The organism is Paenibacillus sp. FSL W8-0919 (assembly GCF_038003785.1).
Classification (GTDB): domain Bacteria; phylum Bacillota; class Bacilli; order Paenibacillales; family Paenibacillaceae; genus Paenibacillus_AQ; species Paenibacillus_AQ lactis.
The window spans coordinates 980,411-1,038,081 of record NZ_JBBOPV010000001.1 but is presented as its reverse complement, the minus strand read 5'-3'; the positions used below and the strand labels follow the sequence as shown (position 1 = coordinate 1,038,081).

Annotated in this window: 55 protein-coding genes, 10 tRNA genes, 3 rRNA genes and 1 other RNA gene (2 of these 69 running past the window's edge); 60 read left to right on the top strand and 9 right to left on the bottom strand. The window is 53.3% G+C overall.

All coding sequences use genetic code 11. The features are described 5' to 3' along the window. The 40 genes from NST44_RS04445 to trxB all read left to right on the top strand — a co-directional run. Window positions 1–37: the 3' end of a radical SAM protein gene (locus tag NST44_RS04445; RefSeq protein ID WP_007133128.1), read on the top strand. 1,241 nt of this gene lie to the left of the window's left edge; only the last 37 of its 1,278 coding nucleotides appear in the window; its start codon lies beyond the left edge, outside the window; the stop codon is at window positions 35–37. A gap of 254 nt (window positions 38–291) precedes the next feature. Then, a complete protein-coding gene (gene rpmE, locus NST44_RS04440; protein ID WP_028406562.1) occupies window positions 292–489 on the top strand; it encodes a 50S ribosomal protein L31 in 198 nt (65 codons plus the stop codon). Between the two features lie 117 nt (window positions 490–606). Beyond that, window positions 607–873: signal recognition particle sRNA large type (gene ffs, locus NST44_RS04435), an RNA gene on the top strand. A 392-nt stretch (window positions 874–1,265) separates the two neighbouring features. After that, entirely contained in the window at window positions 1,266–2,993 is a 1,728-nt protein-coding gene (gene dnaX, locus NST44_RS04430; RefSeq protein ID WP_007133127.1) for a DNA polymerase III subunit gamma/tau, read from the top strand. Between the two features lie 42 nt (window positions 2,994–3,035). Then, window positions 3,036–3,347: a YbaB/EbfC family nucleoid-associated protein gene (locus NST44_RS04425; protein WP_007133126.1), complete on the top strand. Its 312-nt coding sequence runs from the start codon at window positions 3,036–3,038 to the stop codon at window positions 3,345–3,347. 25 nt (window positions 3,348–3,372) lie between these two features. After that, the gene (gene recR, locus NST44_RS04420; RefSeq protein WP_007133125.1) at window positions 3,373–3,972 is read left to right on the top strand and encodes a recombination mediator RecR; all 600 of its coding nucleotides are present in this window, start codon (window positions 3,373–3,375) and stop codon (window positions 3,970–3,972) included. Between the two features lie 339 nt (window positions 3,973–4,311). Next, window positions 4,312–4,602, top strand: coding sequence for a DUF2508 family protein (locus tag NST44_RS04415; protein WP_028407137.1), 291 nt, complete (start codon window positions 4,312–4,314; stop codon window positions 4,600–4,602). A gap of 49 nt (window positions 4,603–4,651) precedes the next feature. Continuing rightward, on the top strand, window positions 4,652–4,918 hold the full coding sequence (locus NST44_RS04410) for a pro-sigmaK processing inhibitor BofA family protein (protein ID WP_007133123.1): 267 nt from the start codon (window positions 4,652–4,654) through the stop codon (window positions 4,916–4,918). Between the two features lie 365 nt (window positions 4,919–5,283). After that, window positions 5,284–6,837: ribosomal RNA gene (locus tag NST44_RS04405) — 16S ribosomal RNA — on the top strand. A gap of 138 nt (window positions 6,838–6,975) precedes the next feature. Continuing rightward, window positions 6,976–7,092, top strand: a 5S ribosomal RNA gene (rrf, locus tag NST44_RS04400). 9 nt (window positions 7,093–7,101) lie between these two features. Then, a tRNA-Ile gene (locus NST44_RS04395) sits at window positions 7,102–7,178 on the top strand. A gap of 26 nt (window positions 7,179–7,204) precedes the next feature. Beyond that, window positions 7,205–7,280 (top strand) — tRNA-Ala (locus NST44_RS04390). 304 nt (window positions 7,281–7,584) lie between these two features. Then, window positions 7,585–10,511, top strand: a 23S ribosomal RNA gene (locus NST44_RS04385). Together the 16S, 23S and 5S rRNA genes with 10 tRNA genes alongside form the textbook arrangement of a ribosomal RNA operon. Window positions 10,512–10,674: 163 nt before the next feature. Continuing rightward, window positions 10,675–10,766 (top strand) — tRNA-Ser (locus tag NST44_RS04380). A 33-nt stretch (window positions 10,767–10,799) separates the two neighbouring features. Further along, window positions 10,800–10,876 (top strand) — tRNA-Met (locus NST44_RS04375). 9 nt (window positions 10,877–10,885) lie between these two features. After that, window positions 10,886–10,961: transfer RNA gene (locus NST44_RS04370), tRNA-Val, on the top strand. A gap of 26 nt (window positions 10,962–10,987) precedes the next feature. Next, a tRNA-Thr gene (locus NST44_RS04365) sits at window positions 10,988–11,063 on the top strand. A gap of 10 nt (window positions 11,064–11,073) precedes the next feature. Then, window positions 11,074–11,150 (top strand) — tRNA-Asp (locus tag NST44_RS04360). Between the two features lie 91 nt (window positions 11,151–11,241). Then, window positions 11,242–11,314: transfer RNA gene (locus tag NST44_RS04355), tRNA-Phe, on the top strand. Window positions 11,315–11,326: 12 nt separating this feature from the next. Then, window positions 11,327–11,412, top strand: a tRNA-Tyr gene (locus tag NST44_RS04350). 7 nt (window positions 11,413–11,419) lie between these two features. Further along, window positions 11,420–11,492: transfer RNA gene (locus NST44_RS04345), tRNA-Lys, on the top strand. A 264-nt stretch (window positions 11,493–11,756) separates the two neighbouring features. Then, the gene (locus tag NST44_RS04340; protein ID WP_007132959.1) at window positions 11,757–12,980 is read left to right on the top strand and encodes a PucR family transcriptional regulator; all 1,224 of its coding nucleotides are present in this window, start codon (window positions 11,757–11,759) and stop codon (window positions 12,978–12,980) included. A gap of 104 nt (window positions 12,981–13,084) precedes the next feature. After that, window positions 13,085–14,209, top strand: a complete 1,125-nt coding sequence (locus NST44_RS04335; RefSeq protein ID WP_007132960.1) for an ABC transporter ATP-binding protein — start codon at window positions 13,085–13,087, stop codon at window positions 14,207–14,209. 348 nt (window positions 14,210–14,557) lie between these two features. Continuing rightward, window positions 14,558–15,496 carry an HPr(Ser) kinase/phosphatase gene (gene hprK / locus NST44_RS04330; protein WP_007132961.1) on the top strand — a complete coding sequence of 313 codons (939 nt, stop codon included), beginning with the start codon at window positions 14,558–14,560 and terminating at the stop codon, window positions 15,494–15,496. A gap of 19 nt (window positions 15,497–15,515) precedes the next feature. After that, window positions 15,516–16,670, top strand: a complete 1,155-nt coding sequence (gene lgt / locus NST44_RS04325) for a prolipoprotein diacylglyceryl transferase (RefSeq protein WP_007132962.1) — start codon at window positions 15,516–15,518, stop codon at window positions 16,668–16,670. Between the two features lie 4 nt (window positions 16,671–16,674). Next, window positions 16,675–17,322 (top strand): pyrophosphatase PpaX, encoded by a 648-nt coding sequence (gene ppaX, locus NST44_RS04320; protein WP_340897945.1) that lies wholly within the window; start codon window positions 16,675–16,677, stop codon window positions 17,320–17,322. A 14-nt stretch (window positions 17,323–17,336) separates the two neighbouring features. Then, window positions 17,337–17,843, top strand: a complete 507-nt coding sequence (locus NST44_RS04315; protein WP_007132964.1) for an acyltransferase — start codon at window positions 17,337–17,339, stop codon at window positions 17,841–17,843. 181 nt (window positions 17,844–18,024) lie between these two features. After that, window positions 18,025–19,248 (top strand): acyltransferase, encoded by a 1,224-nt coding sequence (locus NST44_RS04310; protein WP_007132965.1) that lies wholly within the window; start codon window positions 18,025–18,027, stop codon window positions 19,246–19,248. A 246-nt stretch (window positions 19,249–19,494) separates the two neighbouring features. Further along, a complete protein-coding gene (locus NST44_RS04305) occupies window positions 19,495–20,691 on the top strand; it encodes an ATP phosphoribosyltransferase regulatory subunit (protein WP_007132966.1) in 1,197 nt (398 codons plus the stop codon). Window positions 20,692–20,755: 64 nt separating this feature from the next. Further along, the gene (gene hisG, locus NST44_RS04300; RefSeq protein WP_007132967.1) at window positions 20,756–21,397 is read left to right on the top strand and encodes an ATP phosphoribosyltransferase; all 642 of its coding nucleotides are present in this window, start codon (window positions 20,756–20,758) and stop codon (window positions 21,395–21,397) included. 113 nt (window positions 21,398–21,510) lie between these two features. After that, window positions 21,511–22,794, top strand: a complete 1,284-nt coding sequence (gene hisD, locus NST44_RS04295; RefSeq protein ID WP_213613464.1) for a histidinol dehydrogenase — start codon at window positions 21,511–21,513, stop codon at window positions 22,792–22,794. Between the two features lie 75 nt (window positions 22,795–22,869). Beyond that, window positions 22,870–23,475, top strand: a complete 606-nt coding sequence (hisB, locus tag NST44_RS04290) for an imidazoleglycerol-phosphate dehydratase HisB (protein ID WP_028406107.1) — start codon at window positions 22,870–22,872, stop codon at window positions 23,473–23,475. A gap of 5 nt (window positions 23,476–23,480) precedes the next feature. Continuing rightward, window positions 23,481–24,089, top strand: coding sequence for an imidazole glycerol phosphate synthase subunit HisH (hisH, locus tag NST44_RS04285; protein WP_144870136.1), 609 nt, complete (start codon window positions 23,481–23,483; stop codon window positions 24,087–24,089). Window positions 24,090–24,408: 319 nt separating this feature from the next. Beyond that, window positions 24,409–25,140 (top strand): 1-(5-phosphoribosyl)-5-[(5-phosphoribosylamino)methylideneamino]imidazole-4-carboxamide isomerase, encoded by a 732-nt coding sequence (gene hisA / locus NST44_RS04280; protein ID WP_028406105.1) that lies wholly within the window; start codon window positions 24,409–24,411, stop codon window positions 25,138–25,140. Between the two features lie 145 nt (window positions 25,141–25,285). Then, window positions 25,286–26,044 (top strand): imidazole glycerol phosphate synthase subunit HisF, encoded by a 759-nt coding sequence (hisF, locus tag NST44_RS04275; protein WP_007132972.1) that lies wholly within the window; start codon window positions 25,286–25,288, stop codon window positions 26,042–26,044. Next, window positions 26,041–26,739, top strand: a complete 699-nt coding sequence (gene hisIE / locus NST44_RS04270) for a bifunctional phosphoribosyl-AMP cyclohydrolase/phosphoribosyl-ATP diphosphatase HisIE (protein ID WP_007132973.1) — start codon at window positions 26,041–26,043, stop codon at window positions 26,737–26,739. Before hisF ends, hisIE begins: the two co-directional genes overlap by 4 nt. 12 nt (window positions 26,740–26,751) lie before the next feature. Beyond that, window positions 26,752–27,606 carry a histidinol-phosphatase HisJ gene (hisJ, locus tag NST44_RS04265; RefSeq protein WP_007132974.1) on the top strand — a complete coding sequence of 285 codons (855 nt, stop codon included), beginning with the start codon at window positions 26,752–26,754 and terminating at the stop codon, window positions 27,604–27,606. A gap of 173 nt (window positions 27,607–27,779) precedes the next feature. Beyond that, window positions 27,780–28,730 carry a ribose-phosphate diphosphokinase gene (locus NST44_RS04260; protein WP_007132975.1) on the top strand — a complete coding sequence of 317 codons (951 nt, stop codon included), beginning with the start codon at window positions 27,780–27,782 and terminating at the stop codon, window positions 28,728–28,730. Window positions 28,731–28,820: 90 nt separating this feature from the next. Further along, window positions 28,821–30,557, top strand: coding sequence for a tetratricopeptide repeat protein (locus NST44_RS04255; protein ID WP_425262133.1), 1,737 nt, complete (start codon window positions 28,821–28,823; stop codon window positions 30,555–30,557). A gap of 127 nt (window positions 30,558–30,684) precedes the next feature. After that, window positions 30,685–31,638, top strand: coding sequence for a thioredoxin-disulfide reductase (gene trxB / locus NST44_RS04250; protein ID WP_007132977.1), 954 nt, complete (start codon window positions 30,685–30,687; stop codon window positions 31,636–31,638). A 288-nt stretch (window positions 31,639–31,926) separates the two neighbouring features. Here the strand turns inward: trxB and NST44_RS04245 are convergent, their stop codons facing one another. After that, window positions 31,927–32,319: a spore coat protein gene (locus NST44_RS04245; RefSeq protein ID WP_340897935.1), complete on the bottom strand. Its 393-nt coding sequence runs from the start codon at window positions 32,317–32,319 to the stop codon at window positions 31,927–31,929. Between the two features lie 92 nt (window positions 32,320–32,411). Further along, on the bottom strand, window positions 32,412–32,864 hold the full coding sequence (locus NST44_RS04240; RefSeq protein ID WP_213613418.1) for a GNAT family N-acetyltransferase: 453 nt from the start codon (window positions 32,862–32,864) through the stop codon (window positions 32,412–32,414). Between the two features lie 392 nt (window positions 32,865–33,256). Between NST44_RS04240 and NST44_RS04235 the strand changes: the two genes are divergently transcribed. The 5 genes from NST44_RS04235 (at window position 33,257) to NST44_RS04215 (ending at window position 37,178) form a co-directional block, all read left to right on the top strand. Next, entirely contained in the window at window positions 33,257–33,589 is a 333-nt protein-coding gene (locus NST44_RS04235; RefSeq protein WP_213613416.1) for a DUF2642 domain-containing protein, read from the top strand. Window positions 33,590–33,908: 319 nt separating this feature from the next. Further along, the gene (locus tag NST44_RS04230; RefSeq protein ID WP_213613415.1) at window positions 33,909–34,412 is read left to right on the top strand and encodes a GNAT family N-acetyltransferase; all 504 of its coding nucleotides are present in this window, start codon (window positions 33,909–33,911) and stop codon (window positions 34,410–34,412) included. A 109-nt stretch (window positions 34,413–34,521) separates the two neighbouring features. Continuing rightward, window positions 34,522–35,232: an HAD family hydrolase gene (locus NST44_RS04225; RefSeq protein WP_213613412.1), complete on the top strand. Its 711-nt coding sequence runs from the start codon at window positions 34,522–34,524 to the stop codon at window positions 35,230–35,232. A 261-nt stretch (window positions 35,233–35,493) separates the two neighbouring features. Further along, window positions 35,494–35,901, top strand: coding sequence for a hypothetical protein (locus NST44_RS04220; protein ID WP_340897931.1), 408 nt, complete (start codon window positions 35,494–35,496; stop codon window positions 35,899–35,901). A gap of 149 nt (window positions 35,902–36,050) precedes the next feature. After that, on the top strand, window positions 36,051–37,178 hold the full coding sequence (locus tag NST44_RS04215; protein WP_340897928.1) for a VanZ family protein: 1,128 nt from the start codon (window positions 36,051–36,053) through the stop codon (window positions 37,176–37,178). A gap of 301 nt (window positions 37,179–37,479) precedes the next feature. Here the strand turns inward: NST44_RS04215 and NST44_RS04210 are convergent, their stop codons facing one another. After that, window positions 37,480–37,854, bottom strand: a complete 375-nt coding sequence (locus NST44_RS04210; protein WP_007132986.1) for a cupin domain-containing protein — start codon at window positions 37,852–37,854, stop codon at window positions 37,480–37,482. A 174-nt stretch (window positions 37,855–38,028) separates the two neighbouring features. On the opposite strand from NST44_RS04210, the gene NST44_RS04205 reads away from it, so the two are divergent. The 3 genes from NST44_RS04205 (at window position 38,029) to NST44_RS04195 (ending at window position 39,395) form a co-directional block, all read left to right on the top strand. Further along, window positions 38,029–38,232 carry a DUF4177 domain-containing protein gene (locus NST44_RS04205; protein WP_007132987.1) on the top strand — a complete coding sequence of 68 codons (204 nt, stop codon included), beginning with the start codon at window positions 38,029–38,031 and terminating at the stop codon, window positions 38,230–38,232. Between the two features lie 19 nt (window positions 38,233–38,251). Next, window positions 38,252–39,010, top strand: coding sequence for a DUF3891 family protein (locus NST44_RS04200; RefSeq protein ID WP_340897927.1), 759 nt, complete (start codon window positions 38,252–38,254; stop codon window positions 39,008–39,010). 205 nt (window positions 39,011–39,215) lie between these two features. Further along, window positions 39,216–39,395 (top strand): hypothetical protein, encoded by a 180-nt coding sequence (locus NST44_RS04195; protein WP_007132989.1) that lies wholly within the window; start codon window positions 39,216–39,218, stop codon window positions 39,393–39,395. Window positions 39,396–39,738: 343 nt separating this feature from the next. Here the strand turns inward: NST44_RS04195 and NST44_RS04190 are convergent, their stop codons facing one another. Genes NST44_RS04190 through NST44_RS04175 form a run of 4 tightly spaced genes read right to left on the bottom strand, consistent with a single transcriptional unit; the run spans window position 39,739 to window position 43,184 of the window. Beyond that, window positions 39,739–40,344 carry a response regulator transcription factor gene (locus NST44_RS04190; protein WP_050954105.1) on the bottom strand — a complete coding sequence of 202 codons (606 nt, stop codon included), beginning with the start codon at window positions 40,342–40,344 and terminating at the stop codon, window positions 39,739–39,741. Further along, window positions 40,271–41,488, bottom strand: a complete 1,218-nt coding sequence (locus tag NST44_RS04185) for a sensor histidine kinase (RefSeq protein ID WP_340897925.1) — start codon at window positions 41,486–41,488, stop codon at window positions 40,271–40,273. Before NST44_RS04185 ends, NST44_RS04190 begins: the two co-directional genes overlap by 74 nt. 21 nt (window positions 41,489–41,509) lie before the next feature. Next, window positions 41,510–42,256: an ABC transporter permease gene (locus NST44_RS04180; protein ID WP_007132993.1), complete on the bottom strand. Its 747-nt coding sequence runs from the start codon at window positions 42,254–42,256 to the stop codon at window positions 41,510–41,512. A gap of 1 nt (window position 42,257) precedes the next feature. Continuing rightward, window positions 42,258–43,184 (bottom strand): ABC transporter ATP-binding protein, encoded by a 927-nt coding sequence (locus NST44_RS04175; RefSeq protein WP_340897922.1) that lies wholly within the window; start codon window positions 43,182–43,184, stop codon window positions 42,258–42,260. A 406-nt stretch (window positions 43,185–43,590) separates the two neighbouring features. Here NST44_RS04175 and NST44_RS04170 point away from each other — a divergent pair, with 406 nt between their 5' ends. The 9 genes from NST44_RS04170 (at window position 43,591) to NST44_RS04130 (ending at window position 52,446) form a co-directional block, all read left to right on the top strand. Beyond that, the gene (locus NST44_RS04170) at window positions 43,591–44,076 is read left to right on the top strand and encodes a hypothetical protein (protein ID WP_051425170.1); all 486 of its coding nucleotides are present in this window, start codon (window positions 43,591–43,593) and stop codon (window positions 44,074–44,076) included. 324 nt (window positions 44,077–44,400) lie between these two features. Next, window positions 44,401–45,351, top strand: a complete 951-nt coding sequence (locus tag NST44_RS04165; protein ID WP_007132996.1) for an ROK family glucokinase — start codon at window positions 44,401–44,403, stop codon at window positions 45,349–45,351. A 43-nt stretch (window positions 45,352–45,394) separates the two neighbouring features. Next, on the top strand, window positions 45,395–46,303 hold the full coding sequence (gene rapZ, locus NST44_RS04160) for an RNase adapter RapZ (RefSeq protein ID WP_007132997.1): 909 nt from the start codon (window positions 45,395–45,397) through the stop codon (window positions 46,301–46,303). Between the two features lie 57 nt (window positions 46,304–46,360). Further along, window positions 46,361–47,302, top strand: a complete 942-nt coding sequence (locus NST44_RS04155) for a gluconeogenesis factor YvcK family protein (RefSeq protein WP_186311136.1) — start codon at window positions 46,361–46,363, stop codon at window positions 47,300–47,302. 5 nt (window positions 47,303–47,307) lie between these two features. Beyond that, the gene (gene whiA / locus NST44_RS04150; protein ID WP_028406089.1) at window positions 47,308–48,237 is read left to right on the top strand and encodes a DNA-binding protein WhiA; all 930 of its coding nucleotides are present in this window, start codon (window positions 47,308–47,310) and stop codon (window positions 48,235–48,237) included. A gap of 100 nt (window positions 48,238–48,337) precedes the next feature. Beyond that, complete coding sequence (locus tag NST44_RS04145; RefSeq protein ID WP_007133000.1) at window positions 48,338–48,607, top strand: HPr family phosphocarrier protein; 270 nt, start codon at window positions 48,338–48,340, stop codon at window positions 48,605–48,607. A 249-nt stretch (window positions 48,608–48,856) separates the two neighbouring features. Beyond that, on the top strand, window positions 48,857–50,650 hold the full coding sequence (locus NST44_RS04140) for an ABC transporter ATP-binding protein (protein WP_340897915.1): 1,794 nt from the start codon (window positions 48,857–48,859) through the stop codon (window positions 50,648–50,650). A 48-nt stretch (window positions 50,651–50,698) separates the two neighbouring features. Continuing rightward, on the top strand, window positions 50,699–51,376 hold the full coding sequence (locus NST44_RS04135) for a response regulator transcription factor (RefSeq protein WP_210095693.1): 678 nt from the start codon (window positions 50,699–50,701) through the stop codon (window positions 51,374–51,376). After that, the gene (locus tag NST44_RS04130) at window positions 51,376–52,446 is read left to right on the top strand and encodes a sensor histidine kinase (RefSeq protein WP_213613391.1); all 1,071 of its coding nucleotides are present in this window, start codon (window positions 51,376–51,378) and stop codon (window positions 52,444–52,446) included. The genes NST44_RS04135 and NST44_RS04130 overlap by 1 nt, the downstream gene beginning before the upstream one ends. 131 nt (window positions 52,447–52,577) lie before the next feature. Here the strand turns inward: NST44_RS04130 and NST44_RS04125 are convergent, their stop codons facing one another. Further along, a complete protein-coding gene (locus NST44_RS04125) occupies window positions 52,578–53,306 on the bottom strand; it encodes an amino acid ABC transporter ATP-binding protein (protein WP_007133004.1) in 729 nt (242 codons plus the stop codon). Continuing rightward, window positions 53,299–54,747 (bottom strand): amino acid ABC transporter substrate-binding protein/permease, encoded by a 1,449-nt coding sequence (locus tag NST44_RS04120; RefSeq protein ID WP_340897913.1) that lies wholly within the window; start codon window positions 54,745–54,747, stop codon window positions 53,299–53,301. Before NST44_RS04120 ends, NST44_RS04125 begins: the two co-directional genes overlap by 8 nt. A 276-nt stretch (window positions 54,748–55,023) precedes the next feature. On the opposite strand from NST44_RS04120, the gene NST44_RS04115 reads away from it, so the two are divergent. The 3 genes from NST44_RS04115 to NST44_RS04105 form a co-directional block, all read left to right on the top strand. After that, complete coding sequence (locus tag NST44_RS04115; protein ID WP_028406084.1) at window positions 55,024–55,785, top strand: SIMPL domain-containing protein; 762 nt, start codon at window positions 55,024–55,026, stop codon at window positions 55,783–55,785. A gap of 460 nt (window positions 55,786–56,245) precedes the next feature. Beyond that, the gene (locus NST44_RS04110; protein ID WP_144870191.1) at window positions 56,246–57,217 is read left to right on the top strand and encodes an ATP-binding cassette domain-containing protein; all 972 of its coding nucleotides are present in this window, start codon (window positions 56,246–56,248) and stop codon (window positions 57,215–57,217) included. Further along, window positions 57,214–57,671, top strand: the 5' portion of a protein-coding gene (locus NST44_RS04105) for an ABC transporter permease (RefSeq protein WP_213613387.1). The gene runs 391 nt beyond the window's last position; 458 of the gene's 849 nt are visible here — the first part of the coding sequence; the start codon lies at window positions 57,214–57,216; its stop codon lies beyond the right edge, outside the window. Before NST44_RS04110 ends, NST44_RS04105 begins: the two co-directional genes overlap by 4 nt.

Below are 57,671 nucleotides of genomic sequence, written 5' to 3'. Positions count from 1 at the left end.
TCAGGCGCGGCCTAAGAAAAAGCCTTTAATGAGCTAATTAATGTAGCTGTCGGTAGAGATTTGTCCATCTTGTTTGTAGACGAAGGATGGGAAGCCCATCCATAAACGATGCTTAAGCAAGCATGTTTGCGAGAATCTCCTAAAATCAGGTCCTGGATCCAGTTTTGAGCTTGGCTGAGTATTTGTGTGCGGGCTATTGCGCAATGAAAAATGCCGTGATATACTGATTTTATGTGTCCATATAACTCTGGGTCCGCATGAGGCTCAGGGCGGAAAGAGGTGAAAGGTATAATGAAACAAGAGATTCAACCGAAATATCACGTTACTACAGTAACCTGCGCATGCGGTAACACGTTCGAAACAGGTTCTGTAAAGCCGGATCTTCGTGTCGAGATTTGCTCTAACTGTCACCCGTTCTTCACAGGTAAGCAGAAATTCCTGGATGCTGGCGGTCGTGTTGATAGATTCAAAAAGAAATACGGTATCTAATAACAAGCCCTTCGCCTTTACTGGCCGAAGGGTTTTTGTTTTATTATGGCAGGGCGGGGGGTGACAACTTCTTCCGTCGGTTGCATTTTTGGTGCCCATGCGCTATACTAAAGTTCGCCGTGCTAGATGGGGAGGTAGCGGTGCCCTGTAACTCGCAATCCGCTGTAGCGAGGTTGAATTCCTGTTAGAGGTATTGTCGATGTGAGGCTGGTCCCTGCGCACAATGTTGACGGTTGGGTCCTCCGCAATGAGCACTTGTGAACCTGGTCAGGTCCGGAAGGAAGCAGCCATAAGCAAGCCCGCTCTTGTGCCGGAGGAGTGCCTAGCCCGAGTTGCTGTTCAGGATTGCCGCTCGGATCGCAATTATCAATAACAGGTGCACGGTATTACATAGCATCTACTCTAACACCCTTGCCTAAGGCAAGGGTGTTTTTGGTTAGTGGATGAATAGACGATGAAGCTCTGTAAGGATATCCAGTGGAAGAAATGGTATTTTTCCAGGTACGGCGTGCAATTCTAGAACATGTTCTGTGCGTCGATCCATGTCGATTAATTTGGATAAAGATTTCCAATTAAACGTTTTGCTAAGGCAGGGGAAAGTAGTATAGAATGTAGTATAATAATATCCGTCAGCTGATGGCTGTTGATGCGTTGGTCTGATGAATCGAAGTAGCAAACAACGATGCGCGTATGTTTTCGATACGGGTTAGTCCGGATGATGGATCCGTCCGTTCGAAAAACAACGTGAAGTGGAAGTTGAAAGAGGGTAAAGCACAGTGGAACATATCGCGCTATATCGTGCATGGCGGCCGCAGTCGTTCAGCGACATGGTGGGCCAGCAGCATATTATCCAAACCCTGCAGAATGCTATTCGCGAGCAGCGGGTGTCCCATGCCTACCTGTTCAGCGGTCCGCGGGGCACAGGTAAGACCAGTGCCGCTAAAATTTTGGCCAAAGCCGTGAACTGTGAGCATGGTCCGGCTGAGGAACCCTGCAATACATGTGAAGCCTGCCGGCGAATAACCGCAGGAGCTGTCATGGATGTCCAAGAGATCGACGCGGCTTCCAACCGCGGCGTTGAAGAAATCCGGGATTTGCGGGAGAAGGTCAAATATGCACCAACTGAGGTGCGGCGCAAGGTTTATATTATCGACGAAGTACACATGCTGACAACAGAAGCGTTCAATGCGCTCTTGAAGACGCTCGAGGAGCCGCCGGCACATGTGATGTTTATACTGGCCACCACGGAGCCGCATCGGCTTCCTGCCACCATTATTTCGCGTTGTCAGCGGTTTGATTTCCGGAGAGTTTCGCTTGATGAGCAGACGGGCCGGCTGGAGCGGATCTGTACGGAAGAAGGGATTACGGCTGAGCCCGAGGCGCTCTCGTATATTGCCAGACTTTCCGACGGCGGGATGCGCGATGCGCTGAGCATCCTGGACCAGATCGCTTCCTTTACCGGCGGCACGGTATCCTATCAGCAGGTGCTGGACATGACGGGTGGCATCGCCTCCGAACAGTTCGGCCGATTGGCCGCAGCCCTGAAGCAGGGCGATGCGGGACTCGTGCTGCAGATCGTGGAGCAGTTCATGCAGGAAGGGAAGAGCGCTGACAAGTGCATGGAGAACCTTCTGTACTATTTCCGCGACCTGCTGATGATCAAGATGGTTCCGGATGCCGACAAGCTGACGGATCGTGTGCTGAATCCGGCGGAGTTTCAAGAGATGGCAGGCGCCTTTAGCCGTGAAGAGCTGTTTCAGATGATCGATACGCTGAACCGCTATCAGGGGGAGATGAAGTACGCTTCGCAGCCGCAGACGCTGTTTGAAGTCGCCCTGTTGAAGTTATCGGGCATCGCTCAATCGGCAGGAGCTTCGGCTCAGAGCTCCGCGCAAGCCGGCAGTGCTGCCGACGCGGGTGAGGTGGCCAAGCTGAAGCAGCAGGTTGCCGCGCTGGAGAAGAAGCTGGAGCGTGTCATGCAGAACGGAGTGCCTGCTGGTGCCGGACGTGAAGCTGCCAAGCCGGCAAGAACGCCAGCGCCGAAGGTAGCGTCCACCGCCAAAATACCGCAGCATATGGATCAGTATGTCGCTTCCCGAAGCAGTGAGGCCTTTACAGCCGTGCAGCGGCAGTGGCCGCAGATTTTGCAGAATGTTAAGGAAACGAAGGTTACGGTCCATGCTTGGCTGATGGATGGGGAGCCGGTCTCCGTATGGGAAGACAATGTGCTTGTCGGGTTTAAAAACAACATCCACCGCGAAACGACCGAGAAGCCGGCCAACAAGCAGGTGATCGAGAGTGTGCTGGAGTCTTGCCTCGGCAAGCCGTACAGGCTCGTTACGATGATGCTCCGGGACTGGAGTGAAGCGGTGGAGGGCGTAGGAAAGCCCCAGGCCGAAGAGCTGAAGCTGGAGCATGAAGAGGCCGGAGAGAACGGAGAAAAACCTTGGATTGATGAGGCGATCCAGCTTTTTGGTGAAGACCTCGTTGTCATAAAAGACTAGTGCGCTTAATCGCGTGCACCCTATATGAAGGAGAGATGACTCATGAATAATATGAACCAAATGATGAAGCAGGTTAAGAAAATGCAGGAGCAAATGCTGAAGGCACAGGAAGAACTCGCCACGAAAAAGGTGGAAGGCACTTCCGGCGGCGGCGTTGTTACGGTAGAGGCTAACGGACATAAGCAAATTCTGTCCATTAACATCAAGCCGGAGGCCGTTGATCCTGATGATGTGGAAATGCTTCAGGACTTGGTATTGACCGCGGTGAACGATGCGCTTGCGAAAGCGGAAGAGCTGGCTAATGCCGACATGGGCAAATTCACAGGCGGCATGAAAATCCCGGGCTTGTTCTAATCTAACCTAGAAGGAGTAGTTACATTTGTACTATCCCGAACCGATCGCGAAGCTCATCGACGCCTTTACGCGACTGCCGGGTGTGGGGCCGAAGACGGCTGCCCGCCTGGCTTTTCACGTTTTGAATATGAAGGAAGACGATGTCATTGATTTTGCCAAAGCGCTGGTGAGCGTCAAGCGGAATTTGCATTACTGCTCGGTATGCTGCAACATTACGGATACGGATCCGTGCCGGGTATGCCAGGACAAGACGAGGGACGCATCCGTGATTTGCGTCGTGCAGGATGCGAAGGATCTAGTGGCTATGGAGCGCACGAAGGAGTTTGACGGTTACTATCATGTGCTGCATGGAGCGATATCGCCAATGGAGGGGATCGGGCCGGATGAAATCCGCTTGAAAGAACTTCTCACCCGGCTTAGCGATGAAAGGGTGAAGGAGCTGATTCTGGCAACGAACCCGAATATCGAGGGGGAAGCCACGGCGATGTATATATCGCGACTGGTTCGTCCTTTTGATATTAAAGTAACCCGGATCGCGCATGGGCTGCCTGTCGGCGGTGACTTGGAGTATGCGGATGAAGTGACGCTATCCAAGGCACTTGAGGGACGGCGCGAGTTGAATTGACCTCATACATTATTATTATGGCTGTCAGCCTGCAGGTTCATCCAAAATGTCATGGTGCCATTTAGCCTTAAATAGGCGGAAGCTGCAGAGCGTTAGTTACACATGCCAAATTAACGGGAGGGGTCCCTAAGGGGTCTCTCCCGTTGGATTGTTGCGATTTTAATACAGGCGGGTATCCGGTTTAAACCGGATGCTCGCTTTTTTTATGTAATTAGGCTGGTTACCGAAGATGGCTTGTTCAAGTGCTCGCAGGTTTATGTTCTAAGTTTGTCCTCCCCTTTATATGAATGTTACAGACGGTCTGATCAAGCTGTGACCAATAACGAAGGGGTGAGCCAGATGAGAGTATGGTGGAGACCAGCGAAGAAAGACGAACAGGAAGTATATATAACGGCTGAGGAGCAGGAGCGGATGTGGCATGTGTTTATGGACGTCCGCAAGTCCCAGATGGAATGGGAGCGGGCACATATGATGTTCCAGGAGGCGACAGGACAGGATCAGATTGATTACGCCATCTATATGCTGGAAGCGGCAGAACGGAAGTATCAGATGAATTTAAAACAGGCTAAGCAGTTGAATATTAACTCTGTATTTATGCAGAAGCTTGAACAGCAGCGGGGGAACGGGTAAAGGTAGGCGCAACCCGAGGATCGATTAAGAGGAAAGGAGTTGGACTTAGATGAAGCTGATTGTTCTAGCTGTGCTGTGCATATCATTACTGCTGCTCGTTTATATCATCTTTCGGAGGAAGCTCGGTTTTGGTTGGATGACGGTATTCGGTGCGCATCTGGCCTTGTCTGCACTAGGGATCTACGTCGTGAATTTCTCAGGGATCTTTACGGAAGTCTATATACCGCTGAATCCGATGACCATTGGTACGGTTATGATATTGGGGCTGCCGGGAGTTGCTCTGCTGATCGGATTAAAATTAACGATATTTGGGTAGTTGACGCGGCGCTCGAATCTATGATACATTAATGTTCGCCCGTTTGATTCGGGTTGCTAGCAGGGTGGATGGCAAGACAAAGATTGGTTATGAAATAATTCAAAAAAAGTCTTGACCAATAGCAAGCTAGTATGATATAATATAAAAGTCGCCGCTGAGATGCGGATGACGAAAAGAAACACAGATTGATCTTTGAAAACTGAACAACGAGTGAGTGAGGATTTTACTTGTAAAATCCATTGCGGCATCATTGGACAGGCTTCGGTTTGTCGGATGGTGAAGCATAAATGAGAATTGAACGAATTCTCGTCAGTTTTTCTAAATGAGCTTAATCGCTCTTTCAATCGATCATCCTCGGATGATCCTTATTGGAGAGTTTGATCCTGGCTCAGGACGAACGCTGGCGGCGTGCCTAATACATGCAAGTCGAGCGGACTCGATGAGGAGCTTGCTTCTCTGAGAGTTAGCGGCGGACGGGTGAGTAACACGTAGGCAACCTGCCCTCAAGACTGGGATAACTACCGGAAACGGTAGCTAATACCGGATAATTAAATCTGCTGCATGGCAGAGTTATGAAAGGCGGAGCAATCTGTCACTTGAGGATGGGCCTGCGGCGCATTAGCTAGTTGGTGAGGTAACGGCTCACCAAGGCGACGATGCGTAGCCGACCTGAGAGGGTGAACGGCCACACTGGGACTGAGACACGGCCCAGACTCCTACGGGAGGCAGCAGTAGGGAATCTTCCGCAATGGGCGAAAGCCTGACGGAGCAACGCCGCGTGAGTGATGAAGGTTTTCGGATCGTAAAGCTCTGTTGCCAGGGAAGAACGTCTCATAGAGTAACTGCTATGAGAGTGACGGTACCTGAGAAGAAAGCCCCGGCTAACTACGTGCCAGCAGCCGCGGTAATACGTAGGGGGCAAGCGTTGTCCGGAATTATTGGGCGTAAAGCGCGCGCAGGCGGTTCTTTAAGTCTGGTGTTTAAACCCGAGGCTCAACTTCGGGACGCACTGGAAACTGGGGAACTTGAGTGCAGAAGAGGAGAGTGGAATTCCACGTGTAGCGGTGAAATGCGTAGATATGTGGAGGAACACCAGTGGCGAAGGCGACTCTCTGGGCTGTAACTGACGCTGAGGCGCGAAAGCGTGGGGAGCGAACAGGATTAGATACCCTGGTAGTCCACGCCGTAAACGATGAATGCTAGGTGTTAGGGGTTTCGATACCCTTGGTGCCGAAGTTAACACATTAAGCATTCCGCCTGGGGAGTACGGTCGCAAGACTGAAACTCAAAGGAATTGACGGGGACCCGCACAAGCAGTGGAGTATGTGGTTTAATTCGAAGCAACGCGAAGAACCTTACCAAGTCTTGACATCCCTCTGAATCCTCTAGAGATAGAGGCGGCCTTCGGGACAGAGGAGACAGGTGGTGCATGGTTGTCGTCAGCTCGTGTCGTGAGATGTTGGGTTAAGTCCCGCAACGAGCGCAACCCTTGATCTTAGTTGCCAGCACTCTGGGTGGGCACTCTAAGGTGACTGCCGGTGACAAACCGGAGGAAGGTGGGGATGACGTCAAATCATCATGCCCCTTATGACTTGGGCTACACACGTACTACAATGGCTGGTACAACGGGAAGCGAAGCCGCGAGGTGGAGCCAATCCTAAAAAGCCAGTCTCAGTTCGGATTGCAGGCTGCAACTCGCCTGCATGAAGTCGGAATTGCTAGTAATCGCGGATCAGCATGCCGCGGTGAATACGTTCCCGGGTCTTGTACACACCGCCCGTCACACCACGAGAGTTTACAACACCCGAAGTCGGTGGGGTAACCCTTACGGGAGCCAGCCGCCGAAGGTGGGGTAGATGATTGGGGTGAAGTCGTAACAAGGTAGCCGTATCGGAAGGTGCGGCTGGATCACCTCCTTTCTATGGAGTACCTCGCTTCCGTAGCGAAGCGGTACAAATACGGTCAGCGCAAGCTGCCGGATAAATAGGCTTTACGAAGTAAAGTCAACCAACTCACTCGTTGGTCAGTTTTGAGAGGTCAATCCTTTCATACATACGTTTGGTGATGATGGCGGAAGGGTTCCACGCGTTCCCATACCGAACACGACCGTTAAGCCTTCCAGCGCCGATGGTACTTGGACCGAAGGGTCCCGGGAGAGTAGGACGTTGCCAAGCGTATGATATGGGCCCTTAGCTCAGCTGGTTAGAGCGCACCCCTGATAAGGGTGAGGTCGGTGGTTCGAGTCCACTAGGGCCCACCATAACAACTTTATATACTTCCTAATATGGGGCTATAGCTCAGCTGGGAGAGCGCCTGCCTTGCACGCAGGAGGTCAGGGGTTCGATCCCCCTTGGCTCCACCATATTTATTCTTAACGCTTCCATAAATTGCAGGTTGTACTGTGATGGAGGTTGTGGTAAGATAATCTTCCGGTCGAAAGACTGGCATTGATCCTTGAAAACTAGATAACGAAACGAATTTGCGTTTTAGAAATATCCTTCTCTAACGACTTGTGTCAAGTGATTGACCAAGAAGTGAAAGAGTAGCGTTAGAGCGAAAGATTCGTGACAGGTGATCCTTTGGAAGCTTGTTTCACCATTGAGTGGTTTTATCCAATCAGGAAACAAGCGAACAACAGAGCACATGGCACGAAGCTGGAGCGACATGGTTAAGCTACTAAGAGCACACGGAGGATGCCTAGGCGCTAGGAGCCGATGAAGGACGTGGCGAACAACGATACTGCCTCGGGGAGCTGTAAGCAAGCTTCGATCCGGGGATGTCCGAATGGGGAAACCCGGCTGGTGTAATAGCCAGTCACTTCTGCCTGAATACATAGGGCAGCTAGAGGCATACCCAGGGAACTGAAACATCTAAGTACCTGGAGGAAGAGAAAACAAGAGTGATTCCGTCAGTAGCGGCGAGCGAACGCGGAACAGCCTAAACCAGAGAGCTTGCTCTCTGGGGTTGTGGGACGTCTCACATGGAGTTACAAAGGTTTAGATTAGACGAACAGGTCTGGAAAGGCCGGCCATAGAAGGTAAAAGCCCTGTAATCGAAAATGTGAACCCTCCGAGACGGATCCCGAGTAGTGCGGGGCACGTGAAACCCCGTATGAATCCAGCAGGACCATCTGCTAAGGCTAAATACTCCCTAGCGACCGATAGTGAAGCAGTACCGTGAGGGAAAGGTGAAAAGCACCCCGGAAGGGGAGTGAAATAGAACCTGAAACCGTGTGCTTACAAGAAGTCAGAGCCCATTATAGGGGTGATGGCGTGCCTTTTGTAGAATGAACCGGCGAGTTACGTTCCCATGCAAGGTTAAGGCGAGAAGCCGTAGCCGCAGCGAAAGCGAGTCTGAATAGGGCGACTTAGTATGTGGACGTAGACCCGAAACCGTGTGATCTACCCCTGTCCAGGGTGAAGGTGCGGTAACACGCACTGGAGGCCCGAACCCACGTACGTTGAAAAGTGCGGGGATGAGGTGGGGGTAGCGGAGAAATTCCAATCGAACTCGGAGATAGCTGGTTCTCCCCGAAATAGCTTTAGGGCTAGCCTCGGAAATTAGAGTCGTGGAGGTAGAGCACTGATTGGGTGCGGGGCCCGCAAGGGTTACCAAGCTCAGTCAAACTCCGAATGCCATAGACTTATATCCGGGAGTCAGACAGTGAGTGCTAAGATCCATTGTCAAAAGGGAAACAGCCCAGACCATCAGCTAAGGTCCCCAAGTGTGTGTTAAGTGGGAAAGGATGTGGAGTTGCACAGACAACCAGGATGTTGGCTTAGAAGCAGCCACCATTTAAAGAGTGCGTAATAGCTCACTGGTCGAGTGACTCTGCGCCGAAAATGTAACGGGGCTAAACACACCACCGAAGCTATGGCTTGATGCTTGCATCAGGGGTAGGGGAGCGTTGTATGCAGGTTGAAGGTGTACCGTAAGGAGCGCTGGACAGCATACAAGTGAGAATGCCGGTATGAGTAACGAAAAGATCAGTGAGAATCTGATCCGCCGAAAGCCCAAGGTTTCCTGAGGAAGGCTCGTCCGCTCAGGGTAAGTCGGGACCTAAGGCGAGGCCGAAAGGCGTAGTCGAAGGACAACAGGTTGAAATTCCTGTACCACCGTAAACCGTTATGAACGATGGGGTGACGCAGGAGGGTAGTGACGCGGACTGATGGATGTCCGTCCAAGCAGTGAGGCTGATGTGTAGGCAAATCCGCACATCGTAAGGCTGGGCTGTGATGGGGAGTGAAAATTACAGTAGCGAAGGTCATGATCTCACACTGCCAAGAAAAGCCTCTAGTCAGGTGAAGGTGCCCGTACCGCAAACCGACACAGGTAGGCGAGAAGAGAATTCTAAGGCGCGCGGAAGAACTCTCGTTAAGGAACTCGGCAAAATGACCCCGTAACTTCGGGAGAAGGGGTGCCTCGGTAGGGTGAATAGCCCGAGGGGGCCGCAGTGAAAAGGCCCAAGCGACTGTTTAGCAAAAACACAGGTCTGTGCGAAGCCGCAAGGCGAAGTATACGGGCTGACGCCTGCCCGGTGCTGGAAGGTTAAGGGGAGCGGTTAGGAGGTAACTCCGAAGCTGTGAACCGAAGCCCCAGTAAACGGCGGCCGTAACTATAACGGTCCTAAGGTAGCGAAATTCCTTGTCAGGTAAATTCTGACCCGCACGAATGGCGTAACGACTTGGGCGCTGTCTCAACGAGAGATCCGGTGAAATTTTAATACCTGTGAAGATGCAGGTTACCCGCGACAAGACGGAAAGACCCCATGGAGCTTTACTGCAGCTTGATATTGGATTTGGGTACGATCTGTACAGGATAGGTGGGAGCCTAAGAAGCATGAGCGCCAGCTTGTGTGGAGGCGACGTTGGGATACCACCCTGATCGTATCTAGGTTCTAACCTGGTACCGTGATCCGGTACGGGGACAGTGTCAGGCGGGCAGTTTGACTGGGGCGGTCGCCTCCTAAAGAGTAACGGAGGCGCCCCAAGGTTCCCTCAGAATGGTTGGAAATCATTCGAAGAGTGCAAAGGCATAAGGGAGCTTGACTGCGAGACCTACAAGTCGAGCAGGGACGAAAGTCGGGCTTAGTGATCCGGTGGTACCGCATGGAAGGGCCATCGCTCAACGGATAAAAGCTACCCTGGGGATAACAGGCTTATCTCCCCCAAGAGTCCACATCGACGGGGAGGTTTGGCACCTCGATGTCGGCTCATCGCATCCTGGGGCTGAAGTAGGTCCCAAGGGTTGGGCTGTTCGCCCATTAAAGCGGTACGCGAGCTGGGTTCAGAACGTCGTGAGACAGTTCGGTCCCTATCTGTCGTGGGCGTAGGAAATTTGAGAGGAGCTGTCCTTAGTACGAGAGGACCGGGATGGACGTACCGCTGGTGCACCAGTTGTTCCGCCAGGAGCATGGCTGGGTAGCTACGTACGGACGGGATAAGCGCTGAAAGCATCTAAGCGTGAAGCCCCCCTCAAGATGAGATTTCCCAATTAGTAAGACCCCTTGAAGACGACGAGGTAGATAGGTTGGAGGTGGAAGTGCAGCAATGCATGGAGCTGACCAATACTAATCGGTCGAGGGCTTATCCTAAAATTACCCCAAAAAGTGAAGCGAAGCTTTGAAGCGGATGCCGAATACTTTTCGGGGACCCCGATCCAACATTGGGGAAATGCTACGGATTCTAAACAACGCAAAGACGTTTCGTATCTAGTTTTCAGGGTTCAATCTCTGAAACTGCATAATAAGTTATGATGGAGAGATACCCAAGTGGCTATAAGGGGACCCTCTGCTAAGGGGTTAGACTGCGTAAGCGGTGCGAGGGTTCGAATCCCTCTCTCTCCGCCATTGATATAACTTGAATGCATAAGAATTTGTTATGGCGGCGTAGCTCAGCTGGCTAGAGCGTACGGTTCATACCCGTGAGGTCGGGGGTTCGATCCCCTCCGCCGCTACCATACATATTCGGAGGCTTAGCTCAGCTGGGAGAGCATCTGCCTTACAAGCAGAGGGTCGGGGGTTCGATCCCCTCAGCCTCCACCATGAATATTTTGTGCGTCCTTATATGCGCCGGTGTAGCTCAATTGGTAGAGCAACTGACTTGTAATCAGTAGGTTGGGGGTTCAAGTCCTCTCGCCGGCACCATCTAAAATGCGGAACTGTGGTGTAGAGGCCTAACATGCCTGCCTGTCACGCAGGAGATCGCGGGTTCGAATCCCGTCAGTTCCGCCATTTTATTTACCAGCATAAAAGTGAATCGGTTTCCACAGATTAAAGTGGGAAGTGTTACACTCCGCACTTTATTTTTATGCCAATTACATATGGCTCGGTAGCTCAGTCGGTAGAGCAGAGGACTGAAAATCCTCGTGTCGGCGGTTCGATTCCGTCCCGAGCCACCTTTATATTTTGGAGGATTAGCGAAGTGGCCAAACGCAGCAGACTGTAAATCTGTTCTCGTACGAGTTCGGTGGTTCGAATCCATCATCCTCCACCAGTATCACGAGCCATTAGCTCAGTTGGTAGAGCACCTGACTTTTAATCAGGGTGTCGAAGGTTCGAGTCCTTCATGGCTCATCTCAAAAGTCGTCAACATTGTTGGCGGCTTTTTTGTTGTTCTTCTGTTTTTCTAGGCTTGAGTTGTAGGGGGATTTGAACGGGAGAAGGGGAAGCTTACCGTCCGAGCGTCGACGCTGATCATCGTGCAACAGTCATCATTAGACCGAGCGCCGCGAGAGACACGCGGTAAGAAGATTTGTTGAGGCTACCCGCATGATATTGTCGCTCCCGGCGGTTCGTGTGCTAAAATAAGAAAAAAACGATAAAGTGGTGGGGACATCAATGGAGATGGAGCACATCGTTCAGCAGCTGGAGCAGACCCTGGGCATATCCCTGAGATTGAAAACATTGAATGAGCAAGAATATGGAGAACTCGCTAAGGCGCTAGCGGCTTCTCAAGATGATGCGGTGAGTATCGGCGGGTCACAAGGCAAGCGGTCGACTCAATCCAAGGCGAAAAGTCCTCAATTTCAGCACGGACAAGCCAGGTCCATGACGCTAACGGCAGCCGGTGCCTATGACAACGAAGCACTCGGTGAGATTTGGATCCCGATCCAAATGCAGAAACCGGGTATCGTGATTGCAGCGGCCCGGGGGGATTTAACCGTTTCGGAAATCCGGCTCATTGAGCTATGGCTCTCCACACTGCGAGGAGCCTCATCTTTAAATGCCAAGAGCGGTTCTAAAGCTGAGGAGGAGCGTTCTGCACAGCAGCTGGGCGCATGGCTGAAGGAGTGCTTGGAAGCAGGTGAGCAGGTTGCCGAGCTGCCTGAAGAGCTGCCGATCCGTTCAAGCCTGTCGGCGGATATGGTGCCGTTTCTGCTCCTGAATGAAAGCGAACATGCCCCGGCCCCGAGCTATAAGGCATTGCAGCGACTATTACGGAGCTATTTTGACGGAGACATTGTACTTGTGCCGCTGCATGAGAAGGAATGGCTCATTCTGGCAGAGCAGCAGCTGCTGGTGGGCATTGTGGATGATAAAGAAGAGCTTACTGCCGAAGGGGAGCAGGACTCGCTGGCCTTATTCTGTATGGGGCTATACGAGCTGATCTCTACGGAATGGGTCGGGGACTTTCATATATCGGCCATACCTTCCGTAAATGCCTTACACGCCCTTCCGCAGGCGGTGAACATGCTGAGGGAAACGATGACCATCGGGCGTACGTTTCAGGTTAAGGAACATATACACCTGTCGACCGGGCTTCATTTAGAACGTTTGGTATACAGTATTCCCGAATACCAGCGCAATTTATTTTTACGAGAGTATGCCGCCGGTCATACCGATCTGTTCGAGGATAGCGAGACGTTATCGACGCTGGAATCCTTCTTCGAGCTGGACTGCAACGTCAGTGAGACGGCCAAGCATCTGTATATCCACCGGAACACGCTGCTGTACCGCCTGGATAAGATCAAGCAGGAAACGGGGCTGGACGTTCGAAGCTTCAGCGATGCGGTATTAGTGAAAATAACACTGCTATTGTATAAAGTGACGAAAAGGAAATAGGTTTTTTGTGCAGATTGTGTATAGCAAGTCAGGTGCCCATCAGGTAATATAATATTATAAATTGTATTCGATTTCATAACTTTCCTAAGAGGGGGCAAATGCACATGGCAGGTGTACGCTTAGAGCATATTTACAAGAAGTATCCAGGTGCGGATAAAGCAACGGTAATCGACGTGAATCTTGATATTAAAGATAAAGAATTCTTGGTATTGGTAGGTCCGTCCGGTTGCGGTAAGTCCACAACGCTGCGTATGATCGCAGGTCTTGAGGAAATTTCCGAAGGTAAACTCTACATTGGCGACCGCGTCGTTAACGATGTAGCTCCTAAAGATCGTGACATCGCGATGGTGTTCCAGTCCTACGCGTTGTATCCGCATATGAACGTATATCAGAACATGGCATTCGGCCTGAAACTCCGTAAAGTGAAGAAAGACGAAATCGACAAGCGTGTACGTGAAGCAGCAAAAATTCTGGATATCGAGCATTTGCTGGACCGCAAGCCGAAGGCTCTCTCCGGTGGTCAGCGTCAGCGCGTTGCCTTGGGCCGTGCGATCGTCCGCGATCCGCAAGTCTTCCTGATGGACGAACCGCTTTCCAACTTGGATGCGAAGCTCCGCGGTCAGATGCGTGCAGAAATCACAAAGCTGGTTAAGCGCCTTGAAACCACTTGTATCTACGTAACGCACGACCAGACAGAGGCCATGACGATGGGTGACCGTATCGTCGTTATGCAGGATGGTATCATTCAGCAAGCCGACTCTCCGGAGCAGCTGTACAACAACCCAAGAAACCTGTTCGTTGCAGGCTTCATCGGTTCCCCAACCATGAACTTTATTAACGGTAAGCTGTCCGAGCAGAACGGCGGCGTATACTTTACTGCCGATGGACTGAATGTACAGGTTCCAGGCGGTAAGGCACAGCTTCTGAAGAATAAATCGATGATCGGCAAGGAAGTTATTATGGGTGTTCGTCCAGAAGATATCCATGAAGAGCCAGTATTCCTGGAAGCTTCCCCGAACACAATCTTCACGGCTAAAGTTGACGTTACAGAGAACCTCGGTCACGAGATGCTCTTGTACCTGAGCGGACTTGGTACGGATACCGTAATCGGCCGCGTTGACGGACGTTCCACTACTCGTGAAGGCGACAATGTGAAATTGGCTATCGACATGAACAAAGTTCATATCTTTGATAAAGAGTCCGAATTGAACGTATTGGTGGAGGACTAATCCCCAAGGCAGAAACGGCTAACTCTTGAAAAACCGCCCCTCAAGGGCGGTTTTTTTAGGTATTCGATGAGGGTGACCATGATATGAAATCAGCAGCATGAGCGATAACCTGAATTGCAATCCTTGGTTTTTTTCGATAAGATAAGCACAAAGCAGGGCCTACATCACGAATGCTAAGAATAGGATTGAGACAGCTGCGTACTAAGGCCACATCATTGCATGATGAAGTTTGGCATCGCCGTAAAACCGGCGACAACCGATGAAACAAATCATGGATAACGGGTCTTTCAGCCTATTAAGGCAGGCTTCGTTATGATGTTTACATACTGGATGAAGAGGGGTAAGACCATGGCCAAGAAAGTAAAAGTGTCCGAGCTGGTCCAACAATTCCAGCTGGAGGTCATTTCGGGCGAGGAGGGCTTGAAACGTCAGATTACAACGGATGATCTTAACCGCCCGGGTCTAGAGATGGCAGGTTATTTCGAATACCATCCGCGTGAGCGCGTACAGCTTTTGGGACGGACAGAGCTGGCATTTTTCGGTATGCTCAAGCCTGAGGAGCGAAAGGAGCGGATGCGCAGCCTGTGCACGGATGAAACACCATGCATTGTCGTAACCCGTTCCCTGGAAGTGCCGGAAGAGTTAGTTGAAGTCAGCAAAGAGAAGGGCTTGCCGGTGCTGCGGAGCAGTATGGCAACTACCATTTTAACAAGCCGATTTACGAGCTTCCTAGAGCGTCGACTGGCTCCGACGACTACGATCCACGGCGTATTATGCGATGTGTATGGCGTAGGGATGCTTATCACCGGTTCAAGCGGGATCGGGAAAAGCGAGACCGCCCTGGAGCTGGTGAAGCGGGGACATCGCTTAATTGCGGACGATGCGGTGGAGATTCGCCAAACCTCCGATTTTCAGCTTCATGGCACGGCGCCGGAGTTAATCCGTCACCTGCTGGAAATCCGCGGAGTCGGCATTATCAACGTCATGACATTGTTCGGCGCCGGTGCCGTCCGGAACAACAAACGAATCACGCTGGTCGTTCGTTTGGAGGCCTGGCAGCAGGATAAGCAGTATGACCGTTTGGGATTGGATGAAGAGACGACACGCATTATTGATACCGACATTCCTCTAGTGACCATTCCGGTTCGTCCTGGGCGTAACCTTGCGGTTATTATTGAAGTTGCGGCAATGAATTACCGATTGAAGCAAATGGGACTCAACGCGGCACTTCAGTTTACGAACAAATTAACAGCAACGATTAACGAAGATATGGATGACTTGGATTAGGACTAGGGGAGGTTAAGTTATGACGCAAACATTACTTATCGATCCAGTGGCGTTCTCCATTGGATCGCTGAGTGTTCATTGGTATGGCCTGATTCTGGGCTTAGGCGCATTGGTCGGGCTGCTCTTGGCCATTCGGGAAGGGAAACGGTTCGGTATTCCGCAGGAATTTTTCATGGATCTGCTGCTGCTTGGGGTTCCATCCGCAATCATTGCTGCACGTATTTATTATGTGGCTTTCAAGTGGGAAGACTACAAGGATAATTTCCTGGACGTGTTCAAAATTTGGAATGGCGGGATCGCCATTTATGGTGCGCTGATCGGCGCCGTTATTTGCGCTGTCATTTATGTGCGCAGGAAAGGCTATTCGTTCTGGCGGATTGCCGATATCTGTGCGCCGTCCTTGCTCGCCGGTCAAATTATCGGACGCTGGGGAAACTTTGTGAACCAGGAAGCGTACGGCGGACCGGTAGAGGAGTCCTTTTTGCGCAACACGCTGAACCTGCCGGATTTTATCGTCAATCAAATGAATGTGCAGGGAGTCTTTCATCACCCGACCTTCCTGTATGAGTCGTTATGGAACGTTGTCGGCATCATCCTGGTCCTGATTATACGGAGACTTCGGTTTCTGCGGGCCGGCGAGCTGTTTATCGGTTACTTTATCTGGTATTCCATCGGGCGGTTCTTTATCGAAGCTGTTCGAACGGACAGCTTGGCGTTCCAGGGAGCACAACCCGTGGCAGACTTCATCAACAATACGCTGTGGGCTCCAATGAGATGGATGGGCTTCGAGCTCGGGTATCTGGACCCGGCTTATGGCAACATCCGGATATCGCAGCTCTTGTCGATCCTGCTCGTGATCGGGGGCATTGTGCTCATTATCGTGCGGCGGGTGACGGGAAAAGCCAACGAACGGTACCTGGACCCGATTGTCTCCACAAAGGCAGTCTCCGAAGCGCCAGAAGCCGACCCGCAAGCCGGGAAGAGTCCGGTTTCGGCTGCCAAGGCTTCTGAGCCGGTGTCCGCAAACCGAACCGATAAGGTGCAGGAAGACGCTAACGTCAAAATCCAGGAGGAGGATCGCCCCGCAACCCCGCGCGATTCGGGCAATGGGGAGTCTGATTCGTATACAGAGGATCCGGCCTTGAAGCCGGACACGGAGGATAAAAAGGAGTAGCAGCATGATTGAAACCGTACTGTTTGATTTGGATGGCACCATTATCGATACCAATGAATTGATTATTTCATCTTTTCTCCATATCTTCGAGTCCCGACAGACGGGTCCACTGACGCGGGAACAAATCATTCCCCATATGGGGACGACGTTGGAGCAGCAGCTTCAGGCTTTCTCCGGCGCGGAGGATGTGAGTTCCTTCGTTCAAGCGTACCGCTCCTACAACGCGCTTCATCATGATGAGATGGTGCGAACGTTCCCTCACGTAAACGAAGTGGTGGAGCGACTCTATAAACATGGACTTGCACTGGGCGTCGTTACCACGAAGATCCGGCCATCGACCATGATGACGCTGGAGAAATTTGATCTGGAGCGGTTTATGTCTGCGATTGTGACGGTAAACGACGTGGAGCATCCGAAGCCGCATCCCGAGCCCGTGCTGACTGCGGTGGAGCGGCTGGGAGCAAACCCGGAGACGACCCTCATGATCGGCGACAGCCCGGTGGACATCCAGTCCGCCAAAGCGGCAGGCGTGAAGGCCGCAGCCGTGGCCTGGTCGCTTAAGGGGGAGCAGCAGCTTCAAGCATACGAACCGGATTACATCATTCGGGATATGAGAGACCTGTATGACATCGTAGGACTTCCTAAAGAATAGGAGTTTGGGGCAGCATGGCCAGAAAGTTAACCCGTTACCCGGTCGAGGGACCGAATGCGCTGTGGCAGATCTATCGCACGGTCAGTCCGTTTAAAGGTGTCAAGAATTTCATTTTCATTCAGCTTGCCCGTTATTGCCCGATTCTTCCAATGAAGAACTGGATCTATCGCCGTATGCTGGGCATGACGGTCGGCAAGCATACCGCTTTCGGATTGATGGTTATGGTGGATGTGTTCTTTCCCGAGAAAATCACGGTCGGCGAGAATTCGGTGATCGGGTACAACACGACGATCCTCGCGCACGAATACCTGATTAAGGAGTACCGTCTTGGCGAGGTGCGGATTGGAGAGAATGTGCTGGTCGGTGCCAATACGACGATTCTGCCGGGCGTTACGATCGGGGACGGCGCGGTAGTTGCAGCCGGTTCCGTTGTACATAAAGACGTTGCTCCCGGGGCATTCGTAGGGGGAAACCCGCTGCGAGAGCTGGGAAGGGCAGCAGCGGAAAACGAGTCAATATGAGGCAATGCGGCAGGAATGGTTCCCATTCGACAGGATTTATTGTAGAATGATAGAGGATCGTCAAGAAGCGAACTTATAGTCCCTTGGGTATGATGCGCCTTGAGGGACTTTTTTGTCGGTTCCGAAGCGTGATACATGTAAAAAGATATGAAAAAATGGATACAAGGAGGCGACGCTCGACATGTCTGCTACGCTGATCAAGAAGGAGCGGCTGCCGCAGTTGGATATTTACCGCGCGTTAGCGATTCTGGGCGTGCTGCACGTTCATGCGACATCCTTTGCCACGGTCGATGCAATTGATTCGAGATTTTACTATATTATTAACTTCATCAATATCTTCTTTAAATATGGAACGCCTTCGTTTATATTTCTGAGCAGCTTCGTTCTGTTCTATAACTATGCGGACCGACCATTGACTAAAGAATTAATCGGGAACTTCTATAAACGGCGTTTGTTGTACATTCTGCTCCCGTATTTGCTGTTCTCGATCCTGTATTTCTTTGTCCGGATGTATCAAAACGGCTACTTGGGCCCGTCATTTGATTTGTCGGCACAGCTGCCGGTCTTTTTCGAGCGATTGATTCGCGGTCAGAACTACACGCACTTATACTTTGTGTTTATCAGCTTACAGTTCTACATTCTGTTTCCGATCTTCCTGGCACTGTTCAAGTCTTCCCGTTTTCTGGTCCGGTGGGCCGTGCCGATCGGATTCCTGCTGCAGTGGGCGTTTATTATCTGGAATAAATACGAGCTGCGGTACGAGTTTAAAGGAAGCTTGGCCATTTCCTATTTGGCTTATTATATGCTTGGTGCATTTCTTGCTATGCATTATGACAAGTTTAAGGACTGGCTTACCTTATCCTGGTGGAAGCAAAGTGCAAGGCAGAAAGCCGGAACGGTTGTGCTATGGGGAGGCTGGCTGTTCATGGCGCTGACGCATGTGCAGATCTGGTACAACCAACGCTTGCACGGAGCCAAATACGATTCCCTGCTGTACGAGCTGCTCTGGAACCTGCATACCATCTTCTCCGCACTCGTCCTGATGCAGCTGGCCAACTGGCTGTACCACGGCGGCTGGAAGTGGCTCGTGAAGCTCTTAACACGAATCGGCGAGCTGTCTTTCGCCATCTACCTGGTTCACCCGTTGTGGCTGTTCCTTTATCGGGAGCTCGATCCGAAGCTGAACCCGGTAACCGACGATTATTTGATCTGGGTCTATGGCGGAATGGTAACCGCGCTGATCGTAAGCGGGCTGGCCGTACAAGCCTTTATGCGGTGGATTCCTGGGGCTTGGGTGCTGCTCGGAAGCATTCCGCGTTCGCTCAAGCGGGCTCCTAAGACACCGGCGCCGTCCCATTCGAAGGACACAGTTACCGGTGACAGCCGAAAATCGGTGGATCTCTAATCCGAATACTGAACTGCGAAGTAAAGAGAATGCTGCACTCATGCGAACCGTCCGGGAATCCGGACGGTTTTTTTTGCGAGTATATGGGGTAAAAAAATCGTGCGCCCGAGTAATGTGTTTGCATTCCATTGACGATAAGGTTACATTCATGGTAATATAGCCAATATTATTCTTTATCTTATTAGCAAGTTAACACTTTACCATATTGAAGTAAATCGCAAAACGGACAGAATTTGAGGTGGGATCATGTCTAAACCGAAAGGCTTCGAGAAACCGGCAGGCGTCCGGGATTATCTCCCGCATGCGGTCGCCAAGCTGCGTCGGATCGAGCGTGAGGTGCTGGCTTGCATGGATCGCTGGGGATACCGGCAAATTATGACGCCGACGATGGAATATTACGATACGGTAGGCGTGGCTAGCTCCACGTCGGACCAAAAGCTGTTTAAGCTTCTCAATAAACGGGGCACCACGATGGTGCTGCGGTCGGATCTGACTGCGCCCATCGCCCGGGTTATGTCTTCGCTGCTGAAGGATGAGCCGCTTCCGGTTCGACTGTCCTACCATGCGAATGTGTTTCGGGCAATCGAGGAGGAGGCTGGGAGAGAGGCGGAATTTTTCCAGACCGGCGTTGAGCTTGTCGGCGACGACTCACCGGAAGCGGATGCCGAGGTTATCGCGCTGGCGATTGAATCATTGCGGGCTGCCGGGGTAGAACGGTTCAAAATCGCCATGGGACATATGGGGTTCCTGAACGGTCTGCTGCAGGAGGTACTCCCGGAACGGACGGAGGATCAGGAAAATCTGAAGCAGGATCTGCTCAATCGCGACTACGTCGGCTACAGGGGAACCATCGCCGGGTTGAAGCTGGAGGCACGGCAGCAGGAGCAGCTGGAAGGCATTCTCCGGCTTCGCGGAGGCAAAGAGATCGCCGAGCAGGCATTGGAGATTAGCAGCAATCCGCTAGCGCGCTCCTCCATTGAGCACATGGGTCATGTGTGGGAAGTGCTGGAGGCTTACGGGGTATCGGGACATGTAATGATCGATTTGACGCTGCTCGGAGACTTCTCCTATTACACAGGGATCACGTTTGAAGGGTATGCCGCAGAGCTGGGATCGCCTGTGGCGAACGGCGGTCGTTATGACAAGCTGTTGAAGCAGTTTGGCCGCGATGTTCCGGCTACCGGATTTGCGCTGAAGACCAATCGGATTCTGGATGGCGTTCCAGGCGCGGCGATGGAAGAGCCGCTCCCGATCCTGGTCCGCTATACGGCGGAGTGCCGGGAGGAAGGCTTGGCCAAAGCGGCGAAGCTGCGGGCAGAAGGCCTCACGGTAGTAACATCGTTGATTCGTGAGAACGATCAGACCGAGCACGTCGGAGGCTCATCAGGCGCAGCAGGCAGCTTACTGAACAAAGGCTACCGGGAAATCATTACACTAAAGTAGTCCCGGCGGAGTAGAATATGCGAGATTTAGAGCTTCAATCAAGGTTAAGTCAGGAGGATTGAACGTGACGGAAACGTTGAAAGTAGCGATGCCCAAAGGGCGTATATATAAAAAAGCCTCCGCGCTGTTCCGTTCAGCCGGACTGCCGATTCCCCTCGATGTGGATGAGACGCGGAAGCTGGTCATCCCATTGCCGGAAGCCGACATGGAATTCATTCTGGCCAAGCCGGTCGATGTGCCGACCTATGTCGAGTATGGCGTAGCCGATATCGGTATTGTCGGCAAGGATGTGCTTCTGGAGGAGAACAAGGATGTCTACGAGCTTCTTGACCTAGGCATTGCAAGATGCCGGATGTCCATCATCGGGCTGCCGGACTGGAAGCCCGGCATTCACCAGAGGGTCGCAACCAAGTATCCGAATGTGGCCTCCCAGTATTTCCGCGAGCAAGGACAACAGGTTGAGGTTGTCAAGCTGAATGGCTCGATTGAGCTCGCGCCTCTGATCGGTCTTGCTGACCGCATCGTGGATATGGTGGAGACCGGACAGACGCTTAAGGAGAACGGATTGGTTGAAATGACGAGCCTGTTCGAAATTACAAGCCGACTAATTGCGAACCGCGTCAGCTACCGAATGAAGAATAATGAAATTCAGGCATTGTGCGACCGGCTGCAGCAGGTTATAACGGAAGGGCAAGTTAACCGCTAAAATGGCTTGGCGTATAGGCAGCAGGGTATACGAATCGATAAAGAAGAAACACCACGTAAGATATCGGACATCAGCGTTACGTGAGGAAGCGAGCGGGATAGGGGGAGATCATGATGAAGGTAGTATCAGCATCCGACTTTCAATTGAATCGGGAAAATGACTATGGCACACCGGAGCAGAATGAAACCGTCAAAACGATCGTGCAGGCGGTGCGGACCGAAGGCGATGCCGCGCTGCTGCGGTATACCGAGCAGCTGGACCGGATCCGGTTGACGGCCGGGCAGCTCCGCGTTACGGACGAAGAGCTGCAGGCCGCTTATCAGAAGGTAGAGTCACCGTTCGTGGAAGCGATCCGGGCGGCGGCGGACAATATTCGCGCCTTCCATATGAAGCAAAAGCGGAATTCATGGATGGACGTTCAGCCGGACGGAAGCATACTCGGGCAAATTATCCGCCCCTTGAAGCGGGTCGGAGTATATGTACCCGGAGGCAAGGCGGCATATCCTTCATCGGTGCTGATGAACGTCATTCCCGCTCAGGTGGCCGGCGTTCCCGAGATCGTCATGGTAACTCCGCCTTCCACCGGGGGAGAGGAAGGGATCAACCCTTATATTCTGGTAGCTGCCGCGGAGGCCGGCGTTACGGAATTGTACCGCGTAGGCGGCGCTCAGGCGATTGCCGCATTGGCCTATGGCACCGAAACGCTCGCTCCGGTGGACAAAATTTGCGGACCTGGCAACATATTTGTGGCGCTGGCGAAACGCGAAGTGTATGGCGCCGTCAACATTGACAGTCTTGCCGGACCGAGCGAGATTGCCATTCTGGCGGATGACACGGCGGAGCCTGCTTACATCGCGGCTGATCTGCTCTCTCAGGCCGAGCACGACGAAATGGCCTCGGCTATTCTGGTGACGCCGTCTCGCAAGCTTGGCGAGGCGGTCGCCGCTGAGGTGGAGAAGCAGCTGGAGCTTCTGCCGCGGCGCGATATCGCTAGAGCATCCATCGACCAATATGGCGCGGTCGTGGTGACGGAGTCCCTGAGTGAGGGGATCGAGCTTATCAATCGCCTGGCGCCGGAGCATTTGGAGATCGTCACCGAGGAGCCGATGTCGCTGGCCGGGCGGATCGAGAATGCCGGCGCCATATTCCTCGGCCCGTACAGCTCGGAGCCGGTGGGGGATTATTTTGCAGGACCGAACCATATCATTCCGACCAACGGCACGGCGAGATTCGCGTCTCCGGTCGATTTGGACGACTTCATTAAGAAGTCGAGCCTGATTTATTACAGCCGGGAGGCGCTGCTTGCTAACGGCGAGCAGATTATGGAGCTGGCACGGCGAGAGGGGCTGGAGGGCCATGCCAGGGCAATCGCCATCCGGCTCGAGCAGGAACGCTAATTATACAGGTTATAGCAGGGATGCTAATTATACCGAATAACGATCATGGCACAAGACCATATAGGGGGTATCATTGTGAGCAGTTTTGAAGCGGCAGGCCGCACCGCCAGTGTGAGCCGAACAACGAATGAAACGGACATTACCTTAAAGCTGAACGTAGACGGAACCGGAGTTTCCGAGCTGGAGACGGATGTTCCCTTCCTTAACCATATGCTGGATTTGTTTACGAAGCATGGCCATTTCGATCTCAGCGTGAAGGCCAAGGGCGACATCGAAATTGATGATCACCACACGGTTGAGGATATCGGCATCTGCCTTGGACAGACCTTGCGGGAAGCGCTCGGGGACAAGCGGGGCATTAAACGATACGCGAGCGTATTCGTGCCGATGGATGAGGCGCTGGCACAGGTGGTCGTTGATATCAGCAACCGTCCGCACTTCGAATACCGGGCCGAATACCCATCCGGGCAGGTAGGGTCGTTCGATACCGAGCTGGTGCACGAGTTTCTCTGGAAGCTGGCGCTTGAGGCGCGGATTACGCTGCATGTCATCGTTCATTACGGACAGAATACCCATCATATGATCGAAGCGGTGTTTAAAGCGCTCGCCCGTGCCTTGGACGAAGCGACCAGCATCGACCCGCGGGTGACGGGCGTGCCATCCACGAAGGGAGTGCTCTAACCTCTATGGCAATTGCAATCGTCGATTATGGCATGGGCAATCTGCACAGCGTCAGCAAGGCAGTGGAGCGGCTCGGCTTCGAGCCGCTTGTCACGGGGGATCGTGAGGAGCTTCTGTCTGCAAATGGCGTAATTCTCCCGGGGGTCGGCGCGTTCGGAGATGCGATGGAGCAGCTGCGGCAGACCAGGCTGGATGCGGTCATGAAGGAAGCTGCCGCTGTTGGCAAGCCGCTGCTTGGAATTTGTCTCGGCATGCAGCTTCTGTTCAGCCGGAGCGAGGAGCATGGGAACCATGAAGGGCTTGATATGCTGCCCGGCTCGGTTGTCCGGTTTGCCGGAGGCGATTATAAAGTGCCGCATATGGGATGGAATGCCCTGCAGTTTCAGAAGCCGGAGCACCCGCTGCTGGCCGGGCTTGAGGAAGGGCATGTGTATTTTGTTCACTCCTACCATGTCCTCCCTGAGGCGCAGGAGGATCTGCTGGCGGTAACCGATTACGGGCAACCGGTAACGGCGATTGTCGGCCGGGGCTCCGTATACGGCATGCAGTTTCATCCGGAGAAGAGCGGGGAGCTCGGCATGAGCCTGCTCCGTAATTTCTTAGCTTTAACCTAAAGTGGGAGTTCAAAAAGTCGGATTTTCAGCACCGAAGCGCATGCTTCCGAAGTGCGTTTCTTCAAAACGCTTTAGGTTAGATGAAGGTAGGGACGTCAGGAGCAGCGCTACACGTTTTCGTAGAAAACGACATCGAAAGCACCTGCTGTTTTGTGTACGTGAGCACCTAAAATGTTTCTGCAGGAAACATGCTTCGGAAGCATAAGCTTAGGCCCGGCTGAATTCAAGATTCGATGCCGAGTTTGCTTCTTAAGTCCCTTCGTGATCAAAAGACGACTTTTTGAACAACCTCTAAATTGAATGGAAAGTGGGTATGGGGATGTCCTCTTTTATCATATATCCGGCCATCGATATTCGCGGCGGAAAATGCGTTAGGCTTGTACAGGGCGATTACAACCAGGAAACGGTGTACAACGACAATCCGCTGGAAGTGGCCAAGTCTTGGGAGTCGCAGGGCGGAGCATTCATCCACCTGGTCGATTTGGACGGAGCCAAAGCCGGCCATCCGGTCAATGATGAAATCATCGGAAGCATTGCGTCGAGCGTCAATGTGCCGGTCCAGGTCGGCGGCGGTCTTAGAACCTTGGCGGATGTGGAGCGGCTGCTGGGACTCGGCGTCAGCCGGGTGATCATCGGTACGGCAGCGATTGAGGACCGCGCTTTCACAGAGGAGGTGCTCGGCCGGTACGGCGACAAGGTGGCCATTGGTATCGACGCTCGGAACGGGTATGTCGCAACACGGGGGTGGCTTGAAACATCCGAGGTGCAGGCGGAAGTATTGGCGAAGGAGCTTGCAGCCAAAGGCGCGGAGACATTCATCTTCACGGATATTTCCCGCGACGGCATGATGCAGGGCCCGAACGTAGAGGCCATTGTATCGCTCGCTAAGGCCAGCGGCCGCTCGGTCATTGCCTCGGGAGGCGTAACCCGGCTTGAGGATTTGCTGGCGCTGAGCGCACACCGCGAAGATGGCGTTGGCGGTGCCATTGTCGGCAAAGCGCTGTATACGGGCCATATTGACCTGGCCGGGGCGGTTCAGCGAATCGGGTAAGGCTCGCGCTGCAGGGCGATGGAGGGATTCGGTGGATTTTGCCCAAAATTAAAAGCCAAGTGATTCTGATGGGTGATCGGTTCATAGGGATTCGAACGCCATGGTATCGATCATATGTTGGTTAACAGGGGGAGGAGACGAAACCATGCTGGCAAAACGGATTATCCCTTGCCTGGACGTAAAGGACGGGCGGGTTGTAAAAGGCGTTAACTTTGTAAATCTCCGCGATGCGGGAGATCCTGTGGAGCTCGCAGCGCTGTATGATCGCGAAGGTGCAGATGAGCTGGTGTTCCTGGACATTTCGGCCTCGGTGGAAGGACGGGCGACGATGGAAGAGGTCGTGCGGCGGACGGCCGGGGAAATCGCGATTCCGTTTACGGTTGGCGGCGGCATCTCCTCCGTTGATGATATGAAGCGGATCCTTCGCGCAGGTGCGGACAAAATCGGGATTAACACGGCGGCGGTCAAGCAGCCGGAGCTGATCTCGGCCGGGGCACGCAAATTCGGCTCCCAGTGTATCGTGGTGGCAGTCGACGCCAAATACAACGAAGACTGGGACGAATGGGAGGTCTACACGCACGGCGGCCGAACGCCAACCGGCATCAAGGCGCTGGATTGGGTGAAGCAGGCGGAATCCTTAGGCGCAGGCGAAATATTGCTGACGAGCATGGACGCGGACGGAACGAAGGACGGCTTCGATCTGGCCTTAACCTCAGCCGTATCATCGGCCGTTCGGATTCCGGTGATCGCCTCCGGCGGTGCCGGAGATGAGGAGCACTTCTACGATGTGTTTACGAAGGGCAAAGCCGATGCCGGACTGGCGGCAACCATTTTTCACTATAAGGAAATTTCCATTCCCGATTTGAAGGGGCAGCTTAGAGTAAAAGGAGTGAATGTACGGTGAGCGAGGATATAGGAAAGGATCTGATCCTGGAGCAGGCAAGCGAATATATTCGCTGGGATGCGGCCGGCTTGGTGCCGGCGATCGTGCAGGATGCAAGCAGCAAGCAGGTGCTGATGATGGCTTATATGAACCGGGAATCGCTCAAGCGGACGCTGGAGAGCGGCGAGACCTGGTTCTGGAGCCGTTCCCGCGGGGAACTATGGCATAAGGGCGCCACTTCGGGCAATACTCAAACGGTGGTCTCGATAGCCTATGATTGTGACGGGGATACGCTGCTGGTGCAGGTGGAACCGAAAGGGCCTGCCTGTCATACCGGGGAAACGAGCTGCTTTTATCGGGAGATAAAGGCCGGAGATTCGATCCGCGGCCAGGTTAATAGACAGGAAGCCGCAGGTGATCGGTTCGCCGTGCTGGCCGAGCTGGAAGAAGTCATCGCGCAGCGTGAGGTGGAACGGCCGGAGGGTGCATATACGACCTATCTGTTCGATAAAGGCGTGGACAAAATCTTGAAGAAGGTCGGCGAGGAAGCCTCCGAGACGATTATCGCTGCTAAAAATAAGGATAACGCCGAGCTGAAGCTGGAGGTCAGCGATCTCATCTATCACCTGTTGGTTCTTCTGCAGGAGCGGAAGCTTCCGCTTGATGAGATCATGGCCGAGCTGAGCCGCCGTCACGAACGTCCGCGCCGCGATTAGGGGGGAGTATCGATGCATATCGATTATCATACGCACCATGTCCGCTGCGGACATGCAGAGGGACGACTCGAAGAATATGTGCAGCGTGCGATTGAGCTTGGCTACGATCAGCTTGGCTTATCGGATCATATGCCGCTCATTCACGTTGACCCTGCTTCCTATTATCCCGAAATGGCGATGCCCATGGAGGAGCTCCCCCGATACGTAGAGGAGTGCCTCCTTCTAAAGGACCGTTACCAAGGGCAGATCGATATCCGGGTCGGGCTGGAAGGGGACTATATCGAAGGCTATGAGGAGCAGATCGAACGGATCATCGCCGAGTATCCTTGGGATTATGTCATTGGTTCGGTTCACTTCCTGGGCGAGTGGGACATCACGGATTATCGCCAGACCCAAGGCTGGGAAGGGAAGGACCCGCTCGAGGTGTACCGCCAATATTACGATGCGGTGCAGAAGGCCGCAGCGACCGGATTCTATGATATTATGGGCCACCTGGATGTGATCAAACGGTTCGGCTACGGACCGGGCAAGGAGCAGGCGGACGAAGTGATCGCTTTGGAAAACGCTGCGCTTGCAGCCGTCGCCAAAAGCGGCAAGGCGATGGAGCTGAATGCTTCCGGCCTATCCAAGGCCTGCGAGGAGATGTTTCCGAGCAGCCGTATGCTGGAGGAAGCGATTGCGCTTGGCATTCCCCTGACGCTGGGCTCGGATGCGCATCAGCCCGGGAAGCTCGGGGAGCATCTGGATAAGGCACGGGCGCTGCTGGCTGACCTGGGGGTACGGCACATTGCGACCTTCCGCGGGCGAAAGCGGGAGATGGTGCCTTTGGATGGTCATTTTTTGAGTGATGAAGAAAACGATGTATAATAAGATATATAGATATTGATCGGGACATGCTCGTACGGACGGCTGTTCTCCTCCCCGATGCTCGCGAGGTGCGGGCCTTGCAGGGAGGGGGCAGCCTGATTTCGCGACAGCGCTTTCCTAATCGACGGGTGTGCAGCATGCGCCTAAACCATTTATTGTGTCAGGAGGTCTCCATGTATCGTACCCTTCGATTGTTCGCCGGAACGTCCAATCCGCAGCTAGCCGAAAGCATCAGCCGGCAGCTGGGCGTGGAGCTGGGCAAGATTAAAATTTCCCGCTTCCAGAGCGGCGAAATCTACGTTCACTACGAGGAGAGCATCCGCAATTGCGATGTGTTTCTCCTGCAGTCTTTTTCCCAGCCTATCAATGAAATGTTCGTTGAGCTGCTGGTCATGATCGATGCGGCCAAGCGGGCTTCGGCAAGAACCATCAATATTATCGTACCCTACTACGGGTATGCGAGACAGGAGCGCAAGTCGGCTCCGCGTGAGCCGATCTCCGCTAAGATGGTGGCTGATGTGCTGACGACAGCCGGGGCAAACCGGGTGATTACGATCGATCTGCATGCCCCGGCCATCCAGGGCTTCTTCAATATTCCGGTGGATCATCTGACAGCGCTGGATCTCATTACGGAGTATTTGAAGACGAAGAACATCGAGCAGCCGGTTATCGTGTCCCCGGACGCAGGCCGGGCGAAAACGGCGGAGAAGCTGGCCAGCAGGCTGGGATCCCCATTCGCGATCATGATCAAACAGCGGCCGGCCCATAACGAGTCGGTCATTACGCACGTGATCGGAGATGTGGCCGGCCGCACGCCTATCATCATCGAGGATCTGATCGATACCGGCACCACCATCGTCCAGGTCGTGGAGGGACTTAAGGAGCGCGGGGCGAAGGATGCGATCGTCTGCGCGACGCACGGCCTATTCTCCGGCGAAGCGCTGGACCGGCTGGATCATGGCCATATTGCAGAAATTGTCGTAACGGATTCGATCGTGCTGCCGGAGCATCACTGCCGGATGCGGCTGAAAGTACTGTCGGTTGCGCCGATGCTGGCGCAGGCTACCCAAATTATACTTGAGGGCGGATCCATCGCCACTTTATTCAAAGACGCCGGTGTGTAAGCTGGTGTCTTTTTTCTGCAAATGATGTTGTAACTTGTGTTATACTGTTCTGGATAGAGGAGCAAGTTAAAAGGAGGTGCCTTGCTTTTCGTGAATGGAAATCCATACGGGTCGAGTGACCCTCACAACATTATATCTATCGAAATGAACGCGAACTTTTTCTTCGATCGGGCGGTTCGCTCGCTGGATCGTTACCAATATGAAAAGGCGCTTAAATATTTTCGCAAAGCTGTTGAATATGAACCGGATAATCCGGTGAATCATTGCAATATGGCGGGTATATTATCAGAGACGGGAGATTATAAAGCTTCGAACGAGGTGCTTGCCCACATTTTGGAGCAGGTCGATCCGTCGATGACCGAATGCTATTTCTATATGGCCAACAACTATGCCAATATGGAGCAGTTTGAGAAAGCGGAGGAAGCGCTGGTCACTTATCTGGAAGAAGACCCGAACGGGCAGTTTCTGGATGAGGCGGAGGAGATGATGGAGCTGCTGCAGTATGAGCTCAATCGTCCTGCCAAGCTGAACCGCATCAAGAGTCGGGAAGGCGTCGTTGAGCATGAGCATGCCCGCGCTTTGCTGGAAGAGGGCAAATTCGCGCAGGCGGTGAAGCAGCTGGAGGAGATTGTGAAGGAGCATCCGGATTTCCTTGCCGCGCGCAACAACCTGGCGCTTGCCTATTATTATATGGGACGATTCGATTCGGCGAAACGGACGATCGGCGAGGTGCTGGATCAGGAGCCGGGGAATCTGCACGGCTTGTGCAACCTGGCGATCTTCTATCAGCATGAAGGAGACGTGGAGCAGCGCGACCGTCTGATGGACATGCTTCGCATCACGGTGCCGTTTCACCTGGAGCATGTATTCAAGCTGGCAACGACGATGGGCATTCTTGGGCAGCATGAGGTGGCGTACGGACATTTCCGGCGGCTGCTGAAGCATGAAGAATTTAGTTCCGATCCGAGCTTGTATCATTATACCGCTGTGGCTGCCTGCAATATCGGCCGCTACGAGAAGGCGGAGCAATATTGGCGCCATGCCGCGAAGCTTGATCCCGAGTCGGTCATTCCCGATTTCTACCTGGCTCAGCTCCAGAAACGCAAGGAGACGGGAACCGATCAAATGAAGGTCAGCTATCACTATCACTTGCCGTTTGAGGAGCAGTTCAGACGGTGGGAGCAGGATGGGGATCAATTGACCGAGGAGGCGAAGCAGAATCCGCTGATCCGTTCTTCATTCTTCTGGGCGCTTCGGCATGGTGATCCGCAGACGAAGCTGCAGGTTATCCGTACGCTCGAGCTGATTGCCGATGAAGAGGTGCAGCATGCGCTGCAATCCTTCCTTCAGGAGCCCGGAGAGAACGCGGAGCTGAAGACGGCTGCCCGCCTTGTGCTGCAGCATATGGAGTCGGCAAGCAACCGGATTGCGGACCGCAGGGAAGACCGCGACGCCGCTCCGGTCAAAACCCGAGAAGTGCTGCCCGACTGGCTGCTTTCCTGGAAGGCCGTTCTGGAGAGAGCGGAGCAGGCGATGGACATGCGATCCGATGCCTTCTTGAAGAAAGAGATGGAGAATCTCTGGACCGACTTTCTCAGCCGTCTGTATCCGGACATCCCGAACATCCGAAACGTAGAGGGCTGGGCAGCGGCGCTGGAATATTGGACCGCGAAGAAGCGTGGACGCAACCTGACGTACGAGGAGGTTGCCGTCCGTTACGGGATTTCGCCTTCGACGGTCAGCCGGTATGCACGTCAAATTAACAGTGTTTGCGGGGACGAGGCGCAATCGGATCATAATTTCCGCCCATTTACAGAGAATATTTAAGTATGGGTTAGCGAATCAGTGGATCAGAGGATAGGAAAGCGTTCCCTGTTGCATCATGGAATCGCGGTTAAGTCATGAATAGGATGTAGAAGCATTCAATCACCCTATATACTAGGAGGCTGTATCTATGTATAAATCCATCGTAATCGGAACCGGGCCTGCCGGATTGACGGCAGCCATCTACTTGGCACGCGCAAACCTGAAGCCGCTCGTCATCGAGGGCATGCAGCCCGGCGGGCAGCTGACAACCACGACCGAAGTTGAGAACTTCCCAGGGTTCCCGCAAGGTATCATGGGTCCCGAGCTTATGGACAATATGCGCCAGCAGGCGGAGCGCTTCGGAGCCGAATTCAAGAGCGCTTGGGTGGAGTCCGTTGATTTCTCCGAGCGGCCGTTCAAGGTGAACGTTGAAGGAATGGGTCAGCTTCTGGCAGAGTCTGTAATTATATCCACCGGCGCATCCGCCAAATATCTGGGCATTCCGGGCGAACAGGAGAATGTGGGCCGCGGGGTAAGCACCTGCGCGACTTGCGACGGCTTCTTCTTCCGCGGCAAAAAGATCATCGTCATCGGCGGCGGCGACTCCGCGATGGAGGAAGCGAGCTTCCTGACGCGCTTCGCTTCCAGCGTTACGGTGGTTCATCGCCGTACGGAGCTGCGAGCTTCGAAGATTATGCAGGATCGCGCACGAGAGAACCAGAAGATCGAATGGGCGCTCGATCGTACGCCGCTTGAAGTCGTGACCAGCGAAACGGGCGTGAAAGGCCTGAAGGTAAGAAACAATGAGACCGGCGAAGAAGAGCTGATCGAAGCCGAAGGCGTGTTCGTGGCGATCGGCCATACCCCGAATACCGGCTTCCTCGGCGGTCAGATTACAACGGATCCTACCGGCTATATCCTGGTTAAGCCAGGTACGACCGAGACGAATATTCCAGGCGTATTTGCCTGCGGCGACGTGCAGGATACGCGTTATCGTCAAGCAATCACTGCAGCAGGCACTGGCTGCATGGCTGCGATGGACTGCGAGAAATTCCTCGAAGGCCATATGGTGCATGACTGGAGCGAAACGCTCAACCCATAATAGAGGTTGTTCAAACAGCAGGAAGTGCGAAGAAGCCCCCGAGCTTACAGCGCCTTACGGATGACGACGATAAACCGTCATGTCCGGGGGGGCTGAAGCCGGGGGCTTTATTGTACAAGATGCAGATCTCAAACTTGTGGATCCATCTGTAAGTCATTGCCTGAACAAACTTGCAGTTGGACCTTAACGTAACCCCTAAACCGCCGCCCTTCCAATGTCCGATGAAAGCCGTGGAGAAGGGGTCCGGTCAGGCAGGGTAGAGTAAAGCCGAGCCGGCCGGAACTCCAATTACAAGCTGATCGCTTTATTGGCGTTCTTGACGTCGTTCGAAAGCAGCTGCTTCAGATTGTAGGAAGGGTACAAGCCCCGTTCATACATGAAGTAGTACACTTTCCCGTGCAGCTCAATCGCCTTGTTCAGCTGCTTCTGCAGCGTCTCGCGAAGGCTTGGGGTCGCGGTTTCGGTAATGGCGATCGCGTAATTGCGGACCGACGTTTTGGCGAAGCCGAGCAGATGGCCGGCATAATAAGCGGTCAAATCAGCCTCGGACAGCTTGCGGGTGCCGACAGGGGCTTCCGGGAAATAGTGAAGCAGCTCTTTCAGGTTGTTAGCTTGGAAGGCCGTTAATTCGTGCATCTCGAGCGTCTCATGCCACGCCAGATGCTTGGGATTATGCTTCATATCCTCTCTTGTCTCCTCCATGTGATGAAATATGTGATAGCCTATTCAATCACGCGGGGGAAGGTGCCTATCCTGCCGGAGTTCTTAGGAGTTCATAGATCCTGGGATAGCCGTACCATATCCCGCAGCCGCATCCCGTTCTCGTAAATCTCCTCATCATAATGCCGGACGAAAAAATCCCGGTCGATCGCCGTCATGCGGAAGCCGCATTTTTGGTACAATGCGAGCTGGGCGACACCGGTGCTTCCTGTACCGACCTCAATGGTGGCGAATCCGAGCTCTTTAGCCTGACGGACCGCATGGTTGACCAGCTGCTTGCCGAAGCCTTGGCCGTGCCGCTCTTCCGCTACGGCGACATTGACGAGTTCGACGGTATCGGGCCGCGTAGGCAGCAGAACATATACGCCGATAACTGCGGAATCGACTTCGCCGACGTAGCAATGTCCCCGATGGATATAGTCCTCCACCAGGCGCTTTGAAGGGTCCGCGAGCAGCAGCAGATCCATGGGAAGCGGTTCACCAGGAATAAGCCGTCGGATGTTCATAGCGTCGTCTCCTTTCATCTTCCACTTCCAATCTCGAAATCGAAGCATTATGTTTGCTATTTTATCACAAAAAAGGGCTCGCTCACGCTTCTCATGGAAGCAGCGGCTGGCCCCGCGGGTTCTCGTCCGAGTGGAGCAAGCGCATGGCTTGTCGTCCGAGCGTCGACGCTGATCATCGTACCAGCAGTGATCATTACATCACGCGCGGGAGAGGCAGGCGGTAAGAATCCCAATTAGCGCCTCCACACTCGGCTGCAAATGGGAATCGGGAAAGGCGCTAACTCTTGTACCAGAGCGGATTCCCCCGAAAAAATACACCAGGATAAACATAGCGATCCGAATTCGCTCATACATAAGGTGTAAGATGATTTATGACAAGGGAGGGCTTGCGCTTGAACAACTATGGATTTTACGGATACCCGCCGCCGACCGGATATTCGCCGAGCAGCTTCTATTCTGCACCCCCCACGACTACTGGGTACCATGCACCGCGAGCATCGGCTGTTCCGCAGCATGTCAATTACGTAACCCTTGTAGAGCCAATGTTTATGGACCATCTGCTCAAGCATAAAGGGGCGAAAATTACCGTCGTAACGACAGCGGGAAAAGTAGAGGGCATCCTCTCCGGGGTCGCCGCAGACCATATCCAGCTGACCGTCGGGGATAACAAGGCGCTGCATATTCGGTTGGCACAGGTGGTGTACTTTGAAGGGGTTCCCTATTAGCAGGAGCCTTAGGTCATCTTAGTTTGGCTATAATTGAATTTTACCGCTGTTGCAGGCAGGATCGGGCGGTATAAACCGCCAATATGTATACATGGATCCGGAAGGCGTCTATCGTAGACGCCTTTTATAAACGACAGATCCGGCTTCGTTTGTGCTCATGGCAGCACCAGCTATGGGGCAGGCCTGTGTCGGATTTCCATATTACCTAAGCTTTTCGTTCTCAACCGACGATAAGTAGGAAGTGTATCCGGTGATATTTCGACCGTTTTTTATAGATCCAGAGACTAAGGTGCGGGATAGCAAGAGAGGTGGATTTTTCATGACTTCATTAAATTCGTATAACATTCGAGTGGCGACGGCACAGGACGAGCCCTTTCTATGGGATATGCTGTACGAATCCCTGTATGTGCCTGATAGGGCGGAGCCCTTTAGCAGGGACATCCTCAACGAACCCTTCATGAGGAAATACGTGGAGGGCTGGGGCCGAGAGAGCGACCTGGGCTATATCGCGACCAACGGGGAAGGAAAGCCGATGGGCTCGATTACCCTGCGGTATTTTGACGAGGCGAACAAAGGATTCGGCTACGTCAGTGACGAAATTCCGGAGCTTGGTATGGCCCTGCTGCCGGAGAGCAGGGGACAAGGGATTGGAACGGCGCTGATGACGGCGTTGCTTCAAGGAGCGAAATCCAGAGGCATCTCCCGGTCATCCCTAAGTGTAGCGCCGGAGAATACGGCAGCAGTGAAATTATATAGGCGCTTTGGGTTTCAAGAGGTTGGCGTATTTGGCACATCCATTACAATGGTAGCGGACGTCGTATAAAAATGAGGGCGGCATCAGCCCTATCAAGGTCCATTCAGGCAGAGGAGGCATTGGGCTTGCTGCGGAACCCTTAAGGCTCGAAAGATCATGGGAGAAGGGAAGCTGTGAAGTGAAGTATCGCGCGGTATTTCTTGATTTTTACGGTACGCTGGTTCATGAAGATGACGATATCATTCCCTTGATCTGCGAACAGATTCGGGAGAGCGCTTCGATCGAATGCACGCTTCGGGAAATCGGACGATACTGGTGGAGCGAGTTTTCGCGCATCTTCCGCAGCAGCCATGGGGAAGGCTTTAAATCCCAGCGGACGATTGGCATAGAGTCGCTTACCGAGACGATCAAGCACTTCGGATCAAGCGCGAGGGCAGAGGAAATCATCGAGCTTCAATTCGAGCATTGGATTAGGCCGAGGCTGTACCCGGATACGAAGCCTTTCCTGGAGTCGCTCCAGCGAACCGGAACGCCCGTGTTTATCTTGTCGAATATCGACAGGTCGGACATTGAGTCTGCCGTCACCTATCACGGCATTCATGTACAAGGAATCCTTACGAGCGAGGATGTACGATCGTACAAGCCGAGGCCGGAGTTATTCCAGGAGGCATTCATGCAGTACCGGTTAAAGGCAGACGAAGTGATCCATATCGGCGATTCTTTAACGAGCGACATCCGGGGTGCGCAGAGCCTGGACATTGCGGCGATGTGGCTCAATCGGCTGGGCAAACCGCAGGCGGATGGGATCGAGCCCGATTACGTTTGCACAACCTTGGATGAGGCTCGGAAGGTGCTGCATGGCCATCATAAGGAAGAGGCAAGGGCGTGAGGCAGCGAAAATGCCATATATGGACAGTGTTCGCTAAAATCCAGCGGCTTCTGAACGAGAAAGCTTTAACAAGCCATAACAAGTTAGAACAAGCTAGAACAAGCGTCCCGGGCTAACCGAAGACGCTTGTTTTTTCGGCTAAAGGAGTCCGGCTCGGAAAGGAAGCAGGTTTGGAGAATTCGGTTACGGTAACCTCAAACCTTTTACCCCGAAACTGCGTTATAGCTACGTACTGATCACAAGGTTAAAGAAGGTGTGGGCATGAATCGAACGAAAACGATGCAGTTTGCCGGCAAAGGTGCGGCGTGGAAAGCGGACTATATCGTTACGCATAAGGATAAGGTTAATGCGAAGCAGACCGTATTTCAGGACGAGCTTGGCGGGAAATTAAAGCTTCAGTATGTCGGGAAGGTGCCGCTAGGCAGCGGTAGAATTACCTACCGGCTGGAGGATCGAAAAGGACGCTTCTCGGAAGGCGAGATCATTGCGGGGACGGACGATGCCGGCATGAAAGAAACCCTCTCCACCCTGGACTACAGTTCTTTGCTCGATATGTTGGATCCTGATAAGGAACTGATCCTCACCATAGACTGGGAGAGAGGAAGCGAACAGTTTCTGCTGACCCTTCCACCCTCAATCGGCTTCGGCAGAGTTCCCCGTAAACGGTGAGGTCTATACCTGTCCAAGAACCGTCCATCTTCAAGAAGAAGGGACGGAGCTGGTGGATTTTAACCCTTTTTTAAACGAAGGCGCTCCCCCGATTTAACCTGGACCTTGTAAACTATAAATAGAAACCTCATGAAGGGAGTGAACGGGGCGTGCTGGAGGCGTATTTGTTCCCGATATCGTATGCATTTTTGACTTTTCCCATAGCAGCCTTGCTGTGTGCGGTCCCGTTTCTGATCGTGCAGTACCGCAAGTATGGCTATTTCAATAAATTTCGCGGGTTTCTTCTGTATCTGTTCCTGCTCTATCTGCTCAATGCGGTGTACCTGGTGCTGCTCCCGCTGCCGGCATCTCGACATAATGCACCGATGGACGTGTCCTCGGTGATCCAGTGGATTCCGCTCAATTTTATTCACGATATTGTGAAGGAAACCCAGGTGGTTCTGTCGGAGCCTGGGACGTATATACACTTGATTAAGGAGCGGGCTTTTCTGCAGGTGGTGTTCAACATCCTGCTGGTCGTGCCGTTCGGCATGTTCCTCCGTTATTATGCCCGGGTGAATTGGCGTGCGTGCCTGGTTGCTTCATTCGGTCTGTCGCTGTTCTTTGAGGTAACCCAGGTTACCGGGATCTACGGCTTCTATGACCACCCTTATCGGCTGTTTGATGTAGATGACCTGCTGACCAATACGCTCGGCGGGATGGTTGGCTTCGTGCTGGCCGACTGGATGAAGAACCATCTGCCGCGGATGGATCGGCTGGATGAGAAGGTGGATCTGTCCAAGAAGCGGGTCAGCTATACAAGAAGAGCAATCGCTTTTGGCATCGATGCGATGATTACGTTGCCGGTCATCGGGATTATGTCCGTGGTGCTGAACGTGAAGGCCGCGTATTTCATCGTTGTCATTCTGTACTATATCGTAATGCCGTATATGCTTGAGGGGCAGACGGTAGGCAAATGGATCGTACGGATTCGCATCCAAGGGCAGGGCGAACATCTGAAGCTGAAGGAGATCATTATCCGGAATGGGCTGCTTTACGTCGTGTGGGGCGGCATTCATGCCCTGCTGATAACGCTGAGCTTCCCGGGCTCTGGCTTTCTGTATGCCTTGTATGTCATGGGAATGCTGCTGATCGACGGGGTTGTTATGGTCCATCTGCTGCGGTGTCTCTTCAACCATGAACGGACGCTGCTGCATGAGGCGAAGAGCGGAACCAGACAGGTGATCGCGGAGAAAAGACAGCCTGCGGCGGGGCGAAGCGAAGGGAATGCTGTCTGATCGGTTACTTCTTTCAAGGAGAGGCTCGATGAAGCCAAGGATATTATCGATATTGGCCGTTGTGCCTGCACTCGATTCATACCATGGCATGCGGCAGGAGCCGGGGATGGAGATTCAGGTCGGCGGAAGAAGCAAACAAATCCAATGAAATCGTCCATGAAGGACAGATCAAGAAGTACGGCCGGTGTATAAGGTTAAGCCCAAGACACCGGCTTTTATATTTATGTCGGCCAACCGGTAGGTTCAGCAGGGGCAGCCGGATGCTATATAAATAGCGGTCGAAAGTATGGAAATCAATCATTCAACCTATATAAACGTCAGCTTCGGGCATATCGGGCTCAATCAAGGGCCCTTCAACAACGATGACGGTCATGCCTAGCTCGGAGCCGGATTCATGCCACTCCCCTTTTTTCCACAGCACGGCCTGTCCAGCAATCACCTTCGTTCTCGGTCCATGATTGGCGGTAACCCAGCCTTCTCCTTCAACAACGATAAACAATTGGTCCGACGATGCCGGATGCTCTCCGACCACGCCCCCGGCGCCGATGTGCATGCAGCCGATGTGGTGAATGGGGATGGCTGCTTGACTCATGAGTATTTTCGACATAATCAGATGCTGGCTGCCGTATACGGAAATCGGGCGTCCGGCGTCCATGTCAAAGCGGAATATCTTCAAAGCCTCATCTCCTCTTGGAAAATTCATCAAAAACGATCTATTGTATGATAACATAAGGTGAATAGCACCACGGTGAATTCTCGCATACAAGCGAGAGATCCGTACTCGCGAACCACACATGTCAAAGCGGATTTGATGGAAGCCTTGAAGAACAACATACAGGAGTGACGTTTCATGGATAAATGGGAGTATAAAACTTTGAAATTTAAGACACGGGGATTTCTCGGGGGAAAGGTTGATGAGGAGGAATTCGAGGATTTACTGAACAGCTACGGGATCGACGGTTGGGAATTGGTGTCGTGCTTCGATACAAGCATGTATCAGGGCCAGTCCAATGATATTATTGCTGTTCTGAAGCGGAAAGCATATCTCGAGTAGTGACCAAAGGAAAGAGGGAGTGGATCCAGTGATCATTCGGGAGACGGAAGATGCGTTTGTGATGACAACTCAGGACGATCATGGCCGGTTCTCCGGGGACGTTGCCCGGGGCTTCCGGAAAGAGCTGTTCCTGGATGAAACGGTAGTGGAAGAAGTGCTGCTCGCAATCGCCGAGCATGATCGGGCCTGGCTGCCAATGGATGATACGCCCATCTGGAATGATGCGGTCGGGGTACCCTTTACTTTTGTTGATTATCCGACATTGCCGAAATTGCTGATGTATGCCAAGGGGGTTGACGAAACGGAAGCGATGAACCCCTATGCAGGGTACTTATGCAGCCTTCATTATGCGTCGTTTATGAAAAATGCGACCGAAGCGCCCTTCGTGGAGTTTTATCATGCGGAGCTGGAGCGCCAGGAGAGGCTGAAGAGTCAGCATCCTTTTCCGGATGAGGAGACAATCCAGCGGCAGTTTGCGCTGCTTCAGCTGTGCGATGACCTCTCGCTTTATGTATGCATGAACGCTCCCGGCGCGACCAAGGAAGAGGAGCACCCGTGGTTCAGGGATGGCTTTGGTATGTCCGTGGATGGACAGCGGGTTGCGGCTGAATGGCTGGGCGGCGAAGAGATCAGGCTGAGCCCGTTTCTGTTCGAGCGGGAGTGGCCGGTTGTGCTTAAGAATAAGCATGTGCGGAAAGCGCAGATTAAACAAGAAGGCATCGCGAAGGCATTTGAGCATGCTCCATGGACCGAGCAGAAGGTTCTCTTCGTTCCGTAGCCGGAAGTGTGCAGGCTATACGTATTTTTGAAGATATCAGACAATAATTACTTCGGAGGATCTGCTGCCCGATACCGTAAGAAAAACTAACCGTTTAACGCGGTCTGTATTCTGTGAGTACGTCGAGAGACATTTTTCTTATGGAATATGGTATGATCCGGTTTGAAGCCATGGAAAAATCCCGTCAGATTGTAGAGGTTGAAGGATGAAGAAAAAAGAGTTTTTGATCGTAGCCATGTTGAATTTTTTAGCGGCGATAGCCTTTTTGGTCGTGGTGATTATCACCGACCGCAGCTCATGGAAGTGGGGATTCGGCCTCGTGTCGCTGCTGTTCGCGCTAGGCGGGATAGGCAATATCGTCCTCCATTTTAAAAATAAATCGTAGGTGCAGCACTCGTGCGAGTTATAAACAGCATACTACTGGGGGCTCCATGCCCCCGAATTGAACTTGGCGTCAATGGTGCCCCTTTCCAATCATTGATATGAATGTGATAGTATTCACTAAATCTAAAATAGGGGTCTAGCCAAGCCTTCCACTCGTAGGATAGGAGAGGACGTGCAGGCATCAAAGGCGCTGACCGCTGCCGCTGCCTTCGAAGGGACAGAACCCAGGACAACCGGTGGAGAATTGGCGGGGAGCCGGGGAGGACGAAAGTTCCACGCCAGAGGTCTTTTGGCGAAGAGCAACGTTCAAACTCAGGACCCAACGCGGCCCGGCAGGATTCCTGTCAAATCCATCCCTTTTCCTCCGCAGTCGTAATCGCCTCGATTCGATTCTTCGCCCCCAGCTTGCTCAAGATTTCAGACATGTAGTTGCGGACCGTGCCGTAGGATAGATGCAGCTTGGCGGCAATCTCGCTCGAACTGCTTCCGCCGGCAGCCAGACGGAGCACCTCCCGTTCACGTTCCGTAAGCGGGTTCGCATCTCGCATCGTCCCGAAGACAAGCTCGGGCGAAACCTCCCGGCGGCCGTCCATGACGCGGCGGATCGCTTCCGCCAGCCGCTCGCTCGGCTCATCCTTCAGCAAGTATCCTTGAACGCCTGCTTGGACCGCCCTCTCGAAATAGCCCGGCCTTGCGAAGGTGGTCAGGATGATGACCCGGCATTCATAGCCAAGACGCTTGATCTCCTCAGCCACCTCCAGGCCGCTGCGAACCGGCATCTCGATATCCAGCAGGCAAATATCGGGACGGTGGGCTGCAATCAGAGACAGAGCCTCATCTCCATTGCCTGCTTGCCCAATCACATCGATATCCTCCTCAAAATCTAGCAAAGAAGCCAGTGCGCCCCGAAGCATGCGTTGATCCTCGGCGATCACCACTCGGATGCTCATGTGTATCCTCCTCCTTCCGGTTCTCGTTCTTGATGACGATCGGTACGCGAATGGTAATGATCGTTCCTTGGTTAGAGCGGGCTTCGATCGTCCCTCCGATCAACGACAGCCGTTCCGCCATTCCTTTCAGGCCGTTGCTCCCCTCAGCGGGAAGCGGACTGTCGTTCGGGAGACCAACCCCATTATCGGCGACGATCATCCGCCACTCATTCTCCAGCGTTTCCATCCGAATCCGGCATTGGCTGGCCTTGCTATGCTTCACCACATTCGTTACGGACTCGCGCAGGCAGAGGCTGAGAATATTATGAGCCAGATCCGGAATTCCTTCCAGCCGCTCATTTCCTTCACAAACCAGCTCAATCCCGGCGCTGTCCAGAATCATGCGGGCATCCCGGATTTCTTCGGGGAGCGTGGCTGTCCGCATTTCAGCGACAAGCTCGCGCACCTGGCGCAAGGCCGCACGGGACGTATTCTGGATTTCGCGCGCTTCCGCCTGGGCCTTCATCGGGTCCTTCGTCACCAGCTTCTCCACGAGCTGGCTCTTTAGCGTGATGAGCGACAGCGTATGGCCAAGCGTGTCATGAAGGTCGCGGGCGATGCGCATCCGTTCTTCGCCTTTAATCAAATTGCGGATTTGCTCATTGGCTTTCGCAAGCTCCTGTTCCAGCTTCTGCCGCCTGCTCAGAGAACGGAAGCCGAGCGGCGACAGCAGCATGATCAAGAAGAATGGAATGAGCACCAAGAGATCGGCGGTTTCGAGCGTTGGTGCATAGATCGCCAGCGGGATCGCTTCGACAAGGAAGAAGATCAGCATAGCCGTTTTGAATCGGCGGTCATCAATGTACCAGCCGATGAAGTTGGCGGAGAAGAAGCCCATATACATAAAGGTAGGGTGATACCAGGTGGACAAGATGAAGATGACGGCAAGCTGGACTAACAGCCAATACATAAACGATCGCTTCTCTACTTCAAAATACAGCTGACGGTACGTAAAAAGAAATACCGCTAGCAGGAAGAAGCCGATGCCCATTTTCCACGAATCGAATTTGAACATGTTGTAGATCGGCAATATTACATACACCAGCCACAGATAGGGGAAGAATCCCATGTGGCGCGGAAACACCTCGAATCTTTGTCCTCTCATATATCCATCACACTCATCCCCTTAATCGGCTTGTTGTTTTTTCCGAATATAGGTGGATAGTATCATAAATACGAGCAAATATCCCGTCAAAATCAGGATGTGATCCCAGCCCGGTGCCTCGCCGCGCGTAATGGCCCATGCCCCGCCGCCGAAATGGTAGGAAGGCATCCACTTGCCGATCGCTTGCATGAAGCCTGGCATGGCCTCGATCGGGAACCACATGCCGCCGGTCACGGCCAGCGCCAAATAAATGCCGTTGCTGACGCCGCTGGCCGTATCGACGCGCCTCATGGCTCCAATCAGCGTACCGAGCGCGAGGAAAGGAATGGAGGCGATAAGGATCCACAATCCGCTGAACAGCCACTGCCAGAAGGAGAGCGAGACGCCGTTGATGAGATAGCCGGCAGTGAAAATAACAACGATGCAGAGCAGGTGCATGATCGCCTGCACGAACATTTTGCCGAAGAAATAGACGCTGCCCGGAAGCGGCGTTACCCGCATATAGATCGACCACCCCTGCACCCGCTCCTGAACGAGCCGGATGCCAAGCGACATAATGGCCGTGCCCATGACGCTGAAGGAGGTCATCGACATGAGGTAATGCGCCTGCCACTGGCCAGCCTCGGCTGCGCCGGTATCCACGATGCGGGTGAAGATGAAATAGAACAAGATCGGCATGGCCAAAGACCAGAATATATAGTACGGATTGCGAATCATCCGCAGCAGTTCCATCCGGCATTGAATCGTAATCAACTTCAGGTTTTTCATGTTAACCCGCCTCCCCTTGACTCATCGTTAACTGATCGAATGCTTCATCCAGACTGCCCTGATCGATCCGGATATCGCGAACGGCGAGTCCGGCACGGAACAGTGCCGCCAGCGCTGTGTCCGTATCACTCGTGACGGCGATGAGCCGCCCGTCCTGCTCGTAGACATCTGTTACGCCCGGCACCTCATGAAGCAGCCGTATCACCTGCTGGCCGTCCGCATCCGCGATGAAGGAAACCGTTCGCCGGGTAAGCTTGGATTTGATGGCTTCAGGCGTACCGTCGGCCGCCACTTGGCCTTGGTGAAAGAGCACGATGCGTTCGGCTATATCGTCAGCCTCCTGCAAGTAATGCGTGGTGAACAAAATGGTCTTGCCTTGGGCCTTGAGACCTCGGACAGTCTGCCAGAACAGCCGGCGGGCGGACGTGTCGAGACCCACCGTCGGCTCGTCGAAGAACAGCAGCTCGGGGTTGCCTGCGATAGCCAGCGCGAAGCTGAGCTTGCGTTTCTGGCCGCCGGACATTTTCACCGCCCATTTGCCGAGTTCCTCGGGAGTGAGCCCGCTGAACGCTGCGATTTCCTCGAGCGTCATCGGATTCGGATAATAGCTGCGGATCAGGTTGATGATCTCCCGCGTCCGCAGGCCGTCCATGACGCTCACCTCTTGGAGCATCGCCCCGATCTTTTCCCGAACCTTGAGATCTTTCGGGCTCTGGCCGAAGAGAAGGACCTCGCCTTCGCTTGTGTCCTTGAGCCCCAGCATCATGGAGATCGCGGTCGATTTGCCCGCGCCGTTAGGCCCGAGAATGGCCGTAATGGATCCACGCTCAATCGTAAAGGATACTCGGTTCACGGCTTTCTTGCTTCCGAACGTTTTGGTCACCTGCTTCAGCTCGACGATCGGTTCGCCGCTTAGCTGTTGTATCATAGGTTACGCACCTCCGTTTTCGTTATCGTGATCATGATTCTATGATATCGGGAGCGGGAAAGGCGCGTTAGTAAAGGATGTCACCGGTTTGAAATGACTTTTGTCATGTTGCAGGGAGACAGCTGGACGATTGGTTTAGTGATGGAATTCATGCCAAACATTTTCCCATATAACTTTTACCATTCTTAGAGCGTCTACTATATATCAATCAGCTGACATTCTTACCAAGAACGGACAATAGAAATGCAATAAGGCCAATGGGGAGAATAGATGGAAGGGGGAAGTTCTCATCAAAAAAAGCACGATATTTTTAGTAGCTGTATCTATTCTTGCTGCATCATCTTTATACTTTGCAACGAGTGCAGGGAATCCGGATAAAGATCGTCCAATAACAGGAACAGTTAATATGGATGCCAAATATATCGCATTCGACACGATCGAGGAACTCGATCAAGCCGCGGACGTGATTGTTATCGGTTCCCCGATTAAGGATTTTGAGGATCGGGAACATATGGCGCAATATTTTGAAGATGGAATGATCCAGGATTTCTATACAATGACCGAGCTGAGGATCGAGAAGGTTATCAAACAACCGGACGGGATAGACATCGGCGAGATGATGGAGTTCATTGAACCGTTATGCATTATAGAAGAGTCCGGGAACCAAAAGACGAAAATCATTATGGATGATTACCGCGAATTGAAGAAGGGCAGCAGGTACATTCTTTTTCTAAAAGACAATACGTTCGGCCAGTACAGCATCATCAACATGAACAACGGTAAATTTAACCTGGATAATACCGATGATTCCGATATGCCTATGGAGCAGCAGGACCTTGCGTTTAAAACTTCCCTGAAAAACCAAGTTTTGCGGAAATACGACCTGTATTGATTGCGAGTAAGAATACCGGAGTTAGATTCGGTGTTCTTTTTTCGCTATCCAACATTTCTGCAGCCTTTAGCCCACATGCCCAGTACCGGATGATTTGAGGGTTGGCGCGATCAATTCGTTAGTGACGCTGGCAATAGGTATAAAAAATGAAACGGTGCCTGTTTTCGTTAAGGGGGTCATGAGCACCTTGGATATCCCGACTTTCTGCGGCCTATAAGGGATTTCTATCCCCTTGTCTTCTCTTGACCGCAGGGGTGCCTTCAATTATAGTGGGTACAGTAGGAGCAATCTATAAATTATAGAAGGAAAAAGGTGGCTTGTAACATGTCTGAGAAGATCTACGTCGGTGTCGACCTGGGCGGAACGGCAATCAAAGTCGGAATTTGCGACGAGGAAGGGCATCTTCTGCATAAGTTTGAGGGGCCTACGGAAACAGCAAAGGGCGTTGACACGGTAATTGACAACATTGAAAAATATGTGCGTCACATTGTGGAGGAATCGCCATACACCTGGGATCAGCTGGCCGGAGTGGGAGCCGGATTCGCAGGCTTCACGAACATTCGTGAAGGCATCATTATTCTGGCACCGAATGTAGGATTCAAGGATGTACCGATTCGCGCCATTTTGGAGGAGCGTCTTGGCAAGCCGATCAAAATAGACAACGATGCGAATGTAGCGGCGCTTGGAGAAGCATGGAGCGGCGCGGGCCGCGGAGTTGATAACTGCGTATGCTATACCCTGGGAACCGGCGTAGGCGGCGGCATCATCATTAACGGCAAAATTTATCAAGGCTTCGGGGGAATGGCCGGCGAGCTCGGACATATTTCGGTTGTCCCTGATCTGGAAGCCATCCAATGCGGCTGCGGGAAAATGGGCTGCCTGGAGACCGTATCCTCCGCTACCGGCATCATTCGCATGGCGAAGGACGCCGTGGAGCGCGGAGACCGCACCTCCCTGTCGCTCGTGCAGAACATCGCGGCCAAGGAAGTGTTCGACGCGGCGAAGGCGGGCGACGAAGTGGCGATCCGCATCGTAAATCGCGCAGCGTATTACCTGGGCAAATCGATGGCTGCCGTATCGGCCGTCCTGAACCCGGAAGCTTATATTATCGGCGGCGGCGTGTCCAAAGCCGGCGACATTCTGTTCGATGAGGTGAAGGCGGTATTCGCGAAGCTGACACCGGAGCCGCTGCAGCGCGGCGTGCGTATTGTGCCGGCCGAGCTTGGCAATGATGCCGGCGTCGTCGGCGCTGCCGGACTTCACCTGCGCTCGTAGTTAATTCATCATTCGATTTTAACTTATAAGGGAGGGAAAGCTGATGCTGGAAGCAGCCGAACGAGGCAGCAACACATCATCGATGGCCACCCTGATCATCATTACCGGGATGTCGGGAGCAGGTAAAACATTGGCCGTGCAAAGTCTGGAGGATCTTGGGTTCTTCTGCGTGGATAACCTGCCCCCGGTGCTCATCCCGAAATTCGCGGAACTGATCGATCAGTCCAAGGGCAAGATCGGCAAGGTTGCGCTGGTCATCGACCTGCGCGGACGTGAATTCTTCACGGCCTTGTCGGAATCGCTAAATTATATTAAGGATCACTTCACGATTCACTGTGAAATTCTGTTCCTCGATGCGACCGATTCCGTACTCGTTCAGCGTTATAAGGAGACCCGTCGCCGCCATCCGCTCGCTCCGGAAGGCATGCCGCTTGACGGGATCCGACTGGAACGGAAAATGCTCGAAGAGCTGAAAAACTCGGCAACACAAGTGATCGATACGAGCAATATGAAGCCGCTCAAATTAAAGGAGAAAATCATCTCGCGTTTCACGCATCTTGAAAGCAGCATTCTGTCGGTCAACATTACGTCGTTCGGGTTTAAATACGGCATTCCGATTGACGCAGACCTGGTTTTTGACGTCCGGTTCCTGCCGAACCCTCATTACGTCGAGCAGCTCCGCCCGAACACGGGCCAGGACAGCGACGTGTACGACTACGTAATGAAATGGCCGGAAACCCAGGCTTTTCTGACAAAACTGCTGGATATGCTGCATTTCTTGATCCCCCAGTATCGCAAGGAAGGCAAGAGCCAGGTCATCATCGGCATCGGCTGCACCGGCGGCAAGCATCGTTCGGTAGCGATTGCGGAGTACCTCGGCAAGATGCTGGGCGTAAGCGAGACGGAGTCCGTATCGGTGAGCCACCGGGATTCCGAGCGGGATCGGCATTAATTAAGGGAAGTGATAGATGTGGCTGTGCAAGCTAGAAAGCGCCCCCGCATTGTCGTAATGGGCGGAGGCACCGGGCTGTCCGTTATGCTTCGGGGCCTTAAGGAAAAACCGCTCGATATAACGGCCATTGTCACGGTCGCAGATGACGGAGGAAGCTCCGGCATATTGCGAAGCGAGCTGCAGATGCCTCCCCCCGGAGACATCCGCAATGTGCTTACGGCGCTAGCCGACGTGGAGCCGCTGCTATCGGATATACTGAAATACCGTTTCAAGTCAGGGTCGGGACTGGCCGGCCACAGCCTCGGCAATCTGATCCTGGCTGCCATGACGGATTTGCACGGAGATTTTGTCACGGCAGTCAAGGAGATGAGCCGGGTTTTTGTTGTTCGCGGACAGGTGCTGCCCGCAGCCGGTGAAGCCGTCATCCTGCACGCGGAGATGGAGGATGGCACCATTGTCACCGGTGAATCCAAAATCCCGGAGGCCGGAGGCCGCATCAAGCGGATATTCCTGGAGCCGGAGCATGTCGAGCCGCTGCCGGAGGCGCTGGAAGCGATTCAGCAGGCGGATGCGATATTGATCGGTCCAGGGAGCTTATATACGAGTATTTTGCCAAATCTGCTCGTTCCGAAGCTGTCCGAGGCGATCGTCGCCTCGGAGGCGATTAAAATTTTCGTCTGCAATGTTATGACGCAGCCCGGCGAGACAGATAATTATACGGTGAGCGATCATCTCCAGGCGGTGTATGACCATATTGGTCTTCACCTGTTCGATTATGTTATTGTTAATGATGGAGAGATTCCGCCTCAGGTTCAGGATAAGTATGCCCAGAAGGGTGCCAAGCCCGTCTATTTGGACCGTGATGAGGTGACCAGCCGTGGATATAAACTTATTGCGGATAAGCTTGTGCTATTTCGAACATACTTGCGGCATGATGCCGACAAGCTGAGCAACCATATTTTCCAGCTGGTGCAAGACTGGATTTCACGAAAGGGGTGAGTACCTTGTCCTTTGCGGCACAAACGAAGAAGGAACTAACGATGGTCGAAAGCCAAAACTGCTGCGAGAAAGCCGAGCTGTCCGCGTTGATCCGGATGAACGGTTCTGTTCAGCTGTCCAACAAAAAGGTGATTTTGGATATTTCGACGGAAAATGCCGCGATTGCAAGGCGTATTTATTCCTTAATTAAGAAGCATTTCCAGGCGCATACCGAGCTTTTGGTGCGTAAAAAAATGCGTTTGAAGAAGAATAACGTATATATCGTCCGGATTCCGGCCCAGGTTCAGGAAATTTTGAAGGAGCTTCGCATCGTGTCCGAGGGATTTCTGTTTCAGTCCCGGATCGATGAGAAGATCATCCGGAAAAATTGCTGTAAACGGGCGTATCTCCGCGGTGCCTTCATGGCGGGCGGATCGGTGAACAATCCGGAGGGTTCTTCGTATCATCTCGAGATTGCTTCGATGTATGAGGAGCACTGTCAGTCCCTCGTTGAGCTTGCTAACCAGTTTCGCCTGAATGCGCGCTGCATCGAACGCAAGAAGGGCTTTATCTTCTACATTAAGGAAGGCGAGAAGATCATTGAGTTCCTCAATCTGATCGGCGCTCATCAAGCGCTGTTTAAATTCGAGGATGTCCGCATTATGCGCGACATGCGCAACTCGGTGAATCGGATCGTGAACTGCGAGACCGCCAATCTCAACAAAACGATCGGTGCCGCTGTTCGTCAAATCGAGAACATCAAGCTGCTTCAGAAGGAAGTAGGACTTGAGAATTTGCCGGACAAACTGCGGGAGGTCGCCGAAATCCGGCTGGCTCATCCCGATATGAACCTCAAAGAGGTCGGGGAACTCCTCAAGGGGACCGTCAGCAAGTCGGGCGTCAACCACCGTCTGCGCAAGATCGATGAAATGGCCGAAAAGATCCGCAATACCTGACATTTTTTCTTCTAGTGTCCTGTATGCTAAAATGGTATAATATTATAAAATGTCAAGACGCTTTCAATACCGCAGATTTATAAGATAGGGGGTAATTTTCATGACAAAGCACCCGGTAGTCGTTCGGTTGAAGACGGGGCTCCATGCTAGACCGGCCGCGCTGTTCGTTCAGGAAGCGAATAAATACTCATCTGAAATTTTTGTTGAGAAAGATGATAAAAAAGTAAATGCCAAAAGTATCATGGGAATTATGAGCCTTGCAATCAGCTCGGGTACGGAAGTGCATATTAGCGCTGAAGGAGCCGATGCCGAGCAAGCGGTTACTTCTCTGGTTAATCTTGTGAGCAAAGAGGAACTCGAGAACCAATAAGCCATCCATGTTTAAGAAAAGTCTTGTGTTTGCAAGGCTTTTTTTAATATATGGGCGAGCGACGTGCCCCATACCCAAGTATGCATCGCGCGGAGCATGTTAGATCTACATATGACTTTACAGAAAAGGGGAAGCGATTCCGCCTTTTTTGTTTCTGCGCCGGAAAGCTGTTGTTTAACTTCAGTTTAACTTGTTGTTTTATTCTGACCTTACACCATAAATAATCGGACGGGGAAGGGAAGAGAAACAATGAGTGTACTGAAAAATACGGCAGACGATCTTCAGGCGTCACAAGACGAGAATCGAAAGGCAGGCTCGCAGGCGTTCTTCCGCCTGTTGAAAGAGACCAAGCCGCCGATGGCCCTGCTCGTGGGCGCCATTCTGCTCAATGTCGTCTCGACGCTGGTCGGGCTGGTCATTCCGATGTTTACGAAAAACCTGGTGGATGGCTTTTCCTTAACGGATATGAACCGGAGCCATATCATAGGGCTTGGCATCGCATTTATCGTGCAGACGATCGCCGCAGGCTTCTCGATCTATTTGCTGAGCTATACGGGACAGAAGATGGTGGCCGCCCTGCGGGACCGGCTGTGGAAGAAGCTGCTGGTGCTGCCGGTAAGCTATTACGATCATAACCGGTCAGGGGAAACGGTCAGCCGAATGACGAATGATACAAGCGTCATTAAGGGCCTGATCTCCGATCATGCAGCCGGCTTCGCCAGCGGGATCGTGTCGATCGTCGGATCTATCGGGGTGCTGCTGTATCTGAACTGGAAAATGACGCTGACCATGTTCGTCGTCATTCCGATTGCTGCGCTGATCCTCGTTCCTCTGGGACGCAAAATGTATAAAATATCGCTGGGCATGCAGGATGAGACCGCATCGTTTACGGCGAATATCAGCCAGGTGCTGTCCGAGATCCGCCTGGTCAAGGCCTCCAACGCAGAGAACCGGGAGTACGCCAACGGAAGCAGAGGCATCACGAATCTGTTGAAATTCGGCATTAAGGAAGGCATCGTATCCGCCTGGATCGCGCCGCTGATGTCCTTCGTGCTGATGATGCTGCTCGTCGTCGTCATCGGTTACGGCGGACTGCAGGTGTCAACGGGGGCACTGACGGCAGGCGAACTGGTGGCGTTTATTCTGTACCTGATTCAGATCGTCATGCCGATGACGCAGCTGACAACGTTTTTTACCCAGCTACAGAAGGCGAAGGGAGCCACCGAGCGGATCCTGGAGACGCTCGATGCCGAGGAAGAGACGTTCGAGGACGGGATGGATGTAATTGATGCGAATCAGCCGGTATCGATTGAGCATCTGACTTTCGGCTACAAGCCGAGTGAGCCGGTGCTGAAGAATGTCAGCTTCCGGATGGAGCCGGGGACGGTTACGGCCGTTGTCGGGCCGAGCGGAGGCGGAAAAACGACGCTGTTCTCCATGCTGGAACGATTCTACCTGCCGCAGGAGGGACAGATTAAGCTTGGCCAGGATCCGATTCATACATTTGCTCTACGGTCCTGGCGCGGATTGATCGGTTATGTCTCGCAGGAAAGCCCGATGATTGCCGGTACGATCCGCGAGAATCTGTGTTATGGGACGGAGCGGGACATTAGCGACGCGGAAATCCGGAGAGCGGCTGAAATGGCTTATGCGGACGGATTTATCGATGAGCTGCCTGACGGCTTCGATACCGATGTAGGTGAGCGAGGGATCAAGCTTTCGGGCGGACAACGGCAGCGGATTGCGATTGCGAGGGCACTGCTCCGGGATCCGAAAATATTGATGCTGGACGAGGCGACCTCGAGCCTGGACAGCCGCTCCGAGATTGAAGTCCAGAAGGCGCTGAAGAACCTGATGGCCGGACGGACGACGATTATTATTGCTCACCGGCTGTCGACGGTGGTGGGCGCGGACCAGATCATTTTCATCGAGAAGGGGGCCGTTACCGGAAGGGGCACCCATGAGGAATTGGTACGGGAGCATGCGATGTACAGGGAATTTGCAGCTCAGCAGTTACAGATGAACGAAAGTCTGGAGGCCTAGGAAGCAGGCCGGGGCAGGGGATAATGCTTCGGAAAGAAAGGGATGGATATGGCAAACATATTGGTCGTCGATGATGATCCGAATATTCGGGAGCTGGTGAAGGTGTTTCTGGAGGAGGCCGGCATGGACGTCCTGGAAGCTCCGGATGGACTGGCGGCGCTGAGCGTGATGGAACAGAGCCCCGTTGATCTGGTCGTGATGGATATAATGATGCCGAATATGGACGGCTGGGAGCTGTGCCGGGAGATTCGCCGGCATGACGGCGTTCCGGTGCTGATGCTGACTGCCAAAGGGGAAACCAGGCAGATTGTGAAGGGCTTCGAGCTCGGTACCGATGACTATCTGGTGAAGCCCTTTGAGCCGGCCGAGCTGGTGGTTCGGGTGAAGGCGCTGCTGAAGCGGTATCAGGTGGCCGCCTCGCAGACGGTCACCGCCGGCAAGCTGCAGATGAACCGCCGCACCTATGAAGCGAAGACGGATGAGGAGACATTCACGCTGCCGCTGAAGGAATTCGAGCTGCTGTTCAAGCTGGCCAGTTATCCGGGCAGCACGCTGCCCCGGGACCGGCTGATCGAGGATATTTGGGGCTACGATTTCGAGGGGAATGAACGGACGCTCGACGTCCATGTGAACCGGCTGCGGGAGCGGTTCCCCGAGGCGAAATACCGGTTTCGCATACGCACCGTGCGCGGGCTCGGCTACCGGCTGGAGGGGTGTGAGGACTAGTGCGCAAAACCGGCAAATGGGCATGGAGAATCCTGAGGGAGATCCTGCAGATCATTGTCCTCTTCGCCGTGCTGGCCGTCTCCTGGACGGCCGCGACTTATCTGACCAAGGTCGTGTACACGAAGACGGGTGCGCCGTCATCGGCTTATGTCGCGCAGATCATCGACTTGTTTCTTGGCGTCGTGATATTCTTCTTATGCATTATGCTGATCGGACTGATGTTCAAACACAAGCAGATGGCCGTTTTGAATGCAATGATTGATGCGATGCGCCGCATCTCTCAAGGTGATTTCAACGTCAAGATGGAGGAGCATAAGCTGCCCGGTGAATTTAAAATGATTGCGACCGGCATTAACGACATGGCCGAAGGGCTTGGGCGGATGGAGACGATGCGCCAGGATTTCATCTCGAACGTATCGCATGAAATCCAGTCGCCGCTGACGTCCATTCGCGGCTTTGCAAGGGCGCTTCGCAATCCCCGGCTGACGGAGGAGCGAAGGAATCATTACCTGGAGATCATTGAGGGAGAGAGCAGACGCTTGTCCCAGCTTAGCGATAATCTGCTGAAGCTGTCCTCGCTCGAAGGGGACCGGACCGCGTTCGATATGCAGCCCTACCGGTTAGATGGGCAGCTTCGCGCCGTGGTGCTTGCAAGTGAGCCGCAATGGCTGGCGAAGCGGATACAAGTGGATCTCGAGCTGGCGCAGGTGGAAGTCCGGGCGTCGGAGGATTTAATGAGTCAAGTGTGGATGAATCTGCTGCACAACAGCATCAAATTCACCCCGGAGGGCGGCGTGATTACGATTGAGCTGAAGGCAGACCGGGAAGAGGCCGTTGCTACGATTGCCGATACGGGAATCGGGATGTCGGAAGCGGATCAGCTGCGCATCTTCGAACGCTTCTACAAGGCGGATAAATCGCGAAATCGTGAGGCCGGGGGGAGCGGACTCGGGCTGTCGATCGTGAAGCGGATCGTCGACATCCATCAAGGGACTGTGACCGTGCTGTCCAGGCCCGGAGAAGGCTCCGTCTTTACCGTGAGGGTGCCGCTTGCGCCTCCTCCCGAATGAGGGGCGGACGCAACAAGGCTCACCTGCCATCGCGAGATGTCCGGTGAGCCTTGTCTTTGTTTGTTGCGTTGGGAAGTGGGAACCTTACGCCAAGACGCTGCGGCTGTCACATGGGTTACAGCCGTTCAGCGTCACAGCACTTTCTCCAGGAAGCTGATCGTCCGCTCGTTCTTCGGATTGCCGAATACCTCTGCGGGCGGTCCTTCCTCCACGATATAGCCGCCGTCCATAAAGATGACCCGGTCGGATACCTCGCGGGCAAAGCCCATTTCATGCGTGACGATCATCATCGTCATCCCTTCGCGCGCCAGATCCTTCATGACGCCGAGCACCTCGCCGACCATCTCCGGATCAAGCGCCGACGTTGGCTCATCGAACAGCATGATGTCAGGGTTCATGGCGAGCGCCCGTGCAATCGCGACCCGCTGCTTTTGCCCGCCCGAGAGCTGGCTAGGAAAGGCCTCCGCCTTATCGGACAGCCCTACCCGTTCCAGCAGCCGCAGGGCCGTGGCCCGCGCTTCCTCCTTCGATTGCTTGCCGAGCTCGACCGGAGCAAACATAATATTCTTCAGCACGTTGAAATGAGGGAACAGGTTGAAGTGCTGGAACACCATGCCGATATTTTCCCGTACCTTGTTGATGTCGGTCTTCGGATCGTTGATGTCCCGCTCGTCCACGATGACTCTGCCTGCCGTGATATCCTCCAGTCGGTTAATGCACCGGAGGAAGGTGCTCTTCCCAGAGCCCGACGGCCCGATCACGCAGACGACCTCGCCTTCCTGTACCTGCATGTCGATGCCCTTCAGCACCTCGTTCGAGCCGTAGCTCTTCTTCAGTCCTTCTACACGGATTTTACCCAACTCGAACCCTCCTTTCCAGACGGTTCGCAATCTTCGTCAGAATGGTGATAACAATCAGATACATGATCGCTATGGTCAGCCAGATATCAAACGATGCGAACGTTCTTGCAATGACGATTTTACCCGATTGGGTCAATTCGACCAAACCGATGACCGACAGAATGGACGTATCCTTCAGCGTAATGACGAGCTGGTTGATTAATGTCGGAATCATGATTTTGACAGCCTGCGGGATGATGATCTTCATCATGGCTTTGCGATACGGCAAGCCAAGGGAGCGTGCTGCCTCCAGCTGGCCGGGATCGATGGACTGGATGCCGCCGCGGATAATTTCCGTCACGTAAGCCCCGGCATTGAGGCTCAAAGTCAGAATGGCAGCCACCAGCGGCGACATCGTGAATCCGAGAGCCTGCGGAATACCGAAATAGATGAAGAAGGCAAGCACCAGCAGCGGAATGCCACGGAAGATGTCGACAAAGACGGTCGCAATGCCCCGAAGCCATTTGTTGCGGCCCACCTTCATGAAGCCGAAGATCAGGCCGATGAAGAAGGCAAAAAACAGCGACACGAATGTGAGCAGAAGCGTTTTGCCGAGGCCTGCGAGCAGTATCGGCATCGACTCGGCAATCAATCCGAGACGGCTTTGGTTAGCCGGTCCGGCCGCGTTCTCGCCAACGTATGTTTCGAGAATGCGGTTATACTCGCCGTTTGCTTTCAGATTAGCCAGCCCGGCGTTGAATTTCTCCATAAGCTCCTGGTTCTGCCCCTTCTGAACGGCAAATCCGTAGGATGCCCCGGGTTCTTTCTCGGTAACGAGCTTCAGCCCGTTATTTTGCTTGACGCCGTAAGCCAGCACCGGATAATCGTCAAAGCAGGCCACGGAATTGCCGGTTTTGACATCATCGTACATCTGGGCCGAATCGTCGAACGGCACGATCGTGAAGCCGTATTTCGAAGCGATGGATTCGGCGAAGCTGTAGCCCTCCGTGCCGGTTTTGACCGCCACCTTCTTGCCTCGCAAATCCTCGTAGCTTTGAATACCCTCTTGGTCTTTACGGACCGCCATCACGACACCGGAATCAAAATAGGGATCCGAGAAATCGAATTTCTGTTTCCGTTCCTCCGTGATGCTCATGCCGGCGATCACGCCGTCTACCTGACCGGCTTCCAGTGCCTGGACGGCTGCGTTGAAGCCGAGCGGCCTGATCTCGTATTTGAAGTTCTGATCCTTGGCGATCGCTTTCATTAAATCCATGTCGATGCCGACGAATTCGCCGCTCGGATCCTGGAATTCAAACGGAGCGAACGTGACGTCCGTACCGATCAGATAGGTTTTGCCCGATCCCGGCTGATCCGCCTGGCTTTGCGCCAACACCGGTACGCCCGTCGTTGCAGCGAGCAGCAGGACCAAGGCAAGTACTACACCCCGTATTAATCTCATAATGACCTCCTCATGTTAAAAACAACATATTAAGTTAGTTACCCACTTACCATCTTACATTAACATCCTGCTGCCTATTTCGTCCTCTATTTCTATTTTATTTGTCATAGCGGCCTGCAACCACTGGCATTTCCTGGATGGCGAAATAGAGGGGGCGATGAACGAAAAAAAGTTGTGAAACCGCTTAAACGGGATGCAACATTTACCAATCGGTTTGCGTTAGAGAGGTAAGGCAAGCATCAGAAGCGGGCCAATATTAAAGGAGGTTGACCACACATGAAAAGATGGGTCAAACAGGTAGGTTCCATTATGATTGCAGGCGCTCTGCTGACAGGCGGCACGGCTTGGGCCGGATTCGGCGGCGCCACGGAAGCCTATGCGGCCGAGGCGGTGCAGCAAAATGTCGTGACGGTGCTCGGCAAGGGCGAGATATCCGTGAAGCCGGATATCGTATATTTGTCCATTGGGGCAGAGTCGTATGCGGAGACGGCTAAATCGGCGCAGAAGGCCAACGCGCAAAAAATGGATAAGGTTATCAAGGTGCTGAAAGAGACCTGGAAGATCGACGACAAAGATATTAAAACCGAACAGTTCTATGTGCAGCCAAATTACTCTTATACGGAAAAAGAAGGCCGCAAGGTGCAAAACTACTCGGCTTATCATTCCCTTGAAGTAACGCTGCGCGATCTGAACAAGGTGGGCGAAGTGCTGGATGCAGCGGCTGAAGCCGGGGCCAATTCGATCGGCAATGCCCGCTTCTCCGTGGAGAATCCGGATACATTCGAGGCTCAAGTGATCGATAAGGCAATGGCGAATGCCGATCTCAAGGCCCAGGCGATCGCCAAGGCTTCCAAACGTCAGCTTGGGGTTGTCGTTAACGTAACCGAAGGCTCCGTGAACAACAACGTTGTGTACGGCATGTATGACAAGATGTCGATGGAAACGGCTTCGATGGCCGACGGCGGCGCTGCGACATCCGTGAAGCCGGGCGAGATCAAAATCACGACCCAGCTGTACGTGCAGTATGAGCTGAAATAATCTCCTTTATGAGGAACCGGCAAGAGAAGAGACCGTTCACCGCTTAGCAATGCGGGGGGCGGTTTTTTGTATTTGGCAACCCTAAGCCTTGGACGGTTCGATCCACCACGGGATCCAGAATCCGGCGAAATATCCGGGGCTTCCCCTGTCGAATTACTAAGAAAAGTGTTGTGTACAAAGGGAAAACAAGGTATAGTGAATATGCGAAAAACGTAAAGCCGCCAGTACGCGGCGTGAACATCGAACGAAATATGAAGCAAACGGTAAAGCCATACCCATGGATATGGCTTTTTTTTCTTAAAGAGACTTTAAAGCATCGTCCCTCAAGAAACGGATCCCCCTTCAGGCACAGGCTGGAACACGGGCGGAATTACCGTTTCTTCTTAATGGAAATGGAATTGTAGGTTCGGTCAAATCAAGAGGCCCTGTGCCGATAGGCCGCATTTTGAACAAGGAGTTGGTGCATGTGATTGAACTTGTCCAGATCGAGAAGCATTTCCAAGGACAAGCGGTCGTGCATCCGCTGTCGCTCTCTATTAAAGAAGGGGAATTCCTGACTTTGCTGGGCCCCAGCGGCTGCGGCAAAACGACGATTCTCCGGATGATAGCAGGATTTGAACAGCCGACAGGGGGCCAGGTATGGCTGGCGGGTCAGAACGTGACAGAGGTGCCTGCGAATAAGCGGGATCTCAATCTCGTATTCCAGCATTACGCCCTGTTCCCGCATATGACGGTGGAGGATAATATCGCCTTCGGGTTGAAAATGAAAAAATTGCCGCGCCAGCTCATCAAGGAACGCGTGGAGGAGGCGGCTGCGATGACGCAGCTCACCGCTCTGCGGGAACGGTTCCCGCACCAGCTCTCCGGCGGACAGCAGCAGCGCGTGGCGATCGCCCGCGCGATTGCGAACAAGCCTAAAGTGCTGCTGCTCGATGAGCCGCTCGGCGCGCTGGATCTGCAGCTGCGCAAAAGCCTGCAGTCGGAGCTGAAGCATCTGCAGCGGACGCTCGGCATTACCTTCGTCTATGTAACGCATGACCAGGAAGAAGCGATGATGCTCTCGGATCGGATCGTCATCATGAACCAAGGGAAGGTCGAGCAGATCGGGACGCCGCGCGACGTGTATGCGAAGCCGCAAACGCTCTTCGCTGCCACATTCATTGGGGAGAACAATGTTTTCTCTTCGCCGGAGGGCCTGTTCTCTGTCCGTCCCGAGAAGCTGGTTCCGCAGCGCGGCGTGGCCGGCAGGAAGACAGGCGTCATCGAAGACGTCCAGTTCCTTGGCAGCGTGCATAAGCTGCTTGTCCAGCTGGACGACGAGCCGATGAAGGTGACGATCGCGCTCGATATTACGGAGGAGCATCCTTGGAAGATCGGCGAGAGGGTCGGGGTGAATTGGAACGACAAGGATGAGGTGATGATCGGGCCATGAGGAAATCGAAATTCCTGCTGACCCCGGTGCTGCTGTGGATGTCCCTGTTCCTGATCATCCCGATGCTGATTGTGATCGGCATTTCATTCCTGTCGCGGGATGCCCAAGGCAATTTGCTGTTCGAGCTCAGCATGGAAGGCTACAAGACCTTTTTCGATCCGTTATATCTTGGGATCTATTGGGATACCTTGGTGCTGTCGCTGCTAACAACCATCATCTGTCTGCTGGTCAGTTATCCGCTTGCCTATTATATTGCGGGCGCATCCCCGCGAATCCAGACTTGGGGTCTGATTCTCATTACGATTCCGTTCTGGATTAATTTCTTGATTCGAACCTACGCCTGGGTGCTTCTGCTTCGGACACAGGGCGTTGTCAACAGCCTGCTGATGTGGCTCGGCTGGATCGATGAGCCGATTCAGATGCTGTACACCTACGGCGCCGTGCTGCTCGGCAT

Coding starts and splice junctions, on each gene's coding strand:
- NST44_RS04185 (WP_340897925.1), bottom strand. CDS start 41,488: ATGAGAGGACAAAGATTCGAGGTGTTTCCGCGCCACATGGGATTCTTC.
- NST44_RS04425 (WP_007133126.1), top strand. CDS start 3,036: ATGAATAATATGAACCAAATGATGAAGCAGGTTAAGAAAATGCAGGAG.
- NST44_RS04205 (WP_007132987.1), top strand. CDS start 38,029: ATGGATAAATGGGAGTATAAAACTTTGAAATTTAAGACACGGGGATTT.
- NST44_RS04195 (WP_007132989.1), top strand. CDS start 39,216: ATGAAGAAAAAAGAGTTTTTGATCGTAGCCATGTTGAATTTTTTAGCG.
- NST44_RS04245 (WP_340897935.1), bottom strand. CDS start 32,319: ATGAAGCATAATCCCAAGCATCTGGCGTGGCATGAGACGCTCGAGATG.
- NST44_RS04310 (WP_007132965.1), top strand. CDS start 18,025: ATGTCTGCTACGCTGATCAAGAAGGAGCGGCTGCCGCAGTTGGATATT.
- NST44_RS04190 (WP_050954105.1), bottom strand. CDS start 40,344: ATGAGCATCCGAGTGGTGATCGCCGAGGATCAACGCATGCTTCGGGGC.
- NST44_RS04115 (WP_028406084.1), top strand. CDS start 55,024: ATGAAAAGATGGGTCAAACAGGTAGGTTCCATTATGATTGCAGGCGCT.
- NST44_RS04340 (WP_007132959.1), top strand. CDS start 11,757: ATGGAGATGGAGCACATCGTTCAGCAGCTGGAGCAGACCCTGGGCATA.
- NST44_RS04170 (WP_051425170.1), top strand. CDS start 43,591: ATGGATGCCAAATATATCGCATTCGACACGATCGAGGAACTCGATCAA.
- hisA (WP_028406105.1), top strand. CDS start 24,409: ATGTCCTCTTTTATCATATATCCGGCCATCGATATTCGCGGCGGAAAA.
- hprK (WP_007132961.1), top strand. CDS start 14,558: ATGGCCAAGAAAGTAAAAGTGTCCGAGCTGGTCCAACAATTCCAGCTG.
- NST44_RS04155 (WP_186311136.1), top strand. CDS start 46,361: ATGGGCGGAGGCACCGGGCTGTCCGTTATGCTTCGGGGCCTTAAGGAA.
- NST44_RS04140 (WP_340897915.1), top strand. CDS start 48,857: ATGAGTGTACTGAAAAATACGGCAGACGATCTTCAGGCGTCACAAGAC.
- hisJ (WP_007132974.1), top strand. CDS start 26,752: ATGCATATCGATTATCATACGCACCATGTCCGCTGCGGACATGCAGAG.
- NST44_RS04410 (WP_007133123.1), top strand. CDS start 4,652: ATGAAGCTGATTGTTCTAGCTGTGCTGTGCATATCATTACTGCTGCTC.
- NST44_RS04175 (WP_340897922.1), bottom strand. CDS start 43,184: ATGATACAACAGCTAAGCGGCGAACCGATCGTCGAGCTGAAGCAGGTG.
- hisD (WP_213613464.1), top strand. CDS start 21,511: ATGAAGGTAGTATCAGCATCCGACTTTCAATTGAATCGGGAAAATGAC.
- trxB (WP_007132977.1), top strand. CDS start 30,685: ATGTATAAATCCATCGTAATCGGAACCGGGCCTGCCGGATTGACGGCA.
- NST44_RS04135 (WP_210095693.1), top strand. CDS start 50,699: ATGGCAAACATATTGGTCGTCGATGATGATCCGAATATTCGGGAGCTG.
- NST44_RS04305 (WP_007132966.1), top strand. CDS start 19,495: ATGTCTAAACCGAAAGGCTTCGAGAAACCGGCAGGCGTCCGGGATTAT.
- ppaX (WP_340897945.1), top strand. CDS start 16,675: ATGATTGAAACCGTACTGTTTGATTTGGATGGCACCATTATCGATACC.
- NST44_RS04415 (WP_028407137.1), top strand. CDS start 4,312: ATGAGAGTATGGTGGAGACCAGCGAAGAAAGACGAACAGGAAGTATAT.
- hisF (WP_007132972.1), top strand. CDS start 25,286: ATGCTGGCAAAACGGATTATCCCTTGCCTGGACGTAAAGGACGGGCGG.
- NST44_RS04240 (WP_213613418.1), bottom strand. CDS start 32,864: ATGAACATCCGACGGCTTATTCCTGGTGAACCGCTTCCCATGGATCTG.
- hisH (WP_144870136.1), top strand. CDS start 23,481: ATGGCAATTGCAATCGTCGATTATGGCATGGGCAATCTGCACAGCGTC.
- NST44_RS04120 (WP_340897913.1), bottom strand. CDS start 54,747: ATGAGATTAATACGGGGTGTAGTACTTGCCTTGGTCCTGCTGCTCGCT.
- NST44_RS04220 (WP_340897931.1), top strand. CDS start 35,494: ATGAATCGAACGAAAACGATGCAGTTTGCCGGCAAAGGTGCGGCGTGG.
- rpmE (WP_028406562.1), top strand. CDS start 292: ATGAAACAAGAGATTCAACCGAAATATCACGTTACTACAGTAACCTGC.
- NST44_RS04145 (WP_007133000.1), top strand. CDS start 48,338: ATGACAAAGCACCCGGTAGTCGTTCGGTTGAAGACGGGGCTCCATGCT.
- NST44_RS04230 (WP_213613415.1), top strand. CDS start 33,909: ATGACTTCATTAAATTCGTATAACATTCGAGTGGCGACGGCACAGGAC.
- NST44_RS04315 (WP_007132964.1), top strand. CDS start 17,337: ATGGCCAGAAAGTTAACCCGTTACCCGGTCGAGGGACCGAATGCGCTG.
- NST44_RS04260 (WP_007132975.1), top strand. CDS start 27,780: ATGTATCGTACCCTTCGATTGTTCGCCGGAACGTCCAATCCGCAGCTA.
- NST44_RS04165 (WP_007132996.1), top strand. CDS start 44,401: ATGTCTGAGAAGATCTACGTCGGTGTCGACCTGGGCGGAACGGCAATC.
- rapZ (WP_007132997.1), top strand. CDS start 45,395: ATGCTGGAAGCAGCCGAACGAGGCAGCAACACATCATCGATGGCCACC.
- NST44_RS04335 (WP_007132960.1), top strand. CDS start 13,085: ATGGCAGGTGTACGCTTAGAGCATATTTACAAGAAGTATCCAGGTGCG.
- lgt (WP_007132962.1), top strand. CDS start 15,516: ATGACGCAAACATTACTTATCGATCCAGTGGCGTTCTCCATTGGATCG.
- NST44_RS04180 (WP_007132993.1), bottom strand. CDS start 42,256: ATGAAAAACCTGAAGTTGATTACGATTCAATGCCGGATGGAACTGCTG.